The organism is Pseudomonas sp. JL23 (assembly GCF_056933585.1).
This window is the reverse complement of the sequence record NZ_CM167795.1, coordinates 5,752,054-5,807,671: the sequence shown is the minus strand read 5'-3', so window position 1 is coordinate 5,807,671 and position 55,618 is coordinate 5,752,054. Positions and strand designations below refer to the sequence as shown.

General features: G+C 59.9%; 52 protein-coding genes, 2 tRNA genes and 2 rRNA genes (2 of these 56 running past the window's edge). 26 read left to right on the top strand and 30 right to left on the bottom strand.

What is annotated here, in order from left to right; translation table 11 throughout:
- Window positions 1–1,994 (top strand): 23S ribosomal RNA (locus AC1Z24_RS26800) (it extends 900 nt beyond the left edge of the window).
- A 144-nt stretch (window positions 1,995–2,138) separates the two neighbouring features.
- Window positions 2,139–2,254, top strand: a 5S ribosomal RNA gene (gene rrf, locus AC1Z24_RS26795).
- 201 nt (window positions 2,255–2,455) lie between these two features.
- Here the strand turns inward: rrf and mksF are convergent.
- From mksF to mksB, 3 genes are read right to left on the bottom strand one after another with little or no spacing between them, the layout of a single operon-like run.
- Window positions 2,456–5,272, bottom strand: a complete 2,817-nt coding sequence (gene mksF, locus AC1Z24_RS26790) for an Mks condensin complex protein MksF (protein WP_483743403.1) — start codon at window positions 5,270–5,272, stop codon at window positions 2,456–2,458.
- Window positions 5,269–5,979: an Mks condensin complex protein MksE gene (gene mksE / locus AC1Z24_RS26785; protein ID WP_259106838.1), complete on the bottom strand. Its 711-nt coding sequence runs from the start codon at window positions 5,977–5,979 to the stop codon at window positions 5,269–5,271. The genes mksF and mksE overlap by 4 nt, the downstream gene beginning before the upstream one ends.
- Entirely contained in the window at window positions 5,969–7,255 is a 1,287-nt protein-coding gene (mksB, locus tag AC1Z24_RS26780) for an Mks condensin complex protein MksB (protein ID WP_483743402.1), read from the bottom strand. Before mksB ends, mksE begins: the two co-directional genes overlap by 11 nt.
- A gap of 123 nt (window positions 7,256–7,378) precedes the next feature.
- Between mksB and AC1Z24_RS26775 the strand changes: the two genes are divergently transcribed.
- On the top strand, window positions 7,379–8,161 hold the full coding sequence (locus AC1Z24_RS26775) for an energy transducer TonB (RefSeq protein WP_483743401.1): 783 nt from the start codon (window positions 7,379–7,381) through the stop codon (window positions 8,159–8,161).
- A complete protein-coding gene (gene rimI, locus AC1Z24_RS26770) occupies window positions 8,154–8,606 on the top strand; it encodes a ribosomal protein S18-alanine N-acetyltransferase (RefSeq protein ID WP_259106854.1) in 453 nt (150 codons plus the stop codon). Before AC1Z24_RS26775 ends, rimI begins: the two co-directional genes overlap by 8 nt.
- Window positions 8,607–8,732: 126 nt before the next feature.
- On the opposite strand, the gene AC1Z24_RS26765 is transcribed toward rimI, so the two are convergent.
- The gene (locus AC1Z24_RS26765) at window positions 8,733–9,146 is read right to left on the bottom strand and encodes a serine kinase/phosphatase (protein WP_483743400.1); all 414 of its coding nucleotides are present in this window, start codon (window positions 9,144–9,146) and stop codon (window positions 8,733–8,735) included.
- A 135-nt stretch (window positions 9,147–9,281) separates the two neighbouring features.
- Between AC1Z24_RS26765 and can the strand changes: the two genes are divergently transcribed.
- Window positions 9,282–9,923 carry a carbonate dehydratase gene (gene can, locus AC1Z24_RS26760; protein ID WP_259106857.1) on the top strand — a complete coding sequence of 214 codons (642 nt, stop codon included), beginning with the start codon at window positions 9,282–9,284 and terminating at the stop codon, window positions 9,921–9,923.
- Window positions 9,924–10,084: 161 nt separating this feature from the next.
- Here the strand turns inward: can and AC1Z24_RS26755 are convergent, their stop codons facing one another.
- The 3 genes from AC1Z24_RS26755 to AC1Z24_RS26745 form a co-directional block, all read right to left on the bottom strand.
- Entirely contained in the window at window positions 10,085–11,257 is a 1,173-nt protein-coding gene (locus tag AC1Z24_RS26755) for a hypothetical protein (RefSeq protein WP_483743399.1), read from the bottom strand.
- 114 nt (window positions 11,258–11,371) lie between these two features.
- Entirely contained in the window at window positions 11,372–13,045 is a 1,674-nt protein-coding gene (locus AC1Z24_RS26750) for a methyl-accepting chemotaxis protein (RefSeq protein ID WP_483743398.1), read from the bottom strand.
- Window positions 13,046–13,238: 193 nt separating this feature from the next.
- Window positions 13,239–13,892, bottom strand: coding sequence for an HD domain-containing protein (locus tag AC1Z24_RS26745; RefSeq protein ID WP_483743397.1), 654 nt, complete (start codon window positions 13,890–13,892; stop codon window positions 13,239–13,241).
- Window positions 13,893–14,101: 209 nt separating this feature from the next.
- On the opposite strand from AC1Z24_RS26745, the gene AC1Z24_RS26740 reads away from it, so the two are divergent.
- From AC1Z24_RS26740 to AC1Z24_RS26730, 3 genes are all read left to right on the top strand, one after another.
- Window positions 14,102–14,704 carry a flavin reductase family protein gene (locus AC1Z24_RS26740; protein ID WP_483743396.1) on the top strand — a complete coding sequence of 201 codons (603 nt, stop codon included), beginning with the start codon at window positions 14,102–14,104 and terminating at the stop codon, window positions 14,702–14,704.
- A gap of 160 nt (window positions 14,705–14,864) precedes the next feature.
- Window positions 14,865–15,785, top strand: coding sequence for a DUF4431 domain-containing protein (locus tag AC1Z24_RS26735; RefSeq protein WP_483743395.1), 921 nt, complete (start codon window positions 14,865–14,867; stop codon window positions 15,783–15,785).
- A 121-nt stretch (window positions 15,786–15,906) separates the two neighbouring features.
- On the top strand, window positions 15,907–16,245 hold the full coding sequence (locus tag AC1Z24_RS26730) for a zinc ribbon domain-containing protein YjdM (protein ID WP_483743394.1): 339 nt from the start codon (window positions 15,907–15,909) through the stop codon (window positions 16,243–16,245).
- A 47-nt stretch (window positions 16,246–16,292) separates the two neighbouring features.
- Here the strand turns inward: AC1Z24_RS26730 and AC1Z24_RS26725 are convergent, their stop codons facing one another.
- Complete coding sequence (locus AC1Z24_RS26725; protein ID WP_483743393.1) at window positions 16,293–16,628, bottom strand: hypothetical protein; 336 nt, start codon at window positions 16,626–16,628, stop codon at window positions 16,293–16,295.
- A gap of 254 nt (window positions 16,629–16,882) precedes the next feature.
- On the opposite strand from AC1Z24_RS26725, the gene AC1Z24_RS26720 reads away from it, so the two are divergent.
- On the top strand, window positions 16,883–17,269 hold the full coding sequence (locus AC1Z24_RS26720) for a hypothetical protein (protein WP_483743392.1): 387 nt from the start codon (window positions 16,883–16,885) through the stop codon (window positions 17,267–17,269).
- A gap of 139 nt (window positions 17,270–17,408) precedes the next feature.
- Here AC1Z24_RS26720 and AC1Z24_RS26715 read toward each other — a convergent pair whose 3' ends face one another.
- Both AC1Z24_RS26715 and AC1Z24_RS26710 read right to left on the bottom strand, forming a co-directional pair.
- Window positions 17,409–18,341, bottom strand: a complete 933-nt coding sequence (locus AC1Z24_RS26715) for a hypothetical protein (RefSeq protein ID WP_483743391.1) — start codon at window positions 18,339–18,341, stop codon at window positions 17,409–17,411.
- A 370-nt stretch (window positions 18,342–18,711) separates the two neighbouring features.
- Window positions 18,712–19,626, bottom strand: coding sequence for a LysR substrate-binding domain-containing protein (locus AC1Z24_RS26710; RefSeq protein WP_483743390.1), 915 nt, complete (start codon window positions 19,624–19,626; stop codon window positions 18,712–18,714).
- A gap of 241 nt (window positions 19,627–19,867) precedes the next feature.
- On the opposite strand from AC1Z24_RS26710, the gene AC1Z24_RS26705 reads away from it, so the two are divergent.
- Window positions 19,868–21,163 (top strand): dicarboxylate/amino acid:cation symporter, encoded by a 1,296-nt coding sequence (locus AC1Z24_RS26705; protein ID WP_483743389.1) that lies wholly within the window; start codon window positions 19,868–19,870, stop codon window positions 21,161–21,163.
- Between the two features lie 157 nt (window positions 21,164–21,320).
- Window positions 21,321–22,778, top strand: coding sequence for a cysteate racemase (gene cuyB / locus AC1Z24_RS26700; RefSeq protein ID WP_483743388.1), 1,458 nt, complete (start codon window positions 21,321–21,323; stop codon window positions 22,776–22,778).
- A 210-nt stretch (window positions 22,779–22,988) separates the two neighbouring features.
- Here cuyB and AC1Z24_RS26695 read toward each other — a convergent pair whose 3' ends face one another.
- Window positions 22,989–23,609, bottom strand: coding sequence for a LysE family translocator (locus AC1Z24_RS26695; protein WP_483743387.1), 621 nt, complete (start codon window positions 23,607–23,609; stop codon window positions 22,989–22,991).
- Window positions 23,610–23,790: 181 nt separating this feature from the next.
- Here AC1Z24_RS26695 and AC1Z24_RS26690 point away from each other — a divergent pair, with 181 nt between their 5' ends.
- The 3 genes from AC1Z24_RS26690 (at window position 23,791) to AC1Z24_RS26680 (ending at window position 25,634) form a co-directional block, all read left to right on the top strand.
- Window positions 23,791–24,009, top strand: coding sequence for an AbrB/MazE/SpoVT family DNA-binding domain-containing protein (locus tag AC1Z24_RS26690; RefSeq protein ID WP_483743386.1), 219 nt, complete (start codon window positions 23,791–23,793; stop codon window positions 24,007–24,009).
- Window positions 24,006–24,332 carry a type II toxin-antitoxin system PemK/MazF family toxin gene (locus tag AC1Z24_RS26685; RefSeq protein ID WP_483743385.1) on the top strand — a complete coding sequence of 109 codons (327 nt, stop codon included), beginning with the start codon at window positions 24,006–24,008 and terminating at the stop codon, window positions 24,330–24,332. Before AC1Z24_RS26690 ends, AC1Z24_RS26685 begins: the two co-directional genes overlap by 4 nt.
- 120 nt (window positions 24,333–24,452) lie before the next feature.
- A complete protein-coding gene (locus tag AC1Z24_RS26680) occupies window positions 24,453–25,634 on the top strand; it encodes an NAD(P)/FAD-dependent oxidoreductase (protein ID WP_483743384.1) in 1,182 nt (393 codons plus the stop codon).
- 139 nt (window positions 25,635–25,773) lie between these two features.
- On the opposite strand, the gene AC1Z24_RS26675 is transcribed toward AC1Z24_RS26680, so the two are convergent.
- Both AC1Z24_RS26675 and AC1Z24_RS26670 read right to left on the bottom strand, forming a co-directional pair.
- The gene (locus tag AC1Z24_RS26675; RefSeq protein ID WP_483743383.1) at window positions 25,774–26,184 is read right to left on the bottom strand and encodes a VOC family protein; all 411 of its coding nucleotides are present in this window, start codon (window positions 26,182–26,184) and stop codon (window positions 25,774–25,776) included.
- Between the two features lie 167 nt (window positions 26,185–26,351).
- Window positions 26,352–26,555, bottom strand: a complete 204-nt coding sequence (locus AC1Z24_RS26670) for a hypothetical protein (protein WP_483743382.1) — start codon at window positions 26,553–26,555, stop codon at window positions 26,352–26,354.
- Window positions 26,556–26,982: 427 nt separating this feature from the next.
- On the opposite strand from AC1Z24_RS26670, the gene AC1Z24_RS26665 reads away from it, so the two are divergent.
- Window positions 26,983–27,240 (top strand): DUF1652 domain-containing protein, encoded by a 258-nt coding sequence (locus AC1Z24_RS26665; protein WP_483743381.1) that lies wholly within the window; start codon window positions 26,983–26,985, stop codon window positions 27,238–27,240.
- Window positions 27,241–27,569: 329 nt separating this feature from the next.
- On the opposite strand, the gene AC1Z24_RS26660 is transcribed toward AC1Z24_RS26665, so the two are convergent.
- Window positions 27,570–27,646 (bottom strand) — tRNA-Met (locus AC1Z24_RS26660).
- Between the two features lie 774 nt (window positions 27,647–28,420).
- On the opposite strand from AC1Z24_RS26660, the gene AC1Z24_RS26655 reads away from it, so the two are divergent.
- Window positions 28,421–30,478, top strand: a complete 2,058-nt coding sequence (locus tag AC1Z24_RS26655; protein WP_483743380.1) for a methyl-accepting chemotaxis protein — start codon at window positions 28,421–28,423, stop codon at window positions 30,476–30,478.
- 241 nt (window positions 30,479–30,719) lie between these two features.
- Here the strand turns inward: AC1Z24_RS26655 and AC1Z24_RS26650 are convergent, their stop codons facing one another.
- Complete coding sequence (locus tag AC1Z24_RS26650) at window positions 30,720–31,424, bottom strand: glutathione binding-like protein (protein WP_483743379.1); 705 nt, start codon at window positions 31,422–31,424, stop codon at window positions 30,720–30,722.
- A 15-nt stretch (window positions 31,425–31,439) separates the two neighbouring features.
- The gene (locus tag AC1Z24_RS26645; RefSeq protein ID WP_483743378.1) at window positions 31,440–32,033 is read right to left on the bottom strand and encodes a TetR/AcrR family transcriptional regulator; all 594 of its coding nucleotides are present in this window, start codon (window positions 32,031–32,033) and stop codon (window positions 31,440–31,442) included.
- A gap of 165 nt (window positions 32,034–32,198) precedes the next feature.
- Between AC1Z24_RS26645 and AC1Z24_RS26640 the strand changes: the two genes are divergently transcribed.
- A complete protein-coding gene (locus tag AC1Z24_RS26640) occupies window positions 32,199–32,906 on the top strand; it encodes a glutathione S-transferase family protein (RefSeq protein WP_483743377.1) in 708 nt (235 codons plus the stop codon).
- Window positions 32,907–32,941: 35 nt separating this feature from the next.
- Here the strand turns inward: AC1Z24_RS26640 and AC1Z24_RS26635 are convergent, their stop codons facing one another.
- Together AC1Z24_RS26635 and AC1Z24_RS26630 are read right to left on the bottom strand one after the other, a co-directional pair.
- Window positions 32,942–33,859 carry an HD-GYP domain-containing protein gene (locus AC1Z24_RS26635; protein WP_483743376.1) on the bottom strand — a complete coding sequence of 306 codons (918 nt, stop codon included), beginning with the start codon at window positions 33,857–33,859 and terminating at the stop codon, window positions 32,942–32,944.
- 168 nt (window positions 33,860–34,027) lie between these two features.
- Window positions 34,028–35,377, bottom strand: a complete 1,350-nt coding sequence (locus AC1Z24_RS26630) for an MFS transporter (RefSeq protein ID WP_483743375.1) — start codon at window positions 35,375–35,377, stop codon at window positions 34,028–34,030.
- A gap of 124 nt (window positions 35,378–35,501) precedes the next feature.
- On the opposite strand from AC1Z24_RS26630, the gene AC1Z24_RS26625 reads away from it, so the two are divergent.
- Together AC1Z24_RS26625 and AC1Z24_RS26620 are read left to right on the top strand one after the other, a co-directional pair.
- Window positions 35,502–36,443 carry a LysR family transcriptional regulator gene (locus AC1Z24_RS26625; protein WP_483743374.1) on the top strand — a complete coding sequence of 314 codons (942 nt, stop codon included), beginning with the start codon at window positions 35,502–35,504 and terminating at the stop codon, window positions 36,441–36,443.
- 50 nt (window positions 36,444–36,493) lie between these two features.
- Window positions 36,494–37,288, top strand: coding sequence for an SDR family NAD(P)-dependent oxidoreductase (locus AC1Z24_RS26620; protein WP_483743373.1), 795 nt, complete (start codon window positions 36,494–36,496; stop codon window positions 37,286–37,288).
- Window positions 37,289–37,485: 197 nt separating this feature from the next.
- Here the strand turns inward: AC1Z24_RS26620 and AC1Z24_RS26615 are convergent, their stop codons facing one another.
- Complete coding sequence (locus AC1Z24_RS26615; protein WP_483743372.1) at window positions 37,486–38,997, bottom strand: MFS transporter; 1,512 nt, start codon at window positions 38,995–38,997, stop codon at window positions 37,486–37,488.
- On the bottom strand, window positions 38,994–39,491 hold the full coding sequence (locus tag AC1Z24_RS26610; protein WP_483743371.1) for a GlcG/HbpS family heme-binding protein: 498 nt from the start codon (window positions 39,489–39,491) through the stop codon (window positions 38,994–38,996). Before AC1Z24_RS26610 ends, AC1Z24_RS26615 begins: the two co-directional genes overlap by 4 nt.
- A gap of 103 nt (window positions 39,492–39,594) precedes the next feature.
- Here AC1Z24_RS26610 and AC1Z24_RS26605 point away from each other — a divergent pair, with 103 nt between their 5' ends.
- From AC1Z24_RS26605 to AC1Z24_RS26590, 4 genes are all read left to right on the top strand, one after another.
- Window positions 39,595–40,476 (top strand): LysR family transcriptional regulator, encoded by an 882-nt coding sequence (locus tag AC1Z24_RS26605; protein ID WP_483743370.1) that lies wholly within the window; start codon window positions 39,595–39,597, stop codon window positions 40,474–40,476.
- Window positions 40,477–40,554: 78 nt separating this feature from the next.
- Complete coding sequence (locus tag AC1Z24_RS26600; RefSeq protein WP_483743369.1) at window positions 40,555–40,989, top strand: DUF305 domain-containing protein; 435 nt, start codon at window positions 40,555–40,557, stop codon at window positions 40,987–40,989.
- A gap of 16 nt (window positions 40,990–41,005) precedes the next feature.
- Window positions 41,006–42,469 carry a YncE family protein gene (locus AC1Z24_RS26595; RefSeq protein WP_483743368.1) on the top strand — a complete coding sequence of 488 codons (1,464 nt, stop codon included), beginning with the start codon at window positions 41,006–41,008 and terminating at the stop codon, window positions 42,467–42,469.
- Between the two features lie 102 nt (window positions 42,470–42,571).
- Window positions 42,572–43,447, top strand: coding sequence for a methylenetetrahydrofolate reductase (locus AC1Z24_RS26590; RefSeq protein ID WP_483743367.1), 876 nt, complete (start codon window positions 42,572–42,574; stop codon window positions 43,445–43,447).
- Here the strand turns inward: AC1Z24_RS26590 and AC1Z24_RS26585 are convergent.
- Window positions 43,421–44,914, bottom strand: a complete 1,494-nt coding sequence (locus AC1Z24_RS26585; RefSeq protein WP_483743366.1) for an FAD-dependent oxidoreductase — start codon at window positions 44,912–44,914, stop codon at window positions 43,421–43,423. The two genes, AC1Z24_RS26590 and AC1Z24_RS26585, sit on opposite strands and share 27 nt — an antisense overlap.
- Before the next feature lie 63 nt (window positions 44,915–44,977).
- Between AC1Z24_RS26585 and AC1Z24_RS26580 the strand changes: the two genes are divergently transcribed.
- Window positions 44,978–45,469 carry a MarR family winged helix-turn-helix transcriptional regulator gene (locus tag AC1Z24_RS26580; RefSeq protein WP_483743365.1) on the top strand — a complete coding sequence of 164 codons (492 nt, stop codon included), beginning with the start codon at window positions 44,978–44,980 and terminating at the stop codon, window positions 45,467–45,469.
- Between the two features lie 548 nt (window positions 45,470–46,017).
- Window positions 46,018–46,245, top strand: a complete 228-nt coding sequence (locus AC1Z24_RS26575; RefSeq protein ID WP_483743364.1) for a DUF6124 family protein — start codon at window positions 46,018–46,020, stop codon at window positions 46,243–46,245.
- Window positions 46,246–46,294: 49 nt separating this feature from the next.
- Here the strand turns inward: AC1Z24_RS26575 and AC1Z24_RS26570 are convergent, their stop codons facing one another.
- Window positions 46,295–47,962, bottom strand: a complete 1,668-nt coding sequence (locus AC1Z24_RS26570; RefSeq protein WP_483743363.1) for a M24 family metallopeptidase — start codon at window positions 47,960–47,962, stop codon at window positions 46,295–46,297.
- A 79-nt stretch (window positions 47,963–48,041) separates the two neighbouring features.
- Here AC1Z24_RS26570 and pdxR point away from each other — a divergent pair, with 79 nt between their 5' ends.
- Window positions 48,042–49,532, top strand: coding sequence for a MocR-like pyridoxine biosynthesis transcription factor PdxR (pdxR, locus tag AC1Z24_RS26565; RefSeq protein WP_483743362.1), 1,491 nt, complete (start codon window positions 48,042–48,044; stop codon window positions 49,530–49,532).
- 56 nt (window positions 49,533–49,588) lie between these two features.
- On the opposite strand, the gene ychF is transcribed toward pdxR, so the two are convergent.
- The 8 genes from ychF to AC1Z24_RS26525 form a co-directional block, all read right to left on the bottom strand.
- Window positions 49,589–50,689, bottom strand: coding sequence for a redox-regulated ATPase YchF (ychF, locus tag AC1Z24_RS26560; RefSeq protein WP_483743361.1), 1,101 nt, complete (start codon window positions 50,687–50,689; stop codon window positions 49,589–49,591).
- Between the two features lie 21 nt (window positions 50,690–50,710).
- Entirely contained in the window at window positions 50,711–51,295 is a 585-nt protein-coding gene (gene pth / locus AC1Z24_RS26555; protein WP_259107059.1) for an aminoacyl-tRNA hydrolase, read from the bottom strand.
- Between the two features lie 43 nt (window positions 51,296–51,338).
- Window positions 51,339–51,932, bottom strand: coding sequence for a 50S ribosomal protein L25/general stress protein Ctc (locus tag AC1Z24_RS26550; RefSeq protein ID WP_413299659.1), 594 nt, complete (start codon window positions 51,930–51,932; stop codon window positions 51,339–51,341).
- 136 nt (window positions 51,933–52,068) lie between these two features.
- Complete coding sequence (locus AC1Z24_RS26545; RefSeq protein ID WP_016971225.1) at window positions 52,069–53,010, bottom strand: ribose-phosphate pyrophosphokinase; 942 nt, start codon at window positions 53,008–53,010, stop codon at window positions 52,069–52,071.
- 47 nt (window positions 53,011–53,057) lie between these two features.
- A tRNA-Gln gene (locus tag AC1Z24_RS26540) sits at window positions 53,058–53,132 on the bottom strand.
- Window positions 53,133–53,168: 36 nt separating this feature from the next.
- Complete coding sequence (ispE, locus tag AC1Z24_RS26535) at window positions 53,169–54,020, bottom strand: 4-(cytidine 5'-diphospho)-2-C-methyl-D-erythritol kinase (protein WP_483743360.1); 852 nt, start codon at window positions 54,018–54,020, stop codon at window positions 53,169–53,171.
- Between the two features lie 2 nt (window positions 54,021–54,022).
- Window positions 54,023–54,649, bottom strand: a complete 627-nt coding sequence (lolB, locus tag AC1Z24_RS26530; protein ID WP_483743359.1) for a lipoprotein insertase outer membrane protein LolB — start codon at window positions 54,647–54,649, stop codon at window positions 54,023–54,025.
- Window positions 54,650–54,652: 3 nt separating this feature from the next.
- Window positions 54,653–55,618: the 3' portion of a tetratricopeptide repeat protein gene (locus AC1Z24_RS26525; RefSeq protein WP_483743358.1), read on the bottom strand. Its footprint extends 759 nt past the window's final position; 966 of the gene's 1,725 nt are visible here — the last part of the coding sequence; its start codon lies off the right edge, out of view; the stop codon is at window positions 54,653–54,655.

The window sequence follows — 55,618 nt, the reverse complement described above, 5'->3', positions numbered from 1 at the left end:
ACTCCGAATACCTACAAGTGCCGAGCATGGGAGACACACGGCGGGTGCTAACGTCCGTCGTGAAAAGGGAAACAACCCAGACCGTCAGCTAAGGTCCCAAAGTCATGGTTAAGTGGGAAACGATGTGGGAAGGCTTAGACAGCTAGGAGGTTGGCTTAGAAGCAGCCACCCTTTAAAGAAAGCGTAATAGCTCACTAGTCGAGTCGGCCTGCGCGGAAGATGTAACGGGGCTCAAACCATGCACCGAAGCTACGGGTATCATCTTTTGATGATGCGGTAGAGGAGCGTTCTGTAAGCCTGTGAAGGTGAGTTGAGAAGCTTGCTGGAGGTATCAGAAGTGCGAATGCTGACATGAGTAACGACAATGGGTGTGAAAAACACCCACGCCGAAAGACCAAGGTTTCCTGCGCAACGTTAATCGACGCAGGGTTAGTCGGTCCCTAAGGCGAGGCTGAAAAGCGTAGTCGATGGAAAACAGGTTAATATTCCTGTACTTCTGGTTATTGCGATGGAGGGACGGAGAAGGCTAGGCCAGCTTGGCGTTGGTTGTCCAAGTTTAAGGTGGTAGGCTGGAATCTTAGGTAAATCCGGGATTCTAAGGCCGAGAGCTGATGACGAGTCATCTTTTAGATGACGAAGTGGTTGATGCCATGCTTCCAAGAAAAGCTTCTAAGCTTCAGGTAACCAGGAACCGTACCCCAAACCGACACAGGTGGTTGGGTAGAGAATACCAAGGCGCTTGAGAGAACTCGGGTGAAGGAACTAGGCAAAATGGCACCGTAACTTCGGGAGAAGGTGCGCCGGTGAGGGTGAAGGACTTGCTCCGTAAGCTCATGCCGGTCGAAGATACCAGGCCGCTGCGACTGTTTATTAAAAACACAGCACTCTGCAAACACGAAAGTGGACGTATAGGGTGTGACGCCTGCCCGGTGCCGGAAGGTTAATTGATGGGGTTAGCTAACGCGAAGCTCTTGATCGAAGCCCCGGTAAACGGCGGCCGTAACTATAACGGTCCTAAGGTAGCGAAATTCCTTGTCGGGTAAGTTCCGACCTGCACGAATGGCGTAACGATGGCGGCGCTGTCTCCACCCGAGACTCAGTGAAATTGAAATCGCTGTGAAGATGCAGTGTATCCGCGGCTAGACGGAAAGACCCCGTGAACCTTTACTATAGCTTTGCACTGGACTTTGAATTTGCTTGTGTAGGATAGGTGGGAGGCTTTGAAGCGTGGACGCCAGTTCGCGTGGAGCCAACCTTGAAATACCACCCTGGCAACTTTGAGGTTCTAACTCAGGTCCGTTATCCGGATCGAGGACAGTGTATGGTGGGTAGTTTGACTGGGGCGGTCTCCTCCTAAAGAGTAACGGAGGAGTACGAAGGTGCGCTCAGACCGGTCGGAAATCGGTCGTAGAGTATAAAGGCAAAAGCGCGCTTGACTGCGAGACAGACACGTCGAGCAGGTACGAAAGTAGGTCTTAGTGATCCGGTGGTTCTGTATGGAAGGGCCATCGCTCAACGGATAAAAGGTACTCCGGGGATAACAGGCTGATACCGCCCAAGAGTTCATATCGACGGCGGTGTTTGGCACCTCGATGTCGGCTCATCACATCCTGGGGCTGAAGCCGGTCCCAAGGGTATGGCTGTTCGCCATTTAAAGTGGTACGCGAGCTGGGTTTAGAACGTCGTGAGACAGTTCGGTCCCTATCTGCCGTGGACGTTTGAGATTTGAGAGGGGCTGCTCCTAGTACGAGAGGACCGGAGTGGACGAACCTCTGGTGTTCCGGTTGTCACGCCAGTGGCATTGCCGGGTAGCTATGTTCGGAAAAGATAACCGCTGAAAGCATCTAAGCGGGAAACTTGCCTCAAGATGAGATCTCACTGGAACCTTGAGTTCCCTGAAGGGCCGTCGAAGACTACGACGTTGATAGGTTGGGTGTGTAAGCGCTGTGAGGCGTTGAGCTAACCAATACTAATTGCCCGTGAGGCTTGACCATATAACACCCAAGCAATTTGCTTAAGAAGCGAGTTGCGGTGTATGAAGACGCACAAACCGAAAGTTTGCGACTCACAAAACACCGATATCACATACCCGATTTGCTGAAGCGAGGCCATCTGGTCACGAGTCAGTACCCGAATTTCTTGACGACCATAGAGCGTTGGAACCACCTGATCCCATCCCGAACTCAGCAGTGAAACGATGCATCGCCGATGGTAGTGTGGGGTTTCCCCATGTGAGAGTAGGTCATCGTCAAGATTAAATTCCGAAACCCCATTTGCGAAAGCAAATGGGGTTTTGTTTTTGCGCGGGAAAACACCGTTGCCAGGGAAGAGGCCAGTCAGCCTCCCCATTCTCACAACTACAAACAAAGCCTTTCCCGCTAAAGCCGCTCCCACCAAGATAGCGCCCACAAAAAAGGCCGCATCTGCATGCGGCCTTCTTCGTTACTGCGTCGAATCAAACCTCTTCGACAACCTCTTGCTGCACTTCTTCACGACGACGAATGTACTTCCAGTCCGCCTCATCGATATAGATGCCGGCAGGCCCGCTGCCGCCTTCCAGGTCGATGGCCACGTGAGCCGAGACCTGCGGCTTGACGCTGGCCAGGATCGGCACGAAGCCCAGTTGCAGGCTGGTTTCCAGTAGCGCGGCCTGGTTGCGTTCGTCGATGTCAGCGGCTTCGTCCAGGTAGTAGGGCAGGCGGATACGGCCGGCCTGATCGCGATCCATCAAGTGCAGCAACAAGTACATGTTGGTCAGCGCCTTGATGGTCATGGTCGTACCGTTGGATGCCGCACCGTCGATGTCGGTGTGGATAACCGGCGTGCCGTTGACCTTGGTGATCTCAAACGCCAGCTCGAACAGCTCCTTGAGGCCCAACTGGTTATGGTTGGCGGCTACCAGGCGTGCCAGATACTCCTTGGCTTCCTCGTTCTTGCTGTCCTGTTCGGCACTCTGTGTCAGGTCGAACACCGACAGGGTCTCGCCTTCTTCGTACTGCCCGGCGCTGTGGATGATCTGGTCGATGTGCTTGAGCGCTTCCTTGTTTGGTGCCAGAACGATGCGGAAACTGGCCAGGTTGGAGACCTGCCGACGGTTGATCTCGCGGTTGAACAGCGCCAGTTGGTGCTCAAGGCTTTCATAGTCACTGCGGATATTGCGCAGGGTCCGCGCAATGTCGGTGACAGCTGCACGGCGCGCCTTGCCCAACGTCAGGGCTTCGTCGGTGCGGTGAGCATAGGCGTTGATCAGCAGTTGCAGGCGACGCTCCATATCGTCTTCGCTGTCGAACTTGGCCACGCCTTTGAGACGAATCTGCGCATACAGCGCTTCGATCTGGCCATCACAACGTTGCAGAGCCTGCCAACTGTCCTGATAGTCGTTGAGCAGTGGCAGCAGATTCTCCAGCGAGTCGTCCACCGGGTCCATGAAGGGCGTACCGAATGGCAGGTCCGCCGGCAGCAACTGGCGACGACGCAGGGCGTCATCCAGCGTGCGCTGCTTGGATTCCAGGTCGCCGATCTGCCGGGCGATCAGTTGCAGCTTGGCCGACAGTTGTTGGACACGCTCGGTGAAGGCATCGCTGGAACGCTTGAGTTCGTCCTGGGCGGCTTCCATCTGTGCCAGTTGTTCAAGCTTGTCGGACTCTTCCACCGCCAAGGTCTGGCAGCGGCGGAAGTCTTCCAGGGCTTTCTGCGCGTCGAGCACCTGCTGGTACAGGGCTTCGGTCTGGGACTTGCTCGCCGTGCGGTCAGCCGCGACGGCTTGCTGGGTCTTGAGCTGCTTGAGCTCCTTGTCCAGACGCTCTTTCTGATCACGCAATGCAGCACGGTCCGCCAGAGCCTGTAGGGCAGGTGGCTCGATATGCGACAGATTGATCGACAGGCCCGGTACCTGGAAGTGCTCGCCCTTGAAGCCATCGAGGATAGTTTCCAGTGATTTGACCCAGGCATCGCCGTCATCCAGCTCAATGCCCTGGTCACCCAGAGGCAGACTGAACAGCGCGCTGTTGAACAGGCGCATCAGGCGCTCGACATCCGGTTGCGAGAACTCTTCACGCAGGCGGGCATAGCTGTTGTTGTCAGCGTGATCGAGTTGCTGCTTCACCGACTTCAGGCGCTTTTCCAGATCCCGCACGCGTTCGTCGAGGTCTTCAGCGCTGAACTGACGGGATTGCGCCAGGGCGCCGGCCAGTTCGTCGTGAGCGTCTTTGGCCGCAAGCAGTTGTTGCTCCAGTACCTTGGCATCCTCGACCAGGGCAAAGCGGTTCTTCAGCACGGCCAGTTCGCCGATCCAGCGCTGAACGCCACTGATTTCCCGTTCCAGGCGCATCAGCTCTTGAGTACCGCCGCGCTGTTCGTTCTGCAGGCCGTCCTGTTCGCCGCGATAGTGTTCGGCCTGGATGACCAGCTCTTCTTTGCGCGCTGAGGAGTAGTCCTGCCAGGTCCCCAGCAGGGAATCGAGCAGCGGCGACAGGCGATGCAGCTTGCCGCGCATCAGATCACGTTGCTTGACCCCGGCGGCCAGGGCTTCGACAAGTGGCCCGGCGAGGACCATGGAGTTGTAGTCCTGCTCCATGCGTCGTACGTCGCGAAAGGCTTCTTCGCACGCCGCAATGTAGTCGACGCTACCCGAACGCAGGCTGTGCTCGAAGGCATCAAGGAACAGTTGCTTGAGCTTGGCCGCCGTGATTTCGCGCATGTGCAGCAGGTTGATGAACAGTGCGCGGAAAGTCTTCAGGCTCTGTTCACTGGTGGAGCGCAGCGGGATCAGAGTCAAATCCAGAGGAATCGAGGTATGACCGCCGACCAGCAGGCGCCGCAGCTCATCGGGCTTGAGCTCGTAAGCTTTCAGGCCCTTGCTTTCCAGATTGCTGAACAGCTCTTTCTGGCGCAGGCAGGTGTCATTCTTCTGGTAGTGGGCCAGGTCCAGCTCGCCGGCATAGGCGAAGAACTGGTGACCGAAGCCGCCACCCGGCCCGCGGCCGACCACACCGATTACGTGGGGGCCGTGGGGCAGGGACACTTCGCAGAGGATATAGCTGGTGTCGGTGGCAAAGTAGAAGCGCCGCGACTGTTCCAGGCTGTACTTGCCGAAGCTCATGTCCGACATGCGCGCCAGGATCGGGAACTGCAACGCGTTGATCGAGGCACTCTTGCCCAGGTTGTTCGCGCCATAGACCGACAGCGGATGTTCCAGGGGAAACAGCCCAAGGCTGTATCCGGCGGTGTTCAGCAGGGCAAAACGGCGGATGCCATAACGTTCCTGGCTCATGCATCAAGCTCCTGTTGTTCTTCGGCAATGGCCCGGGCCAGCGCCTGCTCTTCGCTGTCCTCGCGGTCCTGGAATTCCTCCAGGTCCAGCGGGTCGTCGGTCTGCAGCAGTTTTTCGTCGCTGTCTTCGTCGATGAGGATCGGCGTCGGCAGGGGCAGGTCGCTGTGCAGGCTGGCCGCCAGGTCGCGGTCCTGCTGCACCGACAGGCAGACGTCGAGGAAGCGGTGCATCGGCGGCAGGAAGCGGTAGATACCGACCTCTTCGTTGGCAAAACCGAGCTGGGTCATGCGGCGCATGATCTTTTCTTCGAGCTCTTCCTGGGTCTGCACTTCGGCCTGAATGAACAGGTCGCGGTATTTTTCCAGCAACGACGGCAGTTCTTCGCGACCCAGGCTGCCGCCGTCAAGCACGGCGACAGGGTCACGGCCTTGATCGGCCAGGTGCTCGACCAGAATGAACGTGAACAGCGCCAGACGCTGGGCCGTCTTGTTCACCTGAGCGGCGGCCAGGTCCGGCACGAAGTAATAGAAGCCACGGGTATCGCAGACCAGTTCAAAGCCCAGGGCCTTGAACAGGGTGCGGTACTGATCCTGGGAGTTGGACAGTTGCGCATACAGCTCCGGATCGCGGCGGCTGATGTGGTAACCCTTGAACAGCTCGCGAAAGATCGGGGCGAGCTGGGACATTTCGGACAGATCAAGATGCATTGACAGTGCTCTCGGAGTTCTCGGCAGACGCTGGGTCTTTAACCGAGGAGGCAAGGGCGAAGGAGCGCAGGCTGACCTGATGCTCCTGTGTGAAATAGTCACGGCGTTCCAGGCGATCACGCGAGAAGCGCTTGTCCCGGGACAGTCGCGAGAACCAGTAGAGCAGTTCGTCGGTGGCGCCGGTGGGCTCCTGCTCCAGCAGCCAGACCATCAGGTCCGGCAGCGGCAGGGCGTCTTCGCAGCGTTCGAGCATTTCCTTGACCGTGCGCGGGGCCCGTGGCGGTTCGCCCTTGCGTGCGGCAGTGCCGGCCTTGGGGAAACGCGCCGGTTTCGGCTCGAAGCGGGCCAGGGCATAGACATAGGCCTCGACCTGGTTGGCACTGCCGAGGAAGGTGCTTTGCGGCCGGGTAAACATCGGCATCGCCGCCTGGGGCACGGCATCCAGACCCTTGCGGCGGATGGCCGACAGGGCCAGGGCCGCGCCACGGGTCACGGCGTTATGGCGGCGGGCTTCTTCGCGCAACGGCAACAGCAGCTCACGGGCGTGACGCAGGGTCAACTGGGCGCTGGTCTGCATCTCGAGGATGCGCGCGTGGGTGCGCAGCAGCATATCGTCATCGACCAGATGACCCAGACGCTGCTGTTCGGTCAGCAGGCGCAGCAGGACGTTCTCGACCTTGCGCACACCTTGCTCAAACGCACCGTCGGCATTGACCAGCTGGATCATCGGCTCGACGTATTCATCCCAGGTCGCCAGGACCTCGGCATAACGCTGACGCAAAGGAATCTGCCGGTTGCTGGTCTTGGCCCGATCGGCCACAGCGACCAGGGCCTGTTCGTCGTTGGCGAGCTTTTTCAGCACGTCGCGCACGCGCATGTCGAGCAGGCGCAGTTGCCGGGCCAGGTCATCGGCGTCGCGGATATCAAAGGCGTCCTGGATATATTCGGCCAGGCGCTCCAGATGGCGCAGATAGGCTTCGATTTCCAGGCACAGACCCAGCCGGTGTTCGCGGCGCAGGTAGGACAGGAAGTCGTGAATCTGCGCGTTAAGCTCGAAACGGTTCGGGCTTTTTGCGACGGGCACCAGGATATCCAGGCGAATCCACACGTCCAGCAGGTTGGTAATGTCCTGTGGTGTGCTGTCCAGTTGCTGCGCCGCCAGTTGCAGGCGCAGTTCGCTCAGGCTCAGGGTGCCCTGGTCGAAGTGCTCGCACAGGGGCTCAAGGAGCGCCCAGTGTTCGGCAAGGGCGCGCAAGACGCGCTTGGGTTCGATCATGGGAAGGCCGACTGTTGGCAAATAAAAGCAGCGATTGTACTGCATCAGCTCCCAGACAATTCACCTCCAATCGGCGAAGGGCGGTAGAATCGCCGCCTTAACTTATCCACAGGTGGCCGACCTTTGCTGAACGAGTCCCGCCGCCGCGCTTATATGACCGCCATGCAGGTGGTCAATTGGCTGCCGCGCACCGAATTGCCTTTCGCCGCACCGTCGCGGCCGGAACTGCTTGCGCCTCTGCCGGCCCCGGTCGCAGAGGTGATTGTCGAGGCGCCCGCATCAGCGGCGCCGGCAGCGCCCGCCGTGGTCGCGCGGGCCCCGGAGCGGCCGAAGGTCGAAGTGCCACGGCCGTCACTGGCCAGTACGCGTAATCAGGCGGTGGTCGAAGAGGCCGAGCCCGTAGCGCTCAAGGCGCCCGTGGTGCCGCCGCCGCGCTTTGCCCTGCAACTGCTGCGTTCCGGGCCGTGCCTGTTGCTGGTGGAACTGGCGACCGGCGAAGCCTTTCAAAGCCGCGATCCGTCCTACCTGTTGCTCAAGGACATGCTGCGCGCCGCCGGTCTGCCGGACAGCCCGCAGATCATCGGCGAGCCGGTACGCTGGCCACTGTTGCTGCGTGGCCAGCTCGACCAGGGGCCGGAAGCGGCCAGGGACTTCGTCCAGGGCTTTGTCATGGCCCGTCTGGAGGAAGAGCCTTGCAACTGCCTATGGCTGATCGGCCTGCCGTCGGTGCGTTTTGCCGGTGAGGCGGATGCCGAGGCCTTCAATCGAGAACTTCAGGTCGATGGCCTGGGTTCGGCCTGGGCGTTGCCGGGTCTGGAATTACTGATGGACGAGCCTCAACGCAAGGCGGATGTCTGGCAAGCCATGCGTCGGCTGATGACGCGTTGGAAGACTGTGAATGAGTGATGCAATCAGCTTCCGTCCCATGACCGAAGCGGACCTGGATGCGGTGCTGAAGATCGAATATGCGGCCTTCAGCCATCCCTGGACCCGGGGGATTTTCCTCGACGGGCTCAAGTCTTACGAAATCTGGCTGATGTTCGAAGGCGCACAACAAGTGGGCCATGGCGTGGTGCAGATCATTCTGGATGAGGCACACCTGCTCAATATCACCGTCAAGCCGGAGAATCAGGGCCGCGGCCTGGGCCTGAGTCTGCTCGATCACCTGATGAAACGCGCCTATGCACTGGATGCCCGTGAGTGTTTCCTCGAGCTGCGCGACAGCAATCGCGCGGCGTACCGTCTGTATGAGCGCTACGGCTTCAACGAAGTCGGCCGCCGTCGCGACTACTACCCGGCAGTGGGTGGGCGTGAAGATGCGATTGTGATGGTCTGTACCCTGCTCGATTAAATGCAGGTACCGAAATTGTGGGAGCGGATTCATCCGCGAAGAGGGTATTCCAGCCGATGGGAGTTCATTGGATGTACCGGCCTCTTCGCGAATGAATTCGCTCCCACAAGTCTTTTCACATTTCTGTTATTCCGACCAAGGCTTGCCATCCAACGGCTTGCGATGAGCCAGCTCTTCCTCATCCAGGCCATTGCCGCCGCCAATATCATCCTCATCGACGTCACTGAGCTGGGTATCCATCGGCGTGCCCCGGCCTTCCTCTCGGGCAGAACGGGCGCCGTCCTCGCGGATCAGTACCTCCGGGTCCAGTTCATCGTCGGTGGGATGATGGTCAGCCGTCGAAGCCCCGGTCATGCCCGCTTCGCGCACGCGACGATCCGGTATTTCCTGTTCCAGCTCATCCTCGGGCATAGGGTCACCAATGCGGGCGCTGGGTTCCTCTTCATCGAAGTGCAACTCTTCCATGGAGCCCATGCGATCTTCGTTGTCGTCAATGGGTTCGGGTTGAGTGGCGCCGTAGGGGCGGCGTGATTCGGTCATGGCGAGTCCTCCGATTGGCTATGTTTAAGGTGGACCGGGGCTATGCAGGAAGATTCCTTCTGATTGTCGAACGGGCCGTGACCCGAACCGTCGGACGCGAGTCAAAGCTGAGCACCATCTTCGAGGCAGCAAAGCATGAACGAACTACAAGACCTGATCGACAACAACGAACGTTGGGCCGATGCGATCAAGCAGGAGGACCCGGAGTTCTTCGCCAAGCTGGCCCGCCAGCAAACCCCGGAATATCTGTGGATCGGCTGTTCGGACGCCCGCGTGCCGGCCAACGAGATCGTCGGCATGCTGCCGGGTGATCTTTTCGTACACCGTAACGTGGCCAATGTCGTGCTGCACACCGACCTCAACTGCCTGTCCGTGATCCAGTACGCGGTGGATGTACTCAAGGTCAAACACATTCTGGTCACCGGCCACTACGGCTGCGGCGGCGTACGCGCGTCCATGCAGAATCGTCAGCTCGGCCTGATCGATGGCTGGCTGCGTTCGATTCGTGATCTGTATTACGAGAACCGTGAGAGTCTGGCCAAGTTGCCGACTGAAGAAGAGCAGGTTGATCGCCTGTGCGAACTGAACGTGATTCAGCAGGTGGCCAACGTCGGCCATACCAGCATCGTACAGAACGCCTGGCATCGTGGTCAGAAACTGTCGGTGCATGGCTGCATCTACGGCATCAAGGACGGCCGCTGGAAAAGCCTGAACGCGACCATCAGTGGCTTCGACCAGTTGCCGCCGCAATATCGGTTGCGCCCGCTGGGCGAGTGACACGGTTGCGTGGGAGCGAGGCTTGCCCGCGAAGGACACGATGCGGTGTACCTGACTTACCGCGTCGTTCAATTCACGGGGCAAGCCTCGCTCCCACAGATCACCCTTTGCCAGGGAGACAGCGCCGTGCCAGAGACACAGCGCAATGCCCGGCAAAGCGGTTACAGCGTCGAATGCACCTTCAATACCGGCGCCGGTTTCTTCAGCTCTTTGAGCGATTGGGCTACAGGTGCTGTGGCGCACTTCGCTGCGGCCTGATCAGGTGTCAGGCCTCGTACCGAGGTGTAGAACAGTTGGCAGGTCTTGACCTTGTTGGTCACTTGCCAGTTCTGCACGCAGGCACTCAACATGGTGCCCGGATTGCTGCCTGGGGTCTGGCCCATGCCTGCCTGCCAGCAAGCGGCAGTCAAATCCTGTCCCATGACCTTCAAGCCCGCCGCATCGGCCTTGGCCACGTCGCCACCGTATTGCGCCGGATCGGCCGCATACCAGATGTAACTCGGGTGATTGGAACCCAGCACCGAAACGTTCTTTCCGGGCGTCGGGGTGATGGTTGCCAGGCCCAGTACCGCCACGGTCTGACCATATTGCGACTTGATCCAGTTACGCACCGGCGAGCCGAAAGCCACCATTGGCAGCGATACGCCACTTGCCGGCAGGGTGAACTGCTTGACCATGGTGGTCTGGTAGTCGGTGAAGTAGCTGTAGACGCCTTCCAGCGTGCTACCGGCATCAGACGGTGCGGCAATCGGTGCGATATCGATGATCGCTTGATAGGCCGGTGTCTGTGCGGTCGGGATACCGTTGTCGACCAGCAGCTCGGCCCAGCGGTCGGTGGTTTTCGAGTTCAGATAATCCTGATACTCGGTCAGTGAGTAGTCCGGCGGGAAGTGCAGCAGCTCGACGCTTTTGCGGTTCTCCAGCGCCATGCCCAGTGGCAGGTACAGGTACCAGCTGAACGCCCATCCCTTGGCGTCATTGAGTTTGGTAGCGCCGTTGTAGGCCAGTTCACCGGTATCGAGCAACTGGGTAAGAGGAGTGCCGTAAGTGGCTGGCACACCCTTGATATCGGCCTGCAGGGTCTTGCCGTCACTTCTGACCCTGACCGTGGCGGTGCTATAGCCATCGCGGCGTACGCTCTGGTTGAGGTAGTTCTCGACAGTCTGTTCCAGTGTCCACTTCTTGAAGCAGATCACGTTGCAGTTGTTGGGGTAGGCAAACAGTCGGGTGACACGTTCAGGACTGCCCAGATTGACACTGACATCAGCCTGTACGACGGCGCTCAACGTCAGGGCAGCGAGGGTGGTGCTGGTCCATAGTGCGGTTTTCAACATGCTCATATCCTTGTCAGCCATGCTCACCCCGACCTGTTCGGGGCGGTGACCAATAATGGAACAAGCTTGATGGCAAAGTAATGGCTTTGGCCGATATTTTTTTGAGCATTGCGGTCACAGCACGAAGCGTTGCACCATCGAATTCAAATGAGTGGCCAGCATCGACAGGGCATCACTGGCCACAGTGGTCTGCTGTGCCCCTGAAGCCGTCTGTGCTGAAAGGTCGCGAATGCTGCTCAGGTTGCGGTCGACTTCGTTGGCGACTTGGGCCTGTTGTTCGGCGGCGCTGGCGATCAACACGTTGCGGTCGTTGATGGTCGAGGTGGAGTTGATGATCACTGCCAGGGTCTCACCGGCTGCCGCAGCCTGTTCCAGGGTCAGATTGGCCTGGGTGGCGGTCATGCGCAGCGAGTCAGCGGTTTCCTGGGTGCTCTTCTGTACGCCATTGATCAGGGTCTCGATCTCAGCGGTTGAAGCCGTGGTGCGCTGGGCCAGAGAGCGCACTTCATCGGCGACCACGGCAAAACCGCGTCCGGCTTCACCGGCACGGGCAGCTTCGATGGCAGCGTTGAGGGCCAGCAGGTTGGTCTGATTGGCGATGGCGTGAATCACATCGAGGATCTTGCTGATGCTCAAGGTGCGCTCGGCCAGGCCCTCGGCCTGATGCGAGGAGTCGAGGACGTTGCCGGTCAATTCCTTGATCGAACTGATGGTGTCGGTCAGGCGCAGCTTGCCCTGCTCGGCGGCCTTGTTGGAGGCCTCGGATTCGTTCACGGTGTTGGTGGCGTTGTCGGCGACGTTGACCGCCGCCTGGCTCATCTGATTGACCGCTACGGCGGCCTGTTCGATCTCGGTGTTTTGCAGCATCAGGTTGTTGGCGCTGGATTCGGCGATGCTGCTCATTTCCTGCACTGACTGCGACAGTTGAGTCGCGGCCGCATAAATCTCGTCGATCGTGCCGTGCAGATTGCTGCGCATGCGCCCGAGCATGGTCAGCAGTTGCGCGGTTTCGTCATTGCCTTCGGGAATTGCCTGCGGGCTGAGGTCGCCATCGGCAATGGTACTGGCAATATGCAACGCCTGACGCACCGGACGAATGATGCTCACACTCAGGCGCCAGGCCAGCAGCAGCGTCAATAGCAGGGCGATGCCGATGGCGCTGAACGCGATCAGACGGGTCTGTTGATAGCTGGCGCTCGCGGCATCCACCGCAGTTGCAGCGCTTTGCTTGTTCAACTCGCGCAGCAGTTGCACCTGCATGTCCATCAGGTCGCCTTGCAGCGACAGGGTGGTGTTGGCCAGCATGCGGGCGTCATCGAGCTTGCGTTGCTCGATCAACGTCATCTGCTCGTAGAGCGCGGGAATAAAGGCTTTGTAGGCGTCCTGCAGGGCGATGATTGAGTCGTGTTCAGTACCTGCGGCGACCCTGGCAATGTAGTCGCTGAAATATTTTTCGACTTCGTTTTTCAGTTGTTCAACGTTGATCTTGCTATTGACCGCTGCGCCCGGGTCATCGGCGTTGGCGATCAGTCGGGCCGACTCAGCGCGCAGTTTGACCAGATCAATGGCGATGGCATCCGCCATGGCAATACTGGGCAGGGCGCCACTCTCCACTGCTGCGCCTTGATTGCGGATACCTTGCATCTGGTACAGGCAGAAGGCGCCCATGGCCACCAGCAGCAGCGCGGTGACGCCGAAGCACAGCACCAGGCGTTGAGTGATCTTGAGTCGGCGCAGCACGGTAATCTGCGAGCGCTGGCGTAAGAAGCGAGGCAGTAATTTTTTCACGATGAGTCAAACCTGCATCTGCGGGGTTCCGGAGAGTCGGTTATAGGGCTGTAATGTGATGATTTTGTTACGGAAAGGGTAAGTGATGGCGTTTTGACGTCAATTTCTTATGAGTGGTCGCCATAAATGATTTTCTGTCCGCCAAAGCACCCTTATGGATAACCCGGTGCAAGCGGCAAGTCCTTGTCCTGGATCAGGATTTTGCACCGATCTCATCAATGAAGGCTGCGACGAAGCCTTGCAGGCTTGCCTGGCGCTCCTGTGCCAGACGCGTGCCGGTCGCAGTCTGGAAACCTTCGGCCAAGTGCAGCACTTTGGTCTGGAAATGATCGAGGGCAAAGCGTTGATCGTCATATTCGCGCTGTGAGGCCAGCGGGTCGGCGCAGTCGTACAACTGGCTGCCCATCCGCCCCGCTACATAGAACAGTCGGGCGACGCCGATCATACCGATGGCATCGAGGCGGTCGGCGTCCTGGAGAATGCGCGCCTCCAGAGTATTCGGGGTGATGGCGGCGGAAAAACTATGGGCTTCGATGGCGTGGGATACGGCGTCGATGCGTTCCTCATCCCAGCCCATTTCGGTAAGGATATCCCCGGCCTTGGCTGCCGCCAGGCGTGAGGCTCCGGCGCGAAACGGCGAGTTCTTCTCCACCGCCACGCAGTCATGCAGCAGCGTCGCGGCCACCAGCAGCTCCTGATCGCCGCCCTCGGTATTACGCAGCACGCAGACGTTGTGCCAGACCCGCATCAGGTGCGAACGATCATGGGCGCCGTCGCCCTTGGCGACCAGTGCGTGGGGCAGCAACAGGCTGGCGAGGTCTTGGAAGGGCGCGAAGGCAGCGGTCATTGAGGTACCGGCGGGTAAGGAAGTCGTTCAGGCAGTCTAGTTTCCCATTTTGCAAACGCCTTCGCTTTTCTATGGCAGATTCAGCATCGATATTTTCCTGTGGGACCGGCTTCAGCCGGGAATACGTCTTCCCGGCTAAAGCCGGTCCCACAGGACACCACCGCTTGCTGAGCGTTATGCTGACGTTTTTCCTCCGGAACAGCCCCGCCATGAGCCTTTCCCATCGTCGTCCCGTCCCGCTGTCCAAAGCCTATCGCCTGCTCAACCACGGCCCGACCGTACTGGTCAGCGCGGCCCACGGCGGCCAGCGCAATATCATGGCTGCGGCCTGGTCCATGCCCCTGGATTTCGACCCGCCCAAGGTTGCCGTGGTCCTGGACAAGTCCGTTTGGACCCGCCAGTTGCTCGAAGCCTCGGGCACGTTCGTATTGAACGTACCGGTGGTGACACAGGCCGATCTCGTCCAGACCGTAGGTTCGACCTCGGGCCAGGAGTTGTCCGGCGCACCGGGTCAGGACAAATTCACCACCTACGGCCTGCAGACCTTTGCCGGTGAGCAGGTCGAGGCGCCGTTGCTGGAAGGCTGCGTGGCCTGGCTGGAGTGCCGGCTGCTGCCGGAGCCACACTATCAGGAACGCTACGATCTGTTCCTTGGTGAAGTCATCGCCGCCCAGGCTGATGAGCGGGTGTTCCGCGACGGCCATTGGCACTTCGACGACCTGCCCGAGCTGCGTACCCTGCACCATATCGCGGGCGGTAATTTCCTGACCATTGGCGAACCCGTTGTCGGCCAGATGCTCAAGCCCAAGTAGGCAAGTTCCGCGTCAGCATGCAGAACTGCCGACCATTGCTCAGTTCGGCAATAAATAGCCGTCAGCCCATTGTTGCCCTCAACGGCCTGGCTGACGGCTTGCCGTGATTGTTCTACTCTGGCGGCCGCGCTGTTTCGGCGTGTCTCTGGATAGATCAAACATGGATTGCCTCCCGCGTCTTCGCGTCGTGCTCGGCCTCGCGCTGTGCCTGCTGCCTTTTGCCTTTGCCCAGGCGGGCGAATGCCTGAAATATCAGCCTGAACCGGCCAGCCTCAGTGGCCAGTTGGTGCGCAAGGCCTTTGCCGGGCCGCCCAACTTTGAAGATGTCGCCACGGGCGATGAGCCGCTGATTGGTTACTACCTCAAGCTTGCCGAGCCGCTGTGCATGACCGGCAACGCGGACGAGGAGGACGTCGATCTCGATGCCGACGTGCGTCTGGTGCAACTGGTGCTGGATCAGAAGGGCTATGACACGCTGCGCCCGTATCTGGGCCAGAAGGTCGAGCTCAAAGGCACGATGTTCGGTGCCGTTTCCGGCTACCACAACACCCCGGTGCTGTTGCAGCAGGTCGAAAAGGTCAGCGGCCAGCCGGCGCCTGCGCCTGATTGTGCGGCGCTTGATAAAACCTTCTCGGCAGTGGTCGATGGCTCTTACGACCCACCTTTGACCGCCAGCATCTCCGGCAAGGAGCGCGCCTATTTCTACACCGCGCCGAACTTCGCCTGCACCAACAAGAAAATCTTCGTGGTGCCGGGTGACAAGATTGAGGTGTCGCAGATTTCCGAAAACGGCTGGACCAAGGCTACCTACACGGCCAAGGACGGCAAGACCTCCAGCGGCTGGATCGATCAGGGCCAGGTGCAACTGGACGCGGTCGAGCCCGAAGGCGGCGAGGGCGAAGAAGCGCTGCCCGATGATGTCGACACTTACACCGTGGTCCGCCACGAGTGCGTCGAACTGAACATCGACAAGAGTTGCGCCGGCCTTAAGAAAAAGTGGGATGCGCTGATGGAAGAGTACAAGGGCACCCAGGAAATCATCGACGTGCTGAACGAAAACAAGCCGCCAGCGACGAAGTGACTCGCTCTGTTTAAGCCATCAGGGCGGGCTAATTGACACAGATCATGGGGGCTTTTACCCGATTTAGGGAAAAGCCCTTTATAATCTGCGGTTTTTAGCCCCCTTCGATGTGAGAAACAGTGTGAGCCTACCCGCCTGCCCGAAATGCAATTCCGAGTACACCTACGAAGACGGCGCCATGCTGATCTGCCCGGAATGCGCCCATGAGTGGTCCGCCGACGGCTCCGCTGACGCCGACGATGAGGTCAAGGTCATCAAGGATGCGTCCGGTAACGTCCTGGAAGACGGCGACACCATCACCGTGATCAAGGACCTCAAGGTCAAGGGTACATCCCTGGTGGTCAAGGTTGGCACCAAGGTCAAGAACATCCGTCTGGTTGATGGCGATCACGACATCGACTGCAAGATCGACGGTATCGGCGCGATGAAACTGAAGTCCGAGTTCGTCAAGAAAGTCTGAACCCCTCTCGCCAGGTCTCAGGACCTGGCTTCATTGTCTGCAACCCCTTACTTGCAGGCAATGTTCTCGATATCACTGGAGACCGTGCCACTCTCGACCGGTTGTTCACGCCAGTTGATCTGATCACCATTGAGCGCCTCCATCGTCAGACCCGAGCCCATAAAGTGCACGGTGTCTTCCTTGCAGTTGTAGACCCGCCTGGAGTAGACAATCCCGCTCATGCTCGAGCGCTTGACCACGATGGTCCGTTCCTCGGTGCTGCCGCTTCTATCAATCAGTACGTACTGGGCGAGCTTGTCATTGGGGATGACAATCACATTTTCCTCGGCACTCGCGGCGGACACCATCATCCACAGCGCCATGAACGCCAGACATCCTTTCATTGTCGCCTCCTGCCTCAAGCCTCCCAGCGTTTGACTCTAGACACTTTTGGGTGGGGTATGGCTGCAATAATCGGAAAAACCCGAGGTGCCGCACCAGCGTGCGTGGCTAATACCAAACTGTGGGAGCGAGGCTTGCCCGCGAAGGGGCCGGATTGCCCGACACATCTCTGGCGCTTGGCGTATTGCGTTCGCGGGCAAGCCACGCTCCCACAGTTCAGATTATTCTGTGCTGTCTGCCGATAAGGAATTGCCCCATGCCACCGCTCCTCGATCTTCCCGCCTTGCTCGCTATCGCCCGACGCTCGGCTGCCGTGAGCCAGGCCTGCAACTGCATCAGCAAACCCCTGGCCGGTTGGGAAGGCTGGCCGGTGACCTTGCGCGAGGCGCAGCTCGAACAGGTCGGCACCCTGGCGGCATTGCCCCGGGAGGAGGCCACCCTGGATGAATATCATCCCGCCGGCACCTCCTACTGGTCCGTCGCAGCTCCCATAGCGCCGGCTTTCTATCCCTACAACCTGTGTGGCGTATGGGCCTGTCGGGAGTGCGGGCGCGCCTATCTGCGCTACAACGACGACGGTGCCTATCACTCGGAAAGCCGCATTCGTGCCCTCGATCCAGAATTGATAAGCGACGCCCAATAAAAAGCCGCTTCTGCGAACAGAAGCGGCTTGGCGTAGCGGAGTCAGTGCATCAGTGCACGAACAGCGCAATCAGGATGATGATCGGGATTGGCACACCGAGGAACAGCAGAAGTAATGAGCGCATGGTTTTTCTCCTGGCTTAACGAGCCGTTGTTGTAGTGGTGTAAGGGCGGGCTTCAAGGTAGATGTCCGCATCGCGACGACGACCACCGTAGATGGCGGCGAAGCTGGCGAAGAAGGCACCGATCAGCAGCGAGATGAAGGTCCACAGCGAAGTCCAGGCAGCAGCTTTGGCGGCGGTATCAGCGGCATTCTTGGCTGCAGTCTTGGCGTCTTCCACGGCCTTGGCGGTCTGGCCATAGACTTGGTCGACACGACGCTCGGCATCTGCCTGGCTGAGGTTGGTGCGCTGGGCAATCAACTGGGCCAGGTAGGTACGGTCCTCAGCGCTCAATTTGCCGTCATTGTTCAGGCTCTTGGCGAAAATGCGGAACACAACGCCTTTGGCTGCGTCGTCACTGACGGCGGCAGGGCGGTCGTCACGGAACAGGCTGTCGATGAAATAGCCATAGTCCTGGCCATTGCTATTGCTGGCGGCACTGCCTGCAACTTGAGTCACAGCGCTGGCGGCGCCCGATGCAGCACTGGCACCGGCCTGAACGCCGCCACCAATAACATTGCTGACGGAGCCGACAATCAGTGCGGCAGCGATCAACGTCGATACTGCCCAAGCGAGGAAACCGTGGGCGGTGTCGCGGAAATACACCTCATCGCCATGCAGATTGGCCCATTTGACACGCAGACGGCCGGCGAGATAGCCGCCGAGGCCCGACGAGACGATCTGAGTGAATGCCAGCCAGATAATGGTAGAAATCCCCAGGGTCTTGGCGCTGACGCCGCTGTCCGCCCAAGGCGAGACCGCAGAGAAGCCAAAGCCGAAACCGAGCAGGACCAGGATTAAGGAAAGCGCAGCGGCGCCAGCGGCACCGGCAAAGATCGCCCCCCAGGACACGCCTGAGTGGTTGACCGACTCTTGCGCAACGGCAGGGTAAGTATCAGGGGATGTAATCATTATTGTGTTGCTCCGTGCTCGAATAGTTTTGTTACATCTTCCCGAGGGAAGTTGCACTGGCTATGCCAATCGGAGGCATTGATAAAAACTGATGTAATTCAACGAGTTAAATATAGGTTTTGATTTTGATTCATGCATTCTGCAAGGTTGGGGCATTTTTCAGTGGGCGTTCTGCATGACTGCGTTGCCAATGCCAGGCGCCGTGCCGTCTTGCAGCAAACGCACATCCATTGGAGCGAGGCTTGCCCGCGCATTGAGCCGCGCGGTCAGTCAGGCATACGGCGTCGAGGCCTTCGCGGGCAAGCTTCGCTCCAACGATGCGTGTAAAGGTTGTTGGCAGGAGGCGAGGTCATTCCGTTGAGAGATGCCATCACGGCAAACGACGCGACGCGCCCTCCAGGGTTTTCCAAAGATTGCGCATGGTCGGGTTCTGATTGGCGATGGCGCAGTACGAGCGGATCTCCAGGCGTGTGCTCCATTGCTCGCCGCCTGCGCGCACCAGTTGGCCGCGCTCAAGCTCGTCGATCACCGCGCTTTGGGGCAGCCATGCCACGCCGTAACCCTCAATGGCCATGCGCATCAATAGCATGGTCATGTCGGCTTCGTAGCAGGGCTCCAGAGCAATGGCGCCGGGGCCGTTGCGGATGACGATATCCACCACCCGGCCGAGAAAAGTCGTTGCGGTATAAGCCAGGTGCGGCACCGGTTTGCTGGCGCTGCCGGGCAGGCGATACAGCGGCTGGCCACGTTTGTCAGGGGCGCATAGTGGAATGAAAGCGTCGTGGCCCAGGGCAAGGCTGCCGAAGCGTTCGGAGTCGAGCAGGATCGGCGCCAGTGGATGGTGATAGACAATCATCAGGTCGCAGTTGCCTTCCTCCAGGGCGATCACCGCGTCATGGATATTGGCCGCGACGACCCTGGCATTGAACTGCTCGTTATGCTGCTGGAACTGCGAGAGCCACTTGGGCAGGAAGGTCATCGACAGGCTGTGCCCGGCGGTGATCTGGATCGAGCGCCCCGGCATGCGTTCCACTTCGCGCAGGGTCGAGCGCAACCTGAGCAGGCCACCCAGGGCCTCCTGGCTCTCTTCGCAGAACACCTTGCCTGCGGCTGTCAGCTGCACCGGGTAAGTGCTGCGGTCCACCAGTTCGACGCCTACCCACTCTTCAAGAGAGCGAATCCGTCGCGACAGAGCCGACTGCGTCACACAGCGCACTTCGGCTGCGCGGGAGAAATTCTTCCACTCGGCTATCGCCAGAAGATCATCCAGCCACTTGATATGCATACTCGGCCCTCATGCTGTTTGACGATGAGTTTACTGCGCTGCAGCCTGAAAACAGGGGCTGTTTCACAAACTATTCCGAAAGCGCATAAGTCCATCGTGATTACTCATCATCAAAGCGCTGGCGCATCCTTAGAATCACCCTGGTAGCACCGATGCCAAAGAGCCATCGGGCGATCGATCCCGTCTTCCGCTCCAGCTCCTGCCAAGTAAAAAAGTAAAAAAATCACTTGAGGAACGCGCCATGAACAGTCGCTCTGCGAATACCCGCTCCACGAAAAACCGGCTTCCCCGTCAGATCGCCATCGGCATTGCCCTGGGTGTGCTGGTGGGTTGGGCATGCCATCACTTCGCAAGCCCGCAAGGCGCCAAGGACATCGCCGCTTACTTCTCGATGGTTACCGATATCTTCCTGCGCATGATCAAGATGATCATCGCGCCGCTGGTGTTCGCCACCTTGGTTGGCGGTATCGCCAGCATGGGCAATTCCCGCTCGGTAGGGCGCATCGGCCTGCGCGCCATGACCTGGTTCGTCACGGCGTCGGTGATCTCACTGCTGATCGGCATGGGCCTGGTCAATCTGTTTCAGCCCGGTGCCGGGCTCAATATGGAAGTGGTACAGCATGCGGCAACGCCGGTGGCGGTCAATACCGGCGACTTCAGCCTCAAGGTCTTCATCAGTCATGTGTTCCCGCGCAGCATTGCCGAGGCCATGGCCAACAATGAAATCCTGCAGATCGTGGTGTTCTCACTGTTCTTCGGCTTTGCCCTGGCAGGCGTCAAGCGCGCCGGTTACACCCGCATCACCGACACCATCGAAGAACTGGCCAAGGTGATGTTCAAGATCACCGACTACGTCATGGCCCTGGCACCGATCGGTGTGTTCGCCGCCATCGCCTCGGCAATCACTACTCAGGGCTTGGGTCTGCTGGTGGATTACGGCAAGCTGATCAGCGAGTTCTACCTGGGCATCGTGCTGCTGTGGGGCGTGTTGTTCGGCGCCGGTTATTTCTTCCTCGGCCGTTCGGTGTTCACCCTCGGCAAGCTGATCCGCGAACCGATCCTGCTGGCGTTTTCCACGGCCAGCAGCGAGTCGGCCTACCCGAAAACCATCGAAGCCCTTGAGAAATTTGGCGCGCCGAAGCGGGTGTCCAGTTTCGTCCTGCCGCTGGGTTATTCCTTCAATCTCGACGGCTCAATGATGTATCAGGCCTTCGCCATTCTGTTCATCGCTCAGGCCTACAACATTGATCTGAGTTTCACTCAACAGCTGCTGATTCTTCTGACGCTGATGGTCACCAGCAAAGGCATGGCTGGTGTAGCTCGGGCTTCGGTTGTGGTGGTTGCCGCGACCCTGCCGATGTTTAACCTGCCCGATGCCGGTCTGCTGTTGATCCTGGGGATCGACCAGTTCCTCGACATGGCCCGCACCGCGACCAACGTGGTCGGCAACAGTATTGCCACAGCAGTGGTGGCCAAGTCCGAACCGCAGGAAGAGCCGGAAGAAGAGGTTGTGCCGGCGGTTGGCGCGATCGCCTGAGTAGCGCATGACCCTATGTTGGACCGGCTTTAGCCGGGAAGAGGCTGGCATCGGCGACACATATTCGTCGTGTTGAATGCTGTCTTCCCGGCTAAAGCCGGTCCCACAGAGACTATTTCAATGTAGAAATTGTGCGTGTTCGAGAAGAGAGCAGGTCATGCAAAAAACAAACGAAGCCGCCCTGGTGCGCAAGCTGGGCATTATCGGTGGGTTGGGCTCCCTGGCCGGTGGCGATCTGTTCTACAAACTGGTCAAGTCCCGGGCGGTGCTCGAAGATCAAGGCCGCTATCATTTTCTGTTCGAGCAGCATCCGTTCAAGGACGTGTTGCTGCCTCTGGACCGCAACGCCGCCATGACCTCGCGCAAGTTCTATGTCTTCCAGGTCTGCAAATCCTTCGAGGACAGCAGCGTTGATGCAGTGATGCTGCCGTGCTTCGCCAGCCATACCTTCCGCGCCGAAATTCAGGAAGAACTCGGCATCCCGGTGCTGGACATGCTCGACGCCTTGCGCCAGCACATCGGTCATGTGGTCGAGGGCGGTACGACCCTGGGTGTGATTGCCTCGGATTACGTTCGTCATTCGGGTCTGTTCGAGCGATATCTGGGGCGCGACTATCGCATCGTCTACCCAGACGCCGCTGCCCAGGCCGCTTTAATGGAAGCCATGTACGGCGTCAACGGGATCAAGGACGGCCATCTGGAAGGGGTGCCGTTCGAAGCGGTGTATCAGGCCTGTCTGTCGTTGCAGGAGCAGGGCGCGGCGATCATCGTGCCCGGCATGACCGAACTGTCCCTGATCTGCCCTGATCTGCAACGGCGGGGCATCAGCGTCCTGGATATCAACGAGATCTACGCCCACTTCGCCACCCAGGCGGACGGCCAGCCGACGCGCCCGCCGTTCAAACTCGGCATTGTCGGCGGCGTGGGGCCGGCGGCCACGGTGGATTTCATGGGCAAGGTGGTGGCCCATACCCCGGCGGACAAGGATCAGGAGCACATCAAGATGGTGGTCGAGCAGAACCCGCAGATTCCCGACCGCACCGCCAACCTGCTGCGCGATGAAACCGATCCGACCATGGCCCTCTACGCCACCTGCAAGCGTCTGGAAAGTGCCGGGGCCAATGCCATTGCCATCCCGTGCAACACCGCCCATGCCTTTGTCGAAAGGATTCAGGCGCACCTGCGCGTGCCTATCGTCAATATGCTCAGCGAGACGGTGGAATGGATTGCCGGGCAATACGGCTCGGGCAAGACCATCGGCCTGCTGGCGACGTCGGGTACGGTGAAGAGTCAGGTCTACCACGACGCTGCGCGACATGCGGGGCTGCAGATCATCACACCGGGGCTGGATTATCAGGCCATGGTGATGGAGGCGATCTACGGTGAGCGTGGGATCAAGGCCGGGTACACCGAAGGACTGTGCCGCGAACAGCTGCTGCTGGCCGCCCAACACCTGTGTGAACTGGGCGCCAACGTGCTGATCCTCGGCTGCACCGAACTGCCTCTGGTGCTGCAACACAGCGCGGGGTTTCACCTTAACGGGCATGTGGTGCCGCTGGTGGACCCTACGACCATTCTGGCATTGCGCTGTGTGGCGTTGGCGCAGGGTCGATAACCCAGCGATTTTTTCTGAGTCGGGATGCGGCTCCCGCAGGTGATGCATCCCGCCCAACCGCATTCCAGTCCCGGCTTCGGGGTTTATTCCCTACCGTGGTGTTGATAACAAAGCGGCCAAAGGTCGTTACCGAGCACTGGCCGGTGCCTTGCAGCAAGTCGTTGATAAAGCGGCGGGCTGGAAATCAGAGTGCAGCTACCATTTGCCTGATCAGCGTCGGCTCAGGGCCAGGCGCGCGGCGAACAGCAGAAAGATCACCCCGGTGGTGCGATCCATCCAGCGAATTACCTGCTCGCGGCGCAGAATCTCGGCCAGTGGCCGGGTGGCGCCAATCAGCACCGCCGACCAGATCAGGCTGAGCAGCACATGGATGCCCACCAGGCCGAAGGTCCAGGCAATCAGTGGCTGGCCCTCGGGAATGAACTGCGGCAGGAACGACACATAAAAGATCCCGACCTTGGGGTTGAGCACATTGCCCAGCATGCCCTTGAGCAGCCAATTGCCGCCTTGGCCGCGCTCGTCGTTCGTACTGGCCATTCTGCTGCGGGGGCGCAAAAGCATGTTCGCACCCAGCCAGCACAGGTACGCCGCGCCGCAGTACTTGAGAACGTTGAACGCCAGCTCCGACACCGCCACCAACGCCCCCAGGCCAAACGCTACCGCCGCGCCCCAGATCAGACAACCGAGGTTGATACCCAGCACCGCACGCACCGCCTGCTGCTTGCCTTCCACGGCGGCCGTACGCAGGACCAATGCCGTGTCGAGTCCAGGCGTCAGGGTCAGCAGGGTGGCGGCGAGGGTGAAGGCCAGAAGGTTATCGGTGATGGACATGGGGGCGGCTCGCAAGGGCGGTGGCGGGGAGGCTAGTCGGGTGGGGGAATCTGGGCAAGGGGGTGAAAAGGGGAGTGACTTGCGGACAAATCAATGAATGTTATATTTATATATAACTTTTTAGGCTCGATGGAATGGCATCATGCATAAAACCAATCTTCGCAAAGTAGGAGGCTCAATAATGCTGGTTGTCCCCCCCGCATTCCTCGATCAACTGCATCTGCAAGCCGGTTCAGCGGTGAACCTGAGCATTGAACAGGGGCGTCTGGTGCTCACTCCGAACCCCCGACCTCGCTATACGCTGGCAGAGTTGTTGGCTGCTTCAGACTATTCCCAACCGCAATCGGCCGAAGAGCGTGAATGGCTGGATGCTCCCGTTGTCGGTGGTGAGTTGATATGAGGCGAGGTGATATCTACCTGGTCTCTCTGGATCCAACAAAAGGGCACGAGCAGCAAGGCTCCCGCCCCGTCCTGATTGTATCGCCGCAGGCATTCAATCAGGCGACCGGACTGCCCGTGATCTGCCCGATCACCAGTGGTGGCGACTTTGCCCGTCGCACGGGTTTTGCCGTGCCTATAACCGGCATCGCGACAACCGGTGTCATTCGTTGTGATCAGCCCCGTTCACTTGATCTTGGCGCCCGTAATGGGCGCAAGATAGATACTTTGCCAGCAGATATCATGGAGGACGTGCTGGCGAGATTGGCGCCTGTTTTTGAGTAACCGAAGCGGCGGAGCCGGGTAGGAGCGAACGTATTCGCGAGCGGGACTACCTGACACACCGAGTAAATCGTCTCGCCAACAAGTTGGCTCCTACCATCGTCATACACGAGGAATGACAGCTTGAAACAGAAAATCGCCGTTATAGGCGCCGGTGTCGTCGGTTTGTCTGTGGCCCGCAGCTTGGCACTGCAGGGCGCTTCAGTTACGTTGCTGGAGGCCGCGACGGTCGGTTCAGGAACCAGTGCCACGAGTTATGCCTGGGTCAATTCCAACGGCAAATCACCGGACGCCTATCACGCACTCAACGTTGCCGGAATGAACGCCCATCGTCTTCTGCAACAGCAGAGCCCATCTCAGGTTCGCTGGCTGGATGAGTGCGGCACCCTGGAATGGGCCGCAGAGCCGAGCGAAGCCGCACGTCTGCAAAAGCGCGTCGAATCCCTGATCGCCAAGGGCTACGCCGCAATCCCGGTGGAGCGGCAGGCCCTGGCCAGATCTCTGCCCGAACTGATCCTGCCAGCCGAATCGGTGCCGATCTGGAGCTTCCCCGACGAGTCATTGCTATGCCCGGCGCTGTTCGTTGCCTTTCTGCGCGCCGAAGCCATTCAGAACGGCGTAACCCTTCTCGAGCATCAACGAGTCAGCGGTATCGACGAACAAGCCTGCGGCGTGCGCTTGCAGTTGAGCAATGGCTCCTGCTGGGAGGGCGATATCGCGGTCAGTGCAGTCGGTCGCTGGAGCGCGCCATTGCTGGCGACTCTGGGGGTAGAGCTGGCCATGGTGGATGCCGATCAACCCGGACGCATCGGCTGCAGTTTCCTTGGCCATACCTCGCCGACGCAGATCCAGCTGCGCGCCAACCTGATCACGCCGGACATCAACATCAGACCTGACGGCGGCGGTCGCCTGCTGTTGCAGGTGCTCGACATTGACCATCAGGCCGATCCCGCGCGAGTGCCCGCTGTCGATAGCCCGGTTGGGCGGGAAATGATGGCGAGGCTGGCGCAGGTAATGCGCAACAGCGCTGGCGTTCAGCTCGAGCAGATAGTGGTAGGCCAACGCTCACGCCCGGCCGATGGCTTGCCAGCTGTGGGCTACGTGACCGACCGCAAGCGCGTCTATGTGGTGGCTACCCATAGCGGCATGACCCTGGCGCCAGCACTGGGGAATCTGGTTGCCGAGGACATACTCACCGGCTCACGGCCGGCCCTGCTGGCGGAGTTCAGCCCTGACAGGCTGATTGGCAGGAAGGCGAGCGAGTTTCAGGAGATTGAGACCCATCATTTTCCGGCGGCGCAGTGAGTAAGGTAAGCCAATGAGCGTTAGCAAAAACCTCAATCAGCGTATGGGTTGACCCGGATGATACGCCCCAATTGTAGGGGGACGTCATTAACCCTGGCGGGACTGAGGCAGATACCGAGCATGCTGACGTAGATGACCCTTACGCAGGCAAGTGCAAATCCCCACGATGGGCGATATGCACCTTATTGCCATCAGGGTCGCGCAAATAGGCGCCGTAGTACCCCTCACCGTAGTGCGGACGCGGGCCGGGTTTACCTTCGTCGGTCCCGCCTGCGAGCAGGCCGGCGGCATAAGCCTGATCGACGGCATCCGGTGCTGGAGCAGTGAATGCGACCATGCTGCCATTTCCGGTCCCGGCGTCTTTGCGGTCGTAAGGGCTGTACACATAAAAGCGCGGCAACGGGGTGTCTGGCTTGATCCAGCAGGCCGCAGGCGGCCCACCGTCAGGGGTCACCGCACGACGGCGCAGCCCCAGGGGGATCAATACGGCGTCATAGAAAGCTGCGGCCTGATCAAGATCGTTTGTTCCGACGGTAATGTGGCTGAACATTCGGGACTCCAACGCGTTCGGTTCATCGGGAATAGGGTTTGAGGCACAAGTATGGATCGTTTGAGTTGGGACCGGTTTTGCACAGTCATGGCCGGGAAACGGTTAGCGCTAGAGTGATGAGCTTCTTGATTCGTCTACCCCAACAGTCTGCGGCTGATGCATACACCCTAATGAAGAACCTTGCGACTCTCCCCAATCCTGATCCGATCAAGTGCCCGATTCAGAGCATCCAGCGCATCGAGAAGGGCTTTGGCCTCGGCTTCCCGGCCATCTCCCCAAAGGCGTTCCGCCATTTTGTTCAGGGCCTGGATAGATCTTTCGATGTCAGCAGCGGTCGCTGTCGGGAGGTCTTGCAGTTGCTTCTTGGTCATAGGCTAAACTCCTGCATTGCTTGCGCCTGAATGGAGTTCCGGCTTCAACATCCCGGACCGGGTCTTGCCACACAGGCGCTGCATCTTTGAGCGCTGGTGTGCCGCCGGTCAAGCTTGAAGAGGAGGGGCAGGCTGCTGAAAAGCCAAACCCCAGAAACGAGAAAACACGCACCAGGCGGGTTTCTTGTTTGTCTGGACGCGTCGTTGGAAGCGTCTATACGGTACTTGGTTACCAGCGAAACGCCTTTTCGGCTGCGCCGGTCATGAGCGCGATAACAACGGTCAGCGCGAACATCCCGACGAACAGGGCTAGGATGCCGCAGGCTTGGAGCGAAAAAGCCTGGCGCTTGGACGGGCTTTGATCTGCAACAAATCGGCGTAGGGTTGTCTATTCTTGATGAAACTATTGGCCAGCAGAGGACGCACGATGCATTCAAAACCAGATATCCAGCGAGTTCTTGAAACAGCGTTTTTACCCTCGAGGTGCGAATGCGTCATCGGTGCAAACGACAGTTTCTCGGTGAAGCTCATTAATCCCGAATCAGGCGATATCGAGTTGTATGTAGCAAACATGCCTTTGTCTGAGCTTTCTACCAGCAGGTCCATAGCCAGGTTGGTGCTCTCGCTGAGAGAGCAGAGAGACCTTATGGGCAAGATGGAATTATCTATGAAGCGAATGGGGTAGGGCAGATACGAAAAGCCCGGCGCTGGGCCGGGCTTGGTTACCTGTGCACGAACTATCGCCGCCTTCAAGCCCGTCCAAGAAGTCGCCGTACCATTACGTCATGGTCCTGCGCTGCTCCAGATACTGAGCCTTGTTAAAGCCGTGTCGGAGAGGGGGCGGCGCTTGATTTCGGATCTTTTCATGGCTTGTATCCCCTAGGTTCAGTTATTTCAGAGGATGCACGTGGGGCACGACGGAGAAGGAGATACAGCCAGAAACAAGAAAGCCCGCACTAGGCGGGCTTCTTGAGGTGATTCATAGACTGCTGTAGACATCTATGGATCGGTACTTGGTGGCTACACAGGGACTTGAACCCCGGACCCCAGCATTATGAATGCTATGCTCTAACCAACTGAGCTATGTAGCCAAGTGGCGCGCATTATTCGTGGATAAGGGGGAGGTGTCAAGCGTTGTATTGAAAAATAATTGCTTGTGATCAAACGCTTAGCTCGCGATGCGTGGTTCGGTTCTTCTCCCGTCTTTTCCTGCCGCTCTTCTATTCTGGTTGTGCACTATTTTGTTACCTGGATTTTGCACCTTTTGTGTGCGCCTGCGTGTGTCCGGATGTTTCCTCCAGTGACAGTTATCGTCTTGGCCTGATTCGGTAAACCGGATGGGGCCGCGTGCGGTTGTGCCGATAGACAGGCAATACAGAAGTGTCGTCATTGCTTAATGTCAAGTTGCTACCTTTGATACAGGGTCAATCCTCTCTGGCACGCCCTGCCGCCTTTGCTGAGTCTTTTCGCAGTGGCAGGTAGGTGTTAAGTCGTATGTCGCAGCCGGTAAGGGTTTTAGCGATAGATGGCGGGACGGCGTAGGGTATTTTCCTAGTGAACAAGGACGACCGCCGATAACGCTGTGGGCCTTTTTGGGGCGAAAAAATACAGAATGTGCACTCGGCTAAATTCGTTCGGTTTTCCGACTGAAAGATACGTGGATGTCGTCCTTGGGCACGGTCCAATTCTTGCTATGTGCTATCCGATGCGGCGCTTTCCACAAGAGACGAACGCAAAAATGGGCGGAGTCCACTGCATGCCTCAACGAGAGGGATGTACGGCTATCGCTATTAAATCAGCAGCATGGCATTTTGCCTGTAGCCTTTTTTGCCGTCTTGGCAAGATGTAGAGGGGAGTAAACGAGCATGCAAGGTCTTTTATTACCGGGAATGCGCCTGCTCGGGCGTTTTGGTTTCGCCAGGAAGTTTCAAGTGCTGTTCCTTCTGTTCATGCTGCCGCTGCTTGGCAGTATGTGGATGATCGGCCGGGACTATCAGGACAAGCTGGCGGTAATTGCCGGGGAGAAGGCCGGGGTACGCCAGTTGCTGGCCCTTGATGCCCTCGACGGTCAGTTGTCCGCACAGCGTGACCGCGCGGCACGCTGGAAGGCTTCGGACATTCTGCGCGTGCAGAGTGATGCGACCAAAGCGACCATGGCTGCGATGGATGCGGCGGCTCCGCAGATGAGCAAATCCGTCGAGACCCTCGGCATGGTGCTCAAGAATGAAAACGCCTCTCCTGAGATCATGGCTCGTTTCCAGGCCTTGCAGGCAGCCGTGAGCGGCATGGATACCGCTGCCATGCGCACGGTGGGCTGGTGGCCGGACGGCTATGACCGCTTCACCAATGCCCTGAATGCCCTGCAGGCGCTGCGCGAGCAGATCGCCATGGACAGTGGCCTGATCCTCGACCCCTGGCTGGAAACCTACATGCTGATGCAGATCGCCACGACACAGGCGCCCGAGCTGATCGAGCGTGTCGGGCGAATGGCCAGTATCGGCCAGACTTCCATTATCAGCGGCCAGTTCAGCATGCAAAGCCGCTTGCAGATGCGTGATCTGCGAAGCCGCATCGGCGACGCCCAGGATCAGTTGCTCAAGATCGGTGGTTCGCTGCAGGCCAAGCTGCCTCCCGAACTCAAACCCTGGAACGACCAATACAAATCCAGTATCGAGCGCCTCAACAAGGAGCTGAAAGTCCTGGATGACGGCGTGTTTGCCGGTTCCATCACCCTCAAACCTGACGATTTTGAACACAGTGTGGACGGCCTGCTGGGTGATCTGGCGGCCCTGCGCAGCACCTCGCTGAACTTTCTCAATGATCGCCTGAGCTATTTCCGTGATGAAGCCAATATGCACTTCATCCCGATCGGGGTGATTTTCGGCGTGCTGGTGCTGGCGGCGATGTACCTGTTTGCCTGTCTGCAAGCTTCGATTCGCCGCAGTGCCAGCGGTATCACCACCCTGGCCGAGTCCCTGCGCGATGGCAATCTGTTGGTCCAGGTACAGGTTGAAGGGCGCGACGAACTGGCGGCGATCAGCACCGCGCTTAACGTTGCGGTGGTGCAGTTGCGCACCAGTCTGCTGGGTGTGAACCATGAAACGCAGCAACTGGGCAGCGCGGTGCTGACCCTCAATAACCAGTCCAGCAGTACGCTGAACGAGGTCGAGGATCAGCAGCAGCAGATCAGCCAGATCGCCGCAGCGGCTACCGAGCTGGCGGCCACTTCCCAGGGCGTAGCCAAGAGTTGCGAGAACGCGTCCGACAGCGCGCGCCAGACCCGGCTGATTGCCGAGCAAAGCAGCCTGGACAGTCAGCGCACCACCGATAGTATTCAACAGCTCAATCAGCGTTTGACCGACACGGCCGCCGCGCTGGGCCGGGTCAGCGATCAGGGGCAGCAGATTCAGTCAGTGGTCGATGCCATTCGCGGGATTGCCGAACAGACCAACCTGCTGGCGCTTAACGCGGCCATCGAAGCGGCCCGTGCCGGTGAGCAGGGTCGTGGCTTTGCCGTGGTGGCCGATGAGGTGCGCAGTCTTTCCCAGCGCACTCAGGCTTCCACCGCGCAAATTGCCGGGACTGTCGACAGCCTGCGCTCTACGGTGAGTCAGGCGGTCAGCTTGATGGAGGCCGCGTGCGGGCAGGCCCTGAGTGACGCGCAGTCGGTGACCAGCCTGGGCCAGCGCCTGGGTGAAATCGCCCATGCGGTGCAGGGCGTGACTGACACCCTGGCGCAGATCTCCACGGCCGTCGAAGAACAGGCGACCACCGCAGATGAAGTCAGTGGCAATATCCAGCAGGTCGATCAGGCCGCCGGGCGTCTGCTTGACGGTGCCCGGGCGGTCAATCAGGCGGCGGATACCTTGAGTCGTGGTAGTCGGGCTCTGAGCGACAATACTTCGCGCTTCCGCTTGAGCTGATCATTGAACAGCCTTGTGGGACCGGCTTTAGCCGGGAAGGCAATGGTGCAGGCGATAGAAATACATCGACGCTGCCTGCCTATTCCCGGCTGAAGCCGGTCCCACAGTCAGTGCAAAGATAAATACCGGGCGAAGGCTGAATGCTTTTCTGTGGGACCGGCTTTAGCCGGGAAGGCAATGGTGCAGGCGATAGAAATACATCGATCCTGCCCGCCTATTCCCGGCTGAAGCCGCACACAGGTCAGTTGCGCTGTGAGGTCTTCGCTGTCTGCCCGAACAGAATCTTCTTCCCTTCCTCCGTCACCGTCGGCCGATTCCTCAATGGCTCGCCCTTGGCGTAGGCCGCGATGGTCGCCGGGCGCGCGGCAATCGCATTGAGCCAACGCTTCAGATTCGGGAAGTCATCGATGTTCTGCTGCTGGTTCTGCCACGGCACCACCCACGGATACGCGGCCATATCGGCGATGCTGTAGTGCTCGCCGGTGATGAACTCGCGCCCGGCCAACTGACGGTCCAGCACGCCGTACAGGCGATTGGTTTCGTTGACATAGCGATTGATTGCGTAGGGGATTTTCTCCGGCGCGTACAGACCGAAGTGATGGTTCTGTCCGGCCATCGGCCCAAGCCCGCCCATCTGCCAGAACAGCCACTCGGTCACGGTTTTCTTGCCGCGCACATCGCCGGGCATGAACCGGCCGGTCTTTTCAGCCAGGTACAGCAGGATGGCGCCGGACTCGAACACCGTGATCGCTTCGCCGCCGTCGGCCGGGGCGGTATCGATGATGGCGGGCATGCGGTTGTTCGGCGAGAAGCTCAGGAACTCAGGCTTGAACTGGTCGCCTGCGCTGATATCCACCGGGTGGATGCGGTAGTCCAGGCCTGATTCTTCGAGGAACAGGGTGATTTTGTGGCCGTTGGGTGTCGGCCAGTAATACAACTCAATCATTGCAGCACATCCTGATCAGTGGAGTGGAGGGTCGAGCAGCGCCGCAACCGGGCGCACGATGCCTTCGAGCAGCGCGCGTTCCGGGCGCGCCCTGGCCAGGACGCGAATGCCCAGCAGTACGCTCAACAGCAGGCGTGCCAGGTCTTCGGCCGGTTGCGCGCGGCAGATACTGCCATCGGCCTGGCCGGTATTCAGGCAGCGCAGAAAAAAGTTTTCGGCGCGGAGCAGAAAGTCAGTCGCCAAGGTCTTGCAGTCATCGTCATAGGGCGAGCGTTCCAACGCTGTATTCACCAACAGGCAGCCCTTGTGTTCGGGGTCGTTCAAAGACATCCCGACCAGTTCGTCGAAGAAGGTGGCGATGGCCTGTCGTGGCGGCAGATTGCCTTCAAGGCGTTGTACGCGGACGTCGAAGCCTTGCTCGCGGTAATGCAGCAGCGCGCGTTGATACAGCGCATGTTTGTCACCGAAAGCGTTGTAGAGGCTGGCGCCGGTGATGCCCATCCGTTCGGCCAGATGACGTACCGAGGTGGCCTCGTAACCATGCATCCAGAAACACTGGATGGCGGCTTCGAGCACGGCGGCTTCATCGAATTCTCTGGGGCGGGCCATTGCGTAGTGTTCTCCATTGGGGATTTTCAGGGATTGCTCCCTGACGGCAGCTGATCTAATCTAAAACGGTTGCTCTAAAATAAAAAGGCCTAATTTCCCAGGTCCCAGCGACCTGTCTGATTTTGTCTACAACTCGTTTTCCCATACCCCTGAATGAGAAATCCGATGATCCGTCTCTACTTCAACCCTGCACCCAACCCGTTCAAGATCGCCCTGGCCCTTGAAGAACTGGGCATGGCCTATGAGCTGGTACCTGTGGATCCGCGCAAGGGCGAGCAGCACAGCCCTGAATTCCGCGCCATCAACCCCAACGGCAAGATGCCAGCGATCATCGACACGGACGGCGTGGGCGGCACTGAGGTGCGGGTGTTCGATTCCACCGCGATCCTGATGTACCTGGCCGAGAAGAGCGGGCGCCTGCAAGGCTCGCCGGCCGATCGGCCCGAACTGCTGTCTTGGCTGATGTTCATCGGCACCGGCATCGGCCCGTTTTCCGGGCAGGCGGTGCACTTCCAGCATGCGGCACCGGCCGGCAACGAATACGGGGTCAATCGCTATCTGCGTGAGATCGAGCGGCATTACGAGGTGCTGGACAAGCATCTGGCGGGGCGTGATTTCATCGTCGGCAATGAGCTGACCATCGCCGATATTTCTGCCTGGGGCTGGCTGCGGGTGGCGCCTCGCGTGTTCAAGGACGTCGCCGATGCCTTCGCGCCGTTCCCGAACATTCAGCGCTGGTTCCAGCGTATCGACGCGCTGCCTGCTGCGGCCCGTGCCCGTGAGGCGGGCAAGGATCTCAGCTTCAAGCAGGACATGGACGAAGCGGCGCAGCGCGCCATGTTTCCGTCCAATTTTCCCAAGCAGGCCGTGTAGTTTTCAGCCTGGCTGATTGACCTGCTGTCGCGGTCTCAATGCCGCGACAGCGGGGTTTGCACATGACGTGCGGTGCGCTGCACCAGATTATGGATCAGCAGCATATCCGCCTGCGGTGAAAGGTCTCGGGCCGTGCCATTACGCCCGGTGGCCACCAGTTCCAGGGCGGCGCCGTGCTTGCCGTCCTGCAACTCATAGTCGGCCCCGCACGACGCGCAGAACACATGATCCCCGGCCTTGTTGACCTGACGCAGCGTCACGGTCGGCCCGCACATGCCGCAATGGCGCAGCGGGATGCCTTCGTCGGTATGTCCGATGATCGGGCTCAGGCGATCCTCTTCGCCCAATTGAATAAACAGCTCGCCGAAACGCGTATCGAACTGCGTGCCCAGGTTCTTGCGGATGATCCCCAGCGCCTGCTCTTGCGGCATGCCGGCGCGATAGGGGCGGGTGCTGGTCATGGCATCGAAGGCATCGCAAATGCCGGTGATGGCCGCCATCGGCGAGATTTCACCGACCTTGAGGCCCAGCGGGTAGCCGCGGCCATCCGGGGTTTCGTGATGCAGGCGCACGGCATCGCTGACCAGTTCGGCCAAGGGGTGGCTGTGCAACAGGTTATGGCCGATGTCGGGGTGAGTCTTGATCACCGCGTATTCTTCGTCGCTCAGCGGCCCGGGTTTGCGCAACACGGCATCGGGGATGGCGATCTTACCCAGATCGTGAACAAAGCCGCCGAGAGCAATGCGCGCCACTTCGGTTTTATCCATGCCGGCTTTTTCTGCCAACAGCTCGCAAAACTGCGCCACCCGCCACAGATGGCCACCGGTATAAGGATCGCGGGCTTCCACCACCCAGGCCATGACCAGCAGGCTCGACAGCAATTCTTGTTCGTGGCGTTCGCTGTCGGGGCTTTTACGACCTGAGAGGTTGCGGATCAGTTGCGTCAGATTCATGGGGGAGATACTTCCGAATACCGCCCGCGTCGGGCTGGATGATGGACAAGGTAAGACCAGTCATGGGCGACTTGCCATCATTAATTCGGAGAAAAGTGCTGCCCGGTTACAGCGCCGGGAAAAATATTCGGCCCTGAAGTAAACCCCCAGGGCCTGTTTCGAACCCGGTTATTTACGAATCATCACCCGCTCAAACCGCCCGGCCAGCACGGTGTAGGCGAAGATGCCGATCAAACCGTGTGCGGCGACGAACCACAGGGCCGAATTGAAGGAGCCGGTAGTGGCGACGAAGTAGCCGATCACCAGCGGGGTAACGATACCGGCAACGTTGCCAATGCCATTGAAGACGCCGCCACTCAAGCCAACCATGCCTTCTGGTGCGGTGTCCGACAGCACGGCCCAGCCGACAGCCGCCAACCCCTTGCCGAAGAACGCCAGGGCCATCAGGGCAATGACCATCCAGTTGGCGTCGACAAAGTTGGCCGAGACCAGGCTCGCCGCCAGGGCCATGCCGATGACGAACGGCGTTTTACGGGCACGGGACGGATGCACGCCACGGCGGATCAGGTAGTCGGAGACCAACCCGCCCAGTACGCCACCGGAGAAGCCGCACACTGCAGGCAAAGCGGCCACCCAGCCAGCTTCCATGATGGTCATGCCGCGGCCCTTGATCAGATAGATCGGGAACCAGGTAATAAAGAAGTACGTCAGCGCGGTGATGCAGTATTGCCCCAGATAAACGGCCCAGAGCGTGCGGTTGGTAAACAGTTGGGCGACCTGCTTGAAGTCGGTCTTGGGCTTGTCACTTTTGCGCGTTACTTCCAGATCGACCAGGCCGCCCCCTTCGCGGATGTATTCCAGCTCCTCTTCACTGAGGCGCGAATAACTGCGCGGTTCGTGATACAGGGCAAACCAGAACACCGTCGCCACCAGCCCCAGCGCACCCATCCACAGGAATACATGCTCCCAACCCAACGTGTGGGTGAGCCATGCCATCAATGGCGCGAAGACCACCACAGCCATGTATTGCGCCGAGTTGAACAGCGCAGACGCGGTGCCGCGTTCGCGGGTGGGAAACCAGCACGAAACGATCCGGTTATTGGCCGGGAAGGCCGGAGATTCGACCAGACCCAGCATGAAGCGCATGCCGAACAGCATCATGGCGGCGCTGGAGCCGACGATGCCGAACCAGCCCACAGTGCCTTGCAACATGGTGAACAGCGACCAGAGCAACAGGCTGCAACCATAGACTCGGCGCGCACCGAAGCGGTCGAGCAACCAGCCTCCGGGAATCTGGCCAAGGGCGTAGGCCCAGGCAAACGCCGAAAAGATCATGCCGAGCATGATCGGGTCCAGGCCCAGATCCTTGACCACGCCGGTACCGGCGATGGACATGGTGGCCCGATCGGCATAATTGAGGACGGTAACGACGAAGATCAGGGCGAGGATAACGAAGCGCTGACGACCGACGCGGGTGGTCGCAATTGACGCCTCAAGGGGCGCTGTCTTGGCATTCATGGTGCTCTCCGGCTCCCTTCAAGGGAGCATTTATTATTGGAATGGTGCACAGAGCTACAGCCTAGGAAAAACAGCGATTCACGTCTAACATCCTTACTGAATCTATCAATACAAGAATTGAATCGTGGAACTGCACCAACTGCGTTGTTTTGTGATGGTGGCGGAGGAGCTGCACTTCGGTCGGGCGGCCAAGCGCATGTTCATGACCCAGCCGCCCTTGAGCCGACAAATTCAGCTGCTTGAGCGCTCCCTGGGCGTGGAACTGCTCGACCGCAGCAACCGTCAGGTGCGCCTGACCGTGGCCGGGCAGCATTTCCTGCGCGACGCCCAGCATCTGCTGGCTTACACCGAACAGGCCGGTAATGCCGCCCGGCGCCTTGCGCGTGGCGAGGCGGGGCAATTGGTATTGGGGTTTACCGCCGTCAGTGGATACAACATGATTCCCGATCTGCTCTATCAGGCAGGCAAGTCCCTGCCAGAGGTGGGTTTCGAGTTGCACGAAATGGTGTCCGGCAGTCAGACCGAAGCGTTGATCGCCAAAATGATCGATATCGGCTTTGTCCGTCGTGTCGAACCGATACCCGAATTGCGCGCACACCTGGCCCGTCGCGAGTCTCTGCTGGTGGTGATGCCCCCCGGACATCCCCTGGCCGCCCAACAAACCCTGAGTGTGACCGATCTGGCCCATCAGCCGTTCGTCATGTACTCCCCCAAGGAAGGGCGTTATTTCTACGATTGTATCGTCGGCTTGTTTGCCAATGCCGGAGTGTCGCCGCGCTATCTGTATTACCTGGAACAGACTCACTCCATCCTCGGGCTGGTGCGGGCCGGGCTGGGCATTGCGATCGTTCCGGCATCGGCTCAGGAGCTGTTTCCCGGGCTGCTGGCATTCAGGCCGCTGCAAGGCGCGGTGCCCACGGCGGATATGTTCATGGTTTTTCGCGAAGACAATGACAACCCGGCGCTACCGCCATTTATCGAGATGGCCAAGGCGCACTTTGCCCAATTGCCCGACGCAACCTTTACGCATTTCAAGTTACCTAACGGCATGAGCGAAGACAGCTAAGCTGTCCTTTCCGCGGCTACGGCCGATTCCTACCGAAGGATGTGATGCTGATGAAAATCTCCTTGCATGGAAAACACGCGCTGGTCAGTGGTTCAACCGCCGGTATCGGCCTGGCCATTGCCACGGGGCTGGCCGAGGCGGGTGCCGAAGTAGTGATCAATGGCCGTAGTCAGGAGCGCGTTGATGCGGCCATCGCAGGTATTCGCGTGCAATTCCCGGAAGCAAAACTGCTGGGGCTGGCGGCTGACCTGAGCACGGTCGAAGGCGCGCAAAGGCTGTTCGAACAGGTGCCGCAGACCGACATTCTGGTCAACAACCTGGGCATCTTCGAGCCCAAGGGTTTTTTTGATATCACCGACGAAGAGTGGAGCCGTTTCTTCGACGTCAACGTACTGAGCGCCGTGCGCCTGTCGCGCTTCTATGCCCCGGGAATGGTCGAGCGGGGTTGGGGCCGGGTGCAGTTCCTGTCCAGTGAGTCGGGGCTGCAGATCCCCACCGAAATGGTCCATTACGGCATGACCAAGACCGCCTTGCTGGCGGTGTCCCGTGGCCTTGCCGAAACCCTGGCCGGCAGCGGCGTGACCGTCAATGCCATCCTGCCCGGCCCGACTCGCTCCGAAGGCGTGGGCGGCTTCATTGCACAGTTGGCCAAAGACAGCGGCAAGAGCGTGGAGAGCCTTGAGCGAGATTTCATCGCGGAGCATCGCCCCAGTTCGATCATTCAACGCCTGGCCAGTGTCGAGGAAGTCGCCAACCTCGCGGTTTACCTGGCTTCGACCCAGGCCAGCGCGACGACGGGCGCGGCGATGCGGGTGGATGGTGGGGTGGTGCGCTCCATTGCCTGATTCTCACCTGGGCCTGGAGTGAGGCTGTGCTTTTGTGGGACCGGCTTCAGCCGGGAAGCAATTCGTACATTCGATACATAGGTGTCGTCTGTCATGCCGTCTTCCCGGCTAAAGCCGGTCCCACAGATCATGTCCAGTCAGTGAGTCCTCTGCTTCAGCCCTCCCGGCTAAAGCCGGTCCTACAGTCTTGTGCGATGTCAGGGATACGGCGTTGGTATCGGCCTGCGCATCAAACTTCCTACCACTACGGCCCCAAGCAGTGCCAATAACCCCGCAACCCACAGCAGCACCACGAACCCGCCGACAAACGCCTGTCGTGCCAGCGGTTCGATCTGTTGCCGCGCGCTGTCCGGCAACAAGCCCATAGCGGCAGGCATATCCCCGGCGACGACTCGCGCTGTGATGCCTCGGGCTTGATCCAGCCACTGCGGGGCGACATCACTCAAGCTTGCTTGCAACAGCTGTTCGCTATGACTGGCCAGCAGCGCGCCAAACACACCGATGGCCAGCACGATGGCGCTAAAGCGCATGGTAGTGCTCATGCCCGAGGCCATGCCGGTGCGGTCGCGGGGTGCGCAGGCCATGATGTTTTTCTGCGTGTCACCATTGAGCAGCCCGGCGCCAGCGCCGGTTACGGCGATGGCCAGGGCGAAGCTGAGGTAGCCGCCGAGATGGGCGGCCCAGGCGCTGAGCAGGTTGCCACTGCCAACCAGAATCAACCCTAGCGCCATCAGCGTTGCCGGGCTGTAGTGACCGGCCAGACGTGCGCCGATACGCGGGAAAATCAGCATGGTCGCGGCAAAGGGCAGCATGCCCAGGCCCGAGGCAATGGCGGAAAAGCCCAAGCCGTTTTGCAGGTAAAACGGCAGCAGGGTCATCATCACCTGGGCGCAGCCGGCGTAGCTGAACATACCCAGCAACGCTCCGATAAAGCGTGGATGGCGTAGCAGGGCGAGGTCGACCATGGGCCGCTGTTGGGTGCGCTCGATCAGTACGAACAGCCCCAGCAATGCGACGCCACCGAGCAGGCGTGCAGAGGTCAGCGAGCTGTTCCAACCGATACGATTGGCCTCGATCAGGCCCCAGATCAGGCACAGCAGGCTGCCGCTGAAGGTGAGGCTGCCCCAGGGGTCGAGGCGTGCGGCGAGGCTGTCACGGGATTCGGGTACGCAGCGCTGCACCATCAGCATCAACAGCAGGCCCACCGGCAGGTTGAGGTAGAAGATCCAACGCCAGCCGATGTACTGAGTAATCAGCCCGCCGACAGTGGGTGCGGCGGTCATCGCCACGCCCATGCAGGCGCCCCAGAATGCCCAGGCCTTGGCCCGTTCGACTTCGTCATGAAAGGTATGGCCGATGGTGGCCAAGGCCGAGGTCAGCAGCAGCGCCGCGCCGATACCCTTGCAGGCCCGAGCGATGTCCAAAAACAACGCATTGGGCGCGGCGCCGCAACCCAGGGACGCGAGAATGAAAATACCCAGGCCGCAGAGCAGGGTTTTCTTGCGACCGAAGCGGTCGGCCAGGCTGCCCGCCGGCAGCAGCAGGGCGGCGAAGGCGAGCATGTAGGCGCTGACCACCCATTCGATATCAGCGAAATTGGCCCCCAAGTCCCGGGCAATGCTTGGCAGGGTGACGGCGACGATATTGGTGTCGAGGACGATCAGCGAGCACACCCCCGACGCGGTAAGCAGGGTCTGCCGTGGGCTCATGGCTGCACCTGCGGGCGCAACGCGGCGACGGCGGCCAGGGCGATTTCGTCGTCATGGGCCGGGGTGTCGGCGCTGATGCCGATCGCGCCTACCACCCGGCCTTCGACCACAATGGGCTGCGCGCCTTTCATCATCAAGAGCCCGGCGGTGATGGCCGCCTGACGCCCGCCATTGATGGCGTTTTCCAGATCCCCGGAAGGGCGTTTGAACAGTGCCGAAGTGCGCGCTTTGCCCTCGGCCAGTTCGATACCGGCCACCACCGGGGCGCCGTCCATACGCGCTGTAAGGATTGGCCAGCCGCCGTCGTCGACGATGGCTATGGCGCAAGGCCAATGGCCGGCTTCGGCGGTGCGTTGCGCGGCCATGAGCAGTTGTTGGGCGGTACCTAGATCCAGTATTGCTTTGTGAGCAATGTTGGATTCTGGCAGCGCCGCTAAAGCGTTAGTAACGACGAAACTGAAGGCAAGAGGCAGTAAAACGGATTTGACGCGCATGGCTGAAACTCTCTATTTTTGGTCTGCTGCCAGCTTATCCCGCTGCCTGGGCGCCTTTATTAGGTCGTCCTCGCCTCTTCATTACCTTTGAGCTAACACAATTATGGAAATACGTCATTTCCGCTACTTTCTCGAAGTCGCCCGTCAGCGCAATTTCACCCGCGCCGCCGAGCAACTGGGTATCGCCACGCCGACCCTTAGTCGGCAGATTCAGGACATGGAACAGGCCTTGGGCACGCGCCTGTTCGTGCGCCAGCAGCGCGAAATCAGCCTGACCGAAGCGGGCGCGGCATTGGTGCGCGAGGCCGAGGCGACGGTGCGCCAGTTCGAGCTGGCGCAACGCAGCGCCCAACGCGCCGGGCGGGGTGACACCGGGCATATTGAGTTGGGTTATGTGGCGTCGGCAGTCTATTCGGGAGTGCTGCAAAAGCAGGTGCAGGGCTTCAGTCGTGAGCATCCGGACGTCACCCTGAGCCTGCACGAAAGCCCCATGGCCAGCTTGCCGAGCCTGATTGCCGAAGGGCGTTTTGATATTGGCTACGTGCGTTCGCCGATGAATCTGCCTGAAGGTGTGGAGGCCGTGCGCCTGGATGCCGAAGGATTTGTCCTGGCCTTGTCGTCGGACTCCTGGCTGCGGCGTTTGCCGGAAATCAGCGTCGAGCATCTGCAGAACGAGACTTTTATCCTGCCCGAGCAAATCAACGGCACCTTGCAGGTCGCCACCGACGGCGGTTACGCGCCGACTCTGGGGCCGCAGCCCGGCGGCCTGCTGGCGGTGATTGCCTTGGTGTCGTTGGGCCAGGGTGTGGCGGTGGTGCCGGAGTCGGTGGTTGGCCACTTGAGCCTGCCCAATGTGTTGTATCGGTCGATCAAGGGCAGCAGCGGTTCGTCGTGGTTGTCGCTGATCCATCGACGCTTCGAAAAGGCCCCGGCGGTGACGCGCTATATCGAACGGACCCGTCAGGCATTTCGTCGAGCGTTGTAAAAAAATTCATCGAGCATGGAATAGGGGCCTAGGCCCTGCGTCCCACTGACGAACCCTTTCTTTACGGAGGAAACGCCAGTGCTGAACCTTGAACGCACCCCGTCGCGGCACAGCCTGCTCTGCGCTTTCGGCCTGTTTCTATTGACCTGCATGAGCGGCGCCATGGCCCATGAAGGTCATGACCACGGCCCGGCGCCTGAGGCGGTCAGCGCCGAAGCGCCGTTTCTCGCCGAAAACGATGCCGCCATGGACAAGATGATGGCCGGCATGGGCGCCCAGCCCAGCGGCGATATAGACCGCGATTTCGTCACCAGCATGACCGCCCACCATCAGGGCGCCATCGATATGGCCGTGACCCTGCTCAAGTACGGTCACAACGACCAACTCAAGCGCATGGCCCAGGAAATCATCGTTGAGCAGCAGCAGGAAATTGCCGCGATGCGCCTGGCCCTGGGCGACCCGCTGCCACCCTCGATTGCATCCCCCACCCAGATAGCCCCCGTCAAACCCTGACCCGAAGGACATAACAATGAAAATGCCAAACTTCCCCCTGGCGCTGCTGGCCTGCGCGCTATTCAGCGGTTCCCTTGCGGCCATGGCCGGGCAGATCCCCGGCAAGGCGTCGGCCAAGGACATTCCGGTCAGCCATCAGGACCGGGTGTACGCTTCCGAGCAGTTCTCCAACACCCTGTCGGTTACCGACCCGGTGGATAACAAGTTGCTGGGTGTGATCAGCCTCGGCGATCCGCAACCGGGCAACCTCAGCCCGCTGTACCGGGGCGAAGTATTGGTCCACGGCCTGGGCTTCTCGCCGGATCACAAGACCCTGGCGGTGGTGTCCATTGGCACCAACTCGGTGTCATTCATCGATACCGAGACCAACACGGTCAAGCACAAAACCTACGTCGGCCGGGCGCCGCATGAGGCGTTCTTCACCCCGGATGGCAAGGAGGTGTGGGTGACGGTGCGCGGCGAAGATTATGTGTCGGTCCTCGACGCCCATACCTACGCCGAGAAAACCCGGATCAAGACCCCGGCCGGCCCCGGCATGCAGATTTTCTCCCCGGACGGCAAATACGGTTACGTCTGCTCGTCGTTCAACCCGGAAACAGTAGTAGTCGCCGTGGCCAGTCACAAAATCGTCGGTCACGTCGAGCAGGCCAGCCCGTTCTGCCCGAATATCGCCGCATCCGCTGATGGCAAACAGGTCTGGTTCACCCTCAAGGACGTCGGCAAAGCCCAGGTATTCGAAGCCACGCCGCCATTCAAGCTGATCAAGACTCTGGATATCGGGCCCATCGCCAACCACGTCAATCTAGTGAACAACGCCCATGGTTCGTTCGCCTATATCACCGTGGGCGGGCTGAATGAGGTGCAGGTCTATCGCACGGATACCTTCGAGAAAGTGGCGACCATTCCAGTAGGCAACCTGCCTCATGGTGTGTGGCCGTCGGGCGATGGCACGCGGGTCTATGTCGGCCTGGAAAACGCCGATGCCCTGGCGGTGATCGACACCTTGAGCAACACCGTGATCGGCAATGTGCCTATCGGCCAGGCGCCTCAGGCGATTGCCTACGTACCCAATGCCGTGAGCAAAGGCCCAGGCACAGACAACCTGAAACCATTGGGCGTCGCCGGGCAGGCGGTGCATCTGGCGCTGCAGGCGGCGGGCAAATCCACCGACAAGGCGCCGACCAGCGTGACGCTGTTCAGCCAGGGCCTGACTCAGGTGTTGCAGGCTGCGGTGACCGGTCTTAATCCGAAGCAGCCCTACACCCTGGCGCTGTCGACTCAGGCCGATGGCGGCGGCACGCTTGAACCGCTGGCCGCCTTCATGACCAACCCGGCCGGTTCGGCCATCGTCAACACCATCGGGCCGATCCGCCAGATTGTGCAGAACGACAGTGCCGATCAGCGCCGTTATCTGGTGGTGGTCGAAGGCAAACCGGAGCAGTTGGGCGCGCTGATGCAGGTGCAGGTCACAACTCGATAAAAAACCCGGATCGGGAGCGCTGCGGCGCTTCCAATCCCGCTATCAAAAGGTCATAACGGAGGCTGTCCCGGCAGCACTCTTCCCAAGGCCCTCGCCATTATCATGAGCAACATTCGGTCATCGCTGTTCCAGGGCTTCTCTCTGGAAACCACCGCAAAAGACGTATCGCGTTTGCTTCAGGCAAAAGCCCTGCTGCCCACGGACATACCGGTCAATATCGCCTTCATCAGCAGCGAGTCCTACGCCGAGCGGCTTGCCGCTGTCGAAGCCTTGCGTGCTGCTGGCGCCCGGCCGCGGCCAATCATTTCCGCACGGCGCATCGCTTCCCCTGAAGTACTGCGCTCCTACCTGACCCAGGCCGTGGAGGTAGGGCAGGTGCGCGGGGTGTTTCTGGTCGGCGGTGACCCGGCCGGGCCGCAGGGTCCGTTCACCGATTCGATGGATGTGATCAACGGCCGTTTCCTCGATGGCCTGGCTATCGAAACGGTGGGCATCCCCGGCTACCCGGAGGGCCATCCGCGCATCACCGATGAGGTGCTGTGGGGCTACCTGCGGCGCAAGGTCGACGCCCTGACCGCCAAGGGCTTCAAGGTCGAGATCACCACGCAGCTGTCGTTCGATACTGACGCGGTGATCCGCTGGATCGAGCAGGTGCGTCAAGCCGGTATCCATGTGCCTATCCGCGTCGGCATTCCCGGCCCGAGCAATATGACCGGGCTGCTTAACTTCGCCCGACAATGCCGCGTCGGCACCTGCGCGCAACTGTTGCAACGCTACGGCTGGCAAGTCACCTCGTTGCTCGGGACGGAAGGGCCGGAACGCTTTCTGACCACGCTGTTGCAGCGCATGGCCTTGCAAGACCTGGGCGAACTGCGCCTGCATATCTACACCTTGGGCGATATTTCCAGGGCGATACAGTGGTTTCAGGACTACGAACAGCGTGCGCCAGGCTTAAGCGGTCAGACCTTGCCGTTGTAAAAAGCTTTCCAGTGCGCCGAGCTCATTCCCGTTAACGATGGCAGCGACATAGCCATCGGGGCGTATCAGGATCCAGTCGCCCACCGTCGCGGCGTAGGCGTCGTGCAAATGGTTTTGCTCATCGATAAGATCACCGCGCGCGCCAATCATATGAATGTGCAGCCCCGGCCGTGGCGACACGAGTTTGCGCTCTGTTTCGTAGCCCAACAGCGTCCAGTGCGTGCCGCGCAATAACTCGAACAGACGTGTCGGCTGACCCGCCGCACCGCGCAAAGGCGCATCCGGGGCGCGATCACCGGCAAGCAATCCTTCGCTGCGTTGGGTGCCCAGTGCGAGGGACGATTCGCGATAACCGAGATCAAGCTGCCTGACCTCGCGACCCCGATGCATGTCCCCGCGCTTCGCCGCATCAAGCAGGCGTGAAGCCAGTCCCAGCATAGTGGCGGCGATGGGCCGACGTTCCTCTTCGTAACTGTCGAGCAGGCTGTCGGGCGCACCGTTGATCACGGCTGCCAGTTTCCAGCCCAGGTTATAGGCGTCCTGCACGCTGGTATTGAGCCCCTGGCCTCCGGTTGGCGGATGGACATGGGCGGCGTCGCCGATCAGCAGGACGCGATCAATACGGTAACGGTCTGCCAGCCGCGCGCTCATGCTGTAGGCCGATGCCCAACTCACCGACTGCACCGCAATGTCATGGCGCCCGCTGCGTGCGGCGACCAACGCGGTCAGGCCCTCAGGTGACAGATCGACATCGCCTTCCAGCGGCACCGGGGCCTGAATCTGGAACAGGTCGGTGCCTGCCAGCGGGCAGATCGCCAGTTGATGAGCTGGCGAGCCTTGGTTGAACTGGTGCCAGGCGTCAGCTTTCAGTCTGGTTAAATGCACGTCGGCGACCAGTGCGCGCACGCCCAGGGTTTTGCCGGGGAAGCCTATCTCCAGGGTATGTCGGACAAAGCTGCGGCCACCGTCAGCGCCAATCAGGTAGCGGGCGCGAATGCTCTCTTCGCCCTGCGAGGTGGTCAGGGTGGCCGTGACACCTTGTGCGTCCTGTACAAAACCGTTCAGTTCACAGCCAAAGGCCGGGCGCTGGCCCAGCGCCAACAGGCGTGCGCGCAAGACCTGCTCGGTGAGGAACTGCGGTACCAGCAGAGCATGGTGATAGGGCTCGGCGGGGGTTGGCGGTTCGGCTTCGATGACGGCTGTCTGCGTGTAACTGCCGTCGCTGGCGTACTGGCGCAGTGGCGGATACAGGCCGCCGGTGGCCAGCAACTGGTCGAGAACGCCTTGGTCTTCGAAGATTTCCTGAGTCCTCGGCTGAATGCCTTTGCCCCTTGAACCGGGGAAGGGCGTGGGCATTTTCTCGATCAGGCGCAGGGATATTCCCCGACGGGCCAGTTCGATGGCCAGGGTCAGGCCTGCCGCGCCTGCGCCACAAATCAGTACATCCACCGCCGGGCACTCTGTCATGACTTACTCCAATATGTGTAATATGCACGCAACTGGCCGGATCCTATGCCAATGGAGAAAAGAGTGCAAGATACACATAATTCCGCGCAGCTCAGGGCGCTGCATAACGCCCTGATCAGTATCGTTAGCGTGATGAACCGCCCGCAGAACGACGAGGCCATGGTTCGCGACGCGGGCATCGCCCTGGACCGGGCGCTGTTTCCGCTATTGGTCGGTATCGAACGCCTGGGGCCGATTGGCGTAGTCGACATGGCCGACCGCATCGGCCGCGACTACACCACGGTCAGCCGCCAGGTGGCCAAACTGGAAAGCCTGGGCCTCATCGCTCGCCAGGCCAGCGAGAAGGACCGGCGTGTGCGCGAAGCGGTGATCCTGCCCAAGGGCAAGACCATGACCGACGCCGTGGACGAGGCACGGGCACGCCGGGCACGGGAGATTTTTGCGACTTGGGAGCCGGGTGAGTTCGAAGACTTGGTGCGCCTGATGGGCAAGTTTGCCGACGGCATGGAGCGCAGCGCGGCGGATGCGTTGGCGGCGCAGAATGTGAAGTCGTGAGTACCGGCGAACACGTCACGTACGGGATCTGAATGGGGATGATATCCCTTGTGGGAGCGAGGCTTGCCCGAGAAGGTATGTACCAGGCGCAAAAGGTGCGTCGGATGTATCGACCTCTTCGCGGCGGTGCGGCGGTCCGACAAGCCTCGCTCCCACAGGTTTTGTGTTTCTTTCATGAAATATGGGGTGTTTGCAGGACATGGCCTACAAGAAAAGTGACGAATCTGAAGGGCCGGTCTCTTTCTATTGAGTGAAATTTCCTAAACAATTCCAACCGCTTGTGCCTGCCAAATTTGGTCACTAATCTGCGCGCCGTCACTGACGAATCAGTGAACGGAATTGAGAAGCCGTTTTTAGTAGGCACATCTGCTGCCCCATCCCTCGCCGCTACGTCGTAGCGGTGAATGCGTTATGGCAGCTGTGTGCAGGCAGACCTAGGTCTGTGCCGGGTGCCTACTAACCGGTTTCTCAACCTGTACATAGCTGCCACCCTTTGCCGAATTGAGAAGCGGCAAACGTTGGCTCCCGCGAGTAAGTAGGAGAATCCAATGATTAAGCTCGTCCCCGATCCACCCCACACCCTTGAAGAAAACCTGATCCGCATCTCCGACATTCTGCGTTGCGCCTCTGCGGTTGCGTACGAAGCGGGCGATCACCTCAACGGCTCGAAACGCAGCCTGGCCTTGGCCGTGGTCTACATGATCGATATGGCCAGGGCGCTGGTTGATCAGTCCATTGTCGAGTTGGAGGCGCGCTCTAAACCGGCCAAGGCTTAACCGTCCGGAGGTTTTTTTGTGGGACCGGCTAAAGCCGGTCCCCCATAAGCTATGAGCCGTTCTCGCCAATCAAAATATCCTCAAAAAACCCGCCCACCGCCTCCGTGGGATGGCACAGCTGAATCTCCAACACCCAGACCATTTCGCTCGGCACGATCGCAAGCTCCGCCAGTTTGTCCTGGCCGAACAGCGCGTGGGGGAAGTCGGCGATGCGGTGGCCGGCCAGGTTGCGCTCCAGACGCCAGCCTTTGGCGAGTGCACTGTGTTCGGCGAAGTCATACAGCTCACGCCCGGTGAGGCCGTGGTGCCAGGCGTCGCGGGTCTCGTCGAAGACTTCGTGCAGCGCTTTCACGCAGGCTTGATGCAGCGGGTGCTCGCCGAAGACGAAGGTGTCGCCGTAGTCGCCTTCGTAGCCGTCCCATACCGGGCCCAGGTCGACTACGGCGATATCGGTGGCGCGCAGTGTGCGTTCGGGGTCGATGCCCTGGCGTGGGGTGCGGACCGTGTCGTCGCCAAATCGGATGTAGGTAGGGTGCCAGGTGTGGGAGGCACCCATGGCCTGCAACTGTTCATTGGCCATTTCCAGGGCCTGGGCGGTGGTCATGCCGACTTTCAACTGGCTGGCGATGGCAGCCAGGGCGCGCACCGATTGCTCGCGGGCGGCGAGCATGCCGTCCAGTGAGTAGCGCGGGCCGACTTTTTCCAATATCGGGTCCAGCGCCGCGAGCAGGGCAACCGGCGCCAGTGCACCGCTGGCAACGAAGGCTTCGGCGACAAAACGGTGGGCCGCAAGCCCTGCTGCGAGGCAGTGTTCGCGAACCTGGCTGATCATCGTGCCATTGCCGCAGGCATAGACCTGCACAACGGCCCAGTCATGCGCCTGGGCCAGTGCGACGTGGTGTACCCGCGCCTCCGCCGACAGCACCGGATGCCAGCGAAAGCGTGGATGTTCGGCGCTCGTCTGGTCGAGAAATTCGCGGTCGTAGAAATCTTCGGCCGCCGATCCGCCCCAATACAGCGTCACTTTGGCATCACGCGCCAGGGCCGTCAGCAGCATCGGCTTGATCCCGGCATAGCCGGTGCCGGTGGCGAACAGTACGACGGGGCGCTGATCGTCGTGCTGCCAGGTGCAGGCGCCCAACGGGCCCTCCAGTTGCAGCGCGTCGCCCGCTTGCAGGCCCGGCAGGATGCCTGCGCAAAACAACCCGCCCTTGACCTGACGGATATGAAAGACCAGCTCTCCATGGTCCAGTGCGGGCAGGTTGCTTACGGAGAAACAGCGGCTGTCGCCATTGTCGAGACGAAATCTGACGTATTGCCCGGCGCGAACCTCGAGCGGCTGCGGCGTGCGCAGTACCAATTCAACGATGTCGCTGCTCAGCGCCCGCTGGCTGACGACCTGCGCGGTGACTTCCAGGGGCGGCGTATCCAGTGACCAGCCGGGGATTTCCAGGCGCATGTCGCTGCAGGCATGGCTCTGGCACAGCAGCATTTCGTCCGGGGCCAATGGATAGCAGGGTGCCGAGGCGTCTTGTGCCAGCAGCTTGTCGCGATACTGACCCGAAACCACCTTGACCTTGCACGACCCGCAGGCGCCGCGGCGGCAGGAGAACGGCACGGCCAGGCCGCTGGCAAGCATGGCATCGAGCAGCAGCTCGTCCGTGGCCTGGAATGTTTTGCCCGAGGGCGACAATTGGATGACATGACCTGCGTGCATAAAAACCTCGGGGGGCGAGTGAGGTTCAATTGTTGCGTTAGACTAGGACCAGGAAAACCTCCAGTTTTGGATAGTTCATATGGTCCAGTTACGTAAATGGCGTCCGCTGCTCAATCTTGATGCGGGCCAATCCAAGGCGTCATTTCGGCGAATTGTCGAAGGACTGGTCACGGCGATTACCGAGGGCCGTCTTGCCCCTGGCACCTTACTGCCGGGCACGCGGGAGATGGCGCAGTTGCTGGACGTCAACCGCAAGACGGTGATCCTTGCCTACGAAGAGGCGGTGACCAAGGGCTGGCTGGTCAGCGAGCAACGCCGCGGGACCTTTGTCAGTGCGCAACTGGCGGCCGGCGCGAGCATGGCCCGCAGCGCGCCACAGTCGTTTGCCCTTGAGCTGCGAGACGTGCCGCCGGTGGCCTATTTCACCCAGAGCGAAGAGGTGAGGGCGCTGCAACATCGGCCCGGCGCGCTGTTCTTCGACAATGGCGCCTGCGACCACCGCTTGCTGCCGCAAGCCGTGCTGCATCGCTACTACCGCAACGCGTTGCGCAACACGTTTACCTCCAACACCGTGCGCCACGGCAGCGAAGGCACCAGTCACGCTCTGCGCAGAGCCTTGGCGGAAATGCTGCGCAACAATCGCGGCCTGGCCGTGGACGTTGAGCACATTTGCCTGACCCAGGGCACGCAGATGTCGCTGTATCTCACCGCCAGTGCCCTGCTCAAACCCGGTGATGTGGTACTGGTGGAGCGCCTGAGTTACCCACCGGCCTGGGAGATATTTCGCCGTTTGGGCGCGCGATTGATAACGGTGGATATGGACGGCGAAGGCTGTCGCGTCGAGCAGATCGATGCGCTGTGCCGGGAGCATGACGTGCGCATGATGTACCTCACGCCCCACCATCAGTTTCCCACCACGGTGAGCCTGCACGTCGGGCGTCGCCAGCAGTTGCTGACGTTGGCTCGAGAGCATGATTTCTGCGTGATCGAAGAAGACTACGACCACGAATATCACTTTGCCGGGCGGCCCTACCTGCCATTGGCCAGCGACAGCGCGCAGCGTCATGTGATCTACATCGGCTCGATTTCCAAGTCTCTGGGTAACACCTTCCGTTGCAGCTACGTGGTCGCCCCGGCCGACCTTATCGCCGTGCTTGAACGCAATGCCGCGCTGACCCTGGGCCAGGGCGACGCGATCATGCAGCAGATGCTCGCCGACCTGATCAATGACGGCGAGTTGAAGAAGCACCTGCGTCGGGTTTCGAAGGAGTATCGGCGCCGTCGGGAAACCCTGCAAAGTTGTCTGCACCAAGCTTTCGGCGAGCAGATCGTGGTGCAGGAACCGGAAGGCGGGCTGGCGCTGTGGGTGCGGTTTGCTGACTCGATCAACGTTGATCAACTGGTCGAGAAGGCGCTGGAACTGGATCTGGTGGTGCGCGGTGGTCGCCAGTTTTCGCCGGAGGATCAACCCGAGAATGCGTTGCGTCTGGGCTTTGCTTCGTTGAATAAGGAAGAAATTCGCTGGGCTGTGCAGCGTCTTGCGCAGGCGGCGAAGGCGGTTGTCGGTTAACGTAAAAAGCCCCGGCTCATCAGGTGAGCGCGGGGCTTGGTAGTGCCGCCTGTTACTTAGACGTTAAAGCGGAAGTGCAGCACGTCACCGTCCTTGACGATGTAGTCCTTGCCTTCCAGGCGCCATTTACCGGCTTCCTTGGTTCCGGCTTCGCCCTTGTACTGGATGAAGTCGTTGTAGGCGATGCACTCGGCGCGGATAAAGCCTTTTTCGAAGTCGGTGTGGATTACGCCGGCCGCTTGTGGCGCGGTGGCGCCGACTTTTACGGTCCAGGCGCGGACTTCTTCGACACCGGCAGTGAAGTAGGTCTGCAGGTTGAGCATTTCGTAGCCTGCGCGGATCACGCGGTTCAGGCCAGGCTCTTCGAGGCCCAGGGCTTCGAGGAACATGTCTTTCTCTTCGCCGTCATCGAGCTCGGCGATTTCCGCTTCGATCTTGTTGCACACCGGCACCACGATCGCGCCTTCTTCGTCGGCAATGGCTTGCACCACGTCCAGCAACGGGTTGTTCTCGAAGCCGTCTTCGGCAACGTTGGCGATGTACATGACTGGCTTGGTGGTCAGCAGGTGGAAGCCACGGATGACCTGCTTCTCGTCGGCGCTCATGCTCTTCATCAGGCTGCGCGCAGGCTTGCCTTCGGTGAAGTGGTTGATCAGTTGTTCCAGCAGACCTTTCTGGACCACGGCATCCTTGTCGCCGCCCTTGGCGTTGCGCGCGACTTTCTGCAGTTGCTTCTCGCAGCTGTCGAGGTCGGCGAAGATCAGTTCCAGGTCGATGATTTCGATATCGCGCTTGGGGTCGACGCTGTTGGCGACATGGATGACGTTGTCATCTTCGAAGCAGCGGACCACGTGGGCGATGGCATCGGTCTCACGGATGTTGGCGAGGAACTTGTTGCCCAGGCCTTCGCCCTTGGACGCGCCCGCCACGAGGCCGGCGATGTCGACGAACTCCATGGTGGTCGGCAGGATGCGCTTTGGATTGACGATCGCGGCCAGGGCATCCAGGCGCGGGTCGGGCATAGGTACGATGCCGCTGTTCGGTTCGATGGTGCAGAAGGGAAAGTTCTCCGCCGCGATACCGGATTTGGTCAGGGCGTTGAACAGGGTGGACTTGCCGACGTTGGGCAGGCCGACGATGCCGCAATTGAATCCCATGGTGTTTCCCCTCGAGTGGTGTCAGGCCTTCTGGCTGTGCAGGTTTTTCATCGCCCGGTTCCATTCACCGGCGAAGATATCCGGCAGCACGCCGAGGGCAAAGTCGATGCTGGCGTCCAGTTTTTCCTGTTCGGCGCGCGGCGCTCGACCCAGGACAAAACCGGAGACCTTGCTGGCATCGCCCGGGTGGCCAATGCCAAGCCGCAAGCGATGGAAGGTGTTCTGGTTGCCGAGCTGCGCAATGATGTCGCGCAACCCGTTATGACCGCCATGGCCGCCGCCAACCTTGAGCTTGGCAACGCCCGGAGGCAAGTCCAGTTCGTCGTGCGCCACCAGGATCGCGTCTACCGGGATGCGGTAGAAACCGGCGAGAGCCGCTACGGCCTGGCCGCTGCGGTTCATGTAGGTGGTGGGTATCAGCAGACGAACATCCTGACCCTGGTGCGTGAAGCGTCCGGTCAGGCCAAAGAATTTGCGCTCGGCGACGAGATTGACTCGTTGCGCCGCAGCGATACGCTCAACGAAAAGAGCCCCTGCGTTATGCCGGGTCTGTTCGTATTCAGTGCCTGGATTTCCCAGGCCAACGATCAGTTGTATGGCGGTCACGACAGGGGCCCTTCTTCAGCAACTTCTGACAATGGCGAGTGGATTACTCGGCAGCGTCTTCGGTTGGTGCTACGCGTGGAGCGTGGACGTTGGCAACAGCCAGGTCGTTACCGTGCGCCAGTGCAACGAATTCAACGCCTTTAGGGGCCTTGACGTCGGACAGGTGAACGATGTCGCCGATTTCAGCGTTGTTCAGGTCGACTTCGATGAACTCAGGCAGATCTTTCGGCAGGCAGGTCACTTCAACTTCAGCAACAACGTGCGAAATTTCGCCGCCTTTCTTGATCGGAGCAGCTTCGTTGATGAAGTGCAATGGAACGTGAGCGGTCAGTTTCTGACCAGCAACAACGCGGACGAAGTCAGCGTGCAGCACGTGGCCTTTGGCCGGGTGACGCTGCAGGGCTTTGATGACGACGTTTTGCTTGGTGCCACCGATGTTCAGCTCGATGATGTGGCTGTAAGCCGCTTCGTTTTCGAGCAGTTTGGCAACTTCTTTGGCCAGCATGCTGATGGACTCAGGGGCTTTTTCGCCACCGTAGACTACAGCTGGAACCAGGCTTGCGAGACGACGCAGGCGGCGGCTCGCACCTTTCCCCAGGTCGGAACGCACTTCAGCATTCAGGGTAAATTCGTTCATGTTGTATCTCCAAATTAACCACATTCGGCTGACGTTTGCGACCGACGCCAGGACGATATGGGCAAAAAAGCCCCGCCCCGACGGAATGTCGGGGCGGGGCGCTTTTCGTCAACGGGATGGGCGAAGGGCAGGGCCCTTAGCGGAACATCGCGCTGATCGATTCTTCATTGCTGATGCGGCGGACCGCCTCAGCGACAACCGGTGCGATATCCAGTTGACGGATACGGCTACAGGCTTGTGCAGCAGCGGACAACGGGATGGTGTTGGTCACCACCAGTTCGTCCAGCACGGAATTTTCGATGTTCTCGATTGCACGACCCGACAATACAGGGTGTGTGCAATACGCGAATACCTTGGCAGCGCCATGCTCTTTCAGGGCCTTGGCCGCGTGGCACAGGGTGCCGGCGGTATCGACCATGTCATCAACCAGAATGCAGGTACGCCCTTCGACGTCGCCGATGATATGCATCACTTCAGAGTGATTGGCTTTCTCGCGGCGTTTGTCGATGATCCCGAGATCGACGCCCAGGGATTTGGCAACAGCACGTGCACGCACGACGCCGCCGATATCCGGGGATACGATCATCAGGTTTTCAAAGCGCTGATCTTCAATGTCATCCACCAGAACAGGGGAGCCGTAGATGTTATCTACCGGAATATCGAAGAAACCCTGAATCTGGTCAGCATGCAGATCAACCGTGAGAACACGGTCGATGCCGACTACGGTGAGCATGTCAGCGACGACTTTCGCGCTTATTGCCACACGTGCGGAACGCGGACGGCGATCCTGACGGGCATAACCAAAGTAAGGAATAACAGCTGTGATTCGAGTCGCTGAGGAGCGGCGGAAGGCATCAGCCATCACGACGAGTTCCATCAGGTTATCGTTGGTCGGAGCGCAGGTCGGCTGAATAATGAAGACGTCTTTACCGCGAACGTTTTCATTGATTTCCGCAGTGATTTCGCCGTCGGAGAACTTACCGACAGAAATATCACCGAGAGGAATATGCAGCTGACGTACGACACGTCGAGCCAGATCGGGGTTAGCGTTCCCCGTAAAGACCATCATCTTGGACACGCGCAGTACCTGAAGGCTGAGGGTATACCTGGATGAGTATAGGAAAATGGCAGGGGCGGCTGGATTCGAACCAACGCATGGCAGGATCAAAACCTGCTGCCTTACCGCTTGGCGACGCCCCTGTATCTGTTGCAACGAGTACCCAGTACTCGGTTCCTTTAAAGCAGACTTTGTAACTTGCGATGCAACATCGAAACGTTGCTTCCCTTTGCTACAAATCCTGTAAGGGTCTCTGTAAGAAGGGCCGAGACTTTATCAGCTTCAGCTTTGTTTGGGAAGGCCCCAAACACACAACTTCCAGTTCCGGTTAATTTTGCTTCGGTAAATTTACCTAACAAATTCAAAGCGTTACGTACATCTGGATAACGCCTTGCTACAACCGGTAAGCAGTCATTTCGACTGTTTCCCTTGGGAACGGGGCGCACTTTAATGGGAGGTGTGTCGCGTGTCAACAGTGGATCTGAAAAAATTTCTGCTGTACTTACAGAGACTTGCGGTACGAGCACCAGATACCACGGTTCTTCGGGGTTTTCCGGGGTGAGGATTTCGCCCACACCTTCGGCAAAAGCCGCGTGGCCACGGACGAAAACCGGCACGTCGGCACCCAGCGTCAGGCCCAGGGCGGCGAGCTGATTCTCGCTCCAGGCCAGCTTCCACAAATGATTGAGCGCCAGCAGGGTGGTGGCTGCATCGGAACTGCCGCCCCCGATACCACCGCCCATGGGCAGACGTTTTTCCAGCCAGATGTCCATGCCGAGCGGGCAAGCGGATTGTTGTTGCAGGGCGCGGGCGGCCTTGACGATCAGATTGCTGTCGTGGGGCACGCCGGGGACATCGGTCTGCAGACGGATTTCACCGTCCTCGCGTACGGCGAAGGAAAGTTCGTCGCCGTAGTCGAGAAACTGAAACAGGGTTTGCAGTTCGTGATAGCCGTCAGGACGACGGCCAAGGATGTGCAGCATCAGGTTGAGCTTGGCCGGGGCGGGCAGGGTCAGGCGTGGCTGGCTCATGCTTATTGCCCCAGTTTGCGTGGCTGCCAGTCCTTGACCACCACTGTGACATCGAGATCCTGGCCATGCAGCTTGATGCGCTCGGGTAGCCAGTAGCCGTTCTGTTCAACGTAACTGAGGTATTGGACCTGCCAGCCATCCTGCTCGAGGCTGGCCAGGCGGCTGTCACCATCGAGGGTCAGGCGACTCTTGGTATCCGGCGCGGGAAGGCCGCGGACCCACCAGACCAGATGGGATACCGGCAGTTTCCAGCCCAGTTGTTCTTCAAGCAGGGTTTCCGGGTCCTTGGCTTCGAAACGGCCCTGGTTGGCCACTTCCAGCGACACGGCACCGGGGCGCCCGGTCAGGCGTGCGGCGCCGCGGCCCAGCGGGCCGGACAAGCGGATATCGTAGTAATCCTGGCGTTGCAGCCAGAACAACGTGCCGCTACCCGAGTCCTTGGGGGCGCGGATGCCGACCTTGCCGTTGATCTGCCAGCCGTCGAGGCTGCTCAGCTGGGTCTTGTGGGCATTCCACTGGGCCGGGTTGCCCTGGCCTTGCAGCGATTCGTGGGAGGTAAGCCCCGCACAACCGGCGAGCAGGGCGATCAGGCTGAGAGCGATAACGTGGCGAACGTGGCGCAAAAACATAAATCAGAGGGTCTCGGAGCCGGTCAGGCGCTTGATGGTGCTGCGCAGGACGGGGCTGTCAGGTTGTTGTTCGAGGGCCTTGCTCCACACCTTGCGGGCTTCGCGTTGCTCGCCTTTGGTCCACAGGACTTCACCCAGGTGCGCGGCGACTTCGTGGTCCGGGAAGCGTTCCAGGGCTTGGCGCAGCAGGCGTTCGGCTTCGTCGAGATTGCCCAGGCGATAGTTGACCCAGCCCAGGCTGTCGAGCACCGCCGGATCTTCCGGGTTGAGGTCGTGGGCCTTCTGGATCAGTTCCTTGGCTTCGGCATAGCGTGTCGTGCGGTCGGACAGGGTGTAGCCCAGGGCGTTGAGGGCCATGGCGTTTTCCGGCTCGCGTTTGAGAATCGCCCGCAGGTCTTTCTCGGTTTGGGTCAGGTCATCGCGTTTTTCCGCGAGCATGGCACGGGTGTAAAGCAGGTTCAGGTCGTCAGGGTACTGCTTGAGCGCGGTGTTGAGCGTCTGCCAGCCACGTTCGCCCTGATTGTTGTTGACCTGGGTTTCGGCCTCGATCAGGTACAGCTGGATCGCATAATCAGGGTTGGCTTCACGGGCTTCGGCCAGGCGCTTGGACGCTTCGGCAGCACTGCCGTTGCTCATCAGGATATCGCTCTGGCGCAGTTGCGCTGGCAGATAGTCACTGCCGGGGCCGACCTGGGCATATTCACCCAGCGCCTGCTGCGGATCGTTGCGCTCTTCGTAGATGCGCCCCAGGTTCAGGTGCGCCGAATCGACGTGGGCCCCGCGCTCGACCAGTTCCTGCAGGTAGCCGGCCGCTTCGTCCCAGGCCTTGGCTTCCAGGCAGACGAGTGCCAGGGAAAAGCGCAGTTCATCATCATCAGGGAACTGCTGAACCAGATTGGAGAACTGGGTCTTGGCGTCTTCCATGCGATTCTGTTCGACCAGCGCGCGGGCGTAACTCAGGCGCAGGCG

Excerpts from the sequence above, each read along its gene's own strand:
- mksF (WP_483743403.1), bottom strand. The coding sequence starts at position 5,272 with ATGAGCCAGGAACGTTATGGCATCCGCCGTTTTGCCCTGCTGAACACC.
- mksE (WP_259106838.1), bottom strand. The coding sequence starts at position 5,979 with ATGCATCTTGATCTGTCCGAAATGTCCCAGCTCGCCCCGATCTTTCGC.
- mksB (WP_483743402.1), bottom strand. The coding sequence starts at position 7,255 with ATGATCGAACCCAAGCGCGTCTTGCGCGCCCTTGCCGAACACTGGGCG.
- rimI (WP_259106854.1), top strand. The coding sequence starts at position 8,154 with ATGAGTGATGCAATCAGCTTCCGTCCCATGACCGAAGCGGACCTGGAT.
- AC1Z24_RS26765 (WP_483743400.1), bottom strand. The coding sequence starts at position 9,146 with ATGACCGAATCACGCCGCCCCTACGGCGCCACTCAACCCGAACCCATT.
- can (WP_259106857.1), top strand. The coding sequence starts at position 9,282 with ATGAACGAACTACAAGACCTGATCGACAACAACGAACGTTGGGCCGAT.
- AC1Z24_RS26755 (WP_483743399.1), bottom strand. The coding sequence starts at position 11,257 with ATGTTGAAAACCGCACTATGGACCAGCACCACCCTCGCTGCCCTGACG.
- AC1Z24_RS26745 (WP_483743397.1), bottom strand. The coding sequence starts at position 13,892 with ATGACCGCTGCCTTCGCGCCCTTCCAAGACCTCGCCAGCCTGTTGCTG.
- AC1Z24_RS26740 (WP_483743396.1), top strand. The coding sequence starts at position 14,102 with ATGAGCCTTTCCCATCGTCGTCCCGTCCCGCTGTCCAAAGCCTATCGC.
- AC1Z24_RS26735 (WP_483743395.1), top strand. The coding sequence starts at position 14,865 with ATGGATTGCCTCCCGCGTCTTCGCGTCGTGCTCGGCCTCGCGCTGTGC.
- AC1Z24_RS26725 (WP_483743393.1), bottom strand. The coding sequence starts at position 16,628 with ATGAAAGGATGTCTGGCGTTCATGGCGCTGTGGATGATGGTGTCCGCC.
- AC1Z24_RS26720 (WP_483743392.1), top strand. The coding sequence starts at position 16,883 with ATGCCACCGCTCCTCGATCTTCCCGCCTTGCTCGCTATCGCCCGACGC.
- AC1Z24_RS26715 (WP_483743391.1), bottom strand. The coding sequence starts at position 18,341 with ATGATTACATCCCCTGATACTTACCCTGCCGTTGCGCAAGAGTCGGTC.
- AC1Z24_RS26710 (WP_483743390.1), bottom strand. The coding sequence starts at position 19,626 with ATGCATATCAAGTGGCTGGATGATCTTCTGGCGATAGCCGAGTGGAAG.
- AC1Z24_RS26705 (WP_483743389.1), top strand. The coding sequence starts at position 19,868 with ATGAACAGTCGCTCTGCGAATACCCGCTCCACGAAAAACCGGCTTCCC.
- cuyB (WP_483743388.1), top strand. The coding sequence starts at position 21,321 with ATGCAAAAAACAAACGAAGCCGCCCTGGTGCGCAAGCTGGGCATTATC.
- AC1Z24_RS26695 (WP_483743387.1), bottom strand. The coding sequence starts at position 23,609 with ATGTCCATCACCGATAACCTTCTGGCCTTCACCCTCGCCGCCACCCTG.
- AC1Z24_RS26690 (WP_483743386.1), top strand. The coding sequence starts at position 23,791 with ATGCTGGTTGTCCCCCCCGCATTCCTCGATCAACTGCATCTGCAAGCC.
- AC1Z24_RS26685 (WP_483743385.1), top strand. The coding sequence starts at position 24,006 with ATGAGGCGAGGTGATATCTACCTGGTCTCTCTGGATCCAACAAAAGGG.
- AC1Z24_RS26675 (WP_483743383.1), bottom strand. The coding sequence starts at position 26,184 with ATGTTCAGCCACATTACCGTCGGAACAAACGATCTTGATCAGGCCGCA.
- AC1Z24_RS26670 (WP_483743382.1), bottom strand. The coding sequence starts at position 26,555 with ATGACCAAGAAGCAACTGCAAGACCTCCCGACAGCGACCGCTGCTGAC.
- AC1Z24_RS26665 (WP_483743381.1), top strand. The coding sequence starts at position 26,983 with ATGCATTCAAAACCAGATATCCAGCGAGTTCTTGAAACAGCGTTTTTA.
- AC1Z24_RS26655 (WP_483743380.1), top strand. The coding sequence starts at position 28,421 with ATGCAAGGTCTTTTATTACCGGGAATGCGCCTGCTCGGGCGTTTTGGT.
- AC1Z24_RS26650 (WP_483743379.1), bottom strand. The coding sequence starts at position 31,424 with ATGATTGAGTTGTATTACTGGCCGACACCCAACGGCCACAAAATCACC.
- AC1Z24_RS26645 (WP_483743378.1), bottom strand. The coding sequence starts at position 32,033 with ATGGCCCGCCCCAGAGAATTCGATGAAGCCGCCGTGCTCGAAGCCGCC.
- AC1Z24_RS26640 (WP_483743377.1), top strand. The coding sequence starts at position 32,199 with ATGATCCGTCTCTACTTCAACCCTGCACCCAACCCGTTCAAGATCGCC.
- AC1Z24_RS26635 (WP_483743376.1), bottom strand. The coding sequence starts at position 33,859 with ATGAATCTGACGCAACTGATCCGCAACCTCTCAGGTCGTAAAAGCCCC.
- AC1Z24_RS26630 (WP_483743375.1), bottom strand. The coding sequence starts at position 35,377 with ATGAATGCCAAGACAGCGCCCCTTGAGGCGTCAATTGCGACCACCCGC.
- AC1Z24_RS26620 (WP_483743373.1), top strand. The coding sequence starts at position 36,494 with ATGAAAATCTCCTTGCATGGAAAACACGCGCTGGTCAGTGGTTCAACC.
- AC1Z24_RS26615 (WP_483743372.1), bottom strand. The coding sequence starts at position 38,997 with ATGAGCCCACGGCAGACCCTGCTTACCGCGTCGGGGGTGTGCTCGCTG.
- AC1Z24_RS26610 (WP_483743371.1), bottom strand. The coding sequence starts at position 39,491 with ATGCGCGTCAAATCCGTTTTACTGCCTCTTGCCTTCAGTTTCGTCGTT.
- AC1Z24_RS26605 (WP_483743370.1), top strand. The coding sequence starts at position 39,595 with ATGGAAATACGTCATTTCCGCTACTTTCTCGAAGTCGCCCGTCAGCGC.
- AC1Z24_RS26595 (WP_483743368.1), top strand. The coding sequence starts at position 41,006 with ATGAAAATGCCAAACTTCCCCCTGGCGCTGCTGGCCTGCGCGCTATTC.
- AC1Z24_RS26590 (WP_483743367.1), top strand. The coding sequence starts at position 42,572 with ATGAGCAACATTCGGTCATCGCTGTTCCAGGGCTTCTCTCTGGAAACC.
- AC1Z24_RS26585 (WP_483743366.1), bottom strand. The coding sequence starts at position 44,914 with ATGACAGAGTGCCCGGCGGTGGATGTACTGATTTGTGGCGCAGGCGCG.
- AC1Z24_RS26575 (WP_483743364.1), top strand. The coding sequence starts at position 46,018 with ATGATTAAGCTCGTCCCCGATCCACCCCACACCCTTGAAGAAAACCTG.
- AC1Z24_RS26570 (WP_483743363.1), bottom strand. The coding sequence starts at position 47,962 with ATGCACGCAGGTCATGTCATCCAATTGTCGCCCTCGGGCAAAACATTC.
- pdxR (WP_483743362.1), top strand. The coding sequence starts at position 48,042 with ATGGTCCAGTTACGTAAATGGCGTCCGCTGCTCAATCTTGATGCGGGC.
- ychF (WP_483743361.1), bottom strand. The coding sequence starts at position 50,689 with ATGGGATTCAATTGCGGCATCGTCGGCCTGCCCAACGTCGGCAAGTCC.
- AC1Z24_RS26550 (WP_413299659.1), bottom strand. The coding sequence starts at position 51,932 with ATGAACGAATTTACCCTGAATGCTGAAGTGCGTTCCGACCTGGGGAAA.
- ispE (WP_483743360.1), bottom strand. The coding sequence starts at position 54,020 with ATGAGCCAGCCACGCCTGACCCTGCCCGCCCCGGCCAAGCTCAACCTG.
- lolB (WP_483743359.1), bottom strand. The coding sequence starts at position 54,649 with ATGTTTTTGCGCCACGTTCGCCACGTTATCGCTCTCAGCCTGATCGCC.